Genomic DNA, 43,455 nt, shown 5'->3' with positions numbered 1-43,455 from the left:
GACGCCGTCTCCGAGGTGAAACGGTCACCCGTCAGCTGCATACCGTCACCCGAGTCACCCGCGAAACGGATGATCACCCGGTCGACACGGCGGATTTCCTTGCCGGCTCCATGGGGCACAGCCGAGGTGCGCTGCTCTCCGATGGGCCCGCCGGCCCCGTCGGCCTGATCGGCCGGGCTACTGACCTGGCTGGTCACTGAACTGGACCTCCTTCGAGGCGTGGGCGCTCGTCCCCAAAACCAACCCTACGTCCGTGAGGTCGTCCGGCCCTGGGTCGCCCGCATTCTGGACCGCCCCTCGCGGGGCAGTCTGTCCGACAGACGTCGTGCACAACTCGAAATATTCCAAATCAACCGGCGGTCGCCGTGGCGCTCCGGAACGAGCGGCGCGCCTTACCTGACAGATTGTCAGTTAATCAAGACCTCAGGTAGGTGAGGACCGCCAGTACACGCCGGTGATCCCCGACACTCGGGGACAGCCCCAGCTTCATGAAGATATTGCTGACGTGCTTCTCCACGGCCCCGTCGCTGACGACGAGCTGCTTGGCCACAGCGGAATTCGTGCGTCCTTCAGCCATCAGGCCCAGTACCTCGCGTTCGCGCGGGGTCAGACCGGCGAGCACGTCCTGTTTCCGGCTGCGGCCGAGCAGCTGGGCCACCACTTCGGGGTCCAGGGCCGTTCCGCCCCGGGCGACGCGCACCACGGCGTCGAGGAACTCGCGCACCTCGGCGACGCGGTCCTTGAGCAGGTAGCCCACACCCGTGCTGGAACCGGCCAGCAGTTCGGTGGCGTACTGCTCCTCCACGTACTGCGACAGCACGAGCACGCCGATACCGGGGTAGTCGCGGCGCAGCCGTACGGCGGCCCGTACGCCCTCGTCGGTGTGCGTCGGCGGCATCCGCACGTCCGCCACCACCACGTCCGGCAGCGCGCCCTCGGCGGCCAGCTCCGCCACCGTCTTGATCAGGGCTTCCGCGTCCCCGACGCCGGCCACGACGTCATGCCCCCGGTCGGTCAGCAGCCGGGTCAGGCCCTCACGGAGCAGCACTGAGTCCTCGGCGATGACCACTCGCACCCTGTCTTCCACGTTCTCGCAGCTCCCGCGTGCACTCGTCCACCCACTTGGCAGAGCCAAGCATCCCAGCCGGACCCCCGGCCGGGGGCGGATCCCGGCCAATGGGGGAAGACATGGCCGAAAGCACCACCTGGCGGGGGCGTACGGGGGGTACGGGGCTGCGCTGGTCGAGCCGGCCGCGCCGGCGGGTGGGGCGCGGGGCCTCAGCTTCCGGTGGAACGCCACGGCAGCTCCGCCGTGACCACCGTGCCCTCCCCGACGGGCGAATCCACCACGAAGACCCCGTCCACCGCGTCCAGCCGCTCCGCGAGTCCCGCCAGCCCGCTTCCGCCGGAGGCATCCGCTCCGCCACGCCCGTCATCGGCCACCCGGATCAGCAGCCGCGTCCCCGACTTCCACACCTCGACGCTCGCGCCGCGCGCCCCCGCGTGCTTGCTGACGTTCTGCAGCAGCTCGGACACCGTGAAGTACGCGATCCCCTCGATCGCCGCCGCCGGCCGGGCCGGCAGGTCCACCTCCACCCGCACCGGCACCGCGCACCGCGAGGCCACCGACGACAGCGCCGCGTCCAGCCCCCGGTCCGTCAGCACCGCCGGGTGGATGCCCCGGGCCAGGTCCCGGAGCTCCTGGAGGGCGATCTTCACCTCGCCGTGGGCCTCGTCCACCATCCGGGCGGCGGCCTGCGGATCCTCGGTCAGCTTCTCCTTGGCCAGGCCGAGGTCCATGGCCAGGGCCACCAGCCGGGCCTGCGCCCCGTCGTGCAGGTCGCGTTCGATGCGCCGCAGGTCGGCGGCGGCGGTGTCCACGACCGCCCCTCGGTCGGACTCCAGCTCGCTGAGCCGGTCGTCGAGACGGGACCGGCCGAGCAGCCCGCTGACCAGCACCCGGTCGGCGGTGGTCAGGGCCCGCACCACCCACGGGGTGGCCAGCGTGAGGACCAGCCCGATGGCGGCGGTCGCGGCGATCGCCACGGGGGAGTCGAGGTAGAAGACGTACGTCTCGTTCTGGAACACCGCCAGCCCCGGCTGGTCGGTGAAGGCGGGGAAGACCCAGAACCACAGCGGGTACAGCAGCATGCTCCAGCCGGTGCTCCACAGCACGAGCGCCGTCGTGAAGGCGAACACCGCCCACGGCAGGTGGATCACCGAGTACAGCGCGTGCCGCCAGGCGCTGCCGCTCTTGAGCAGCGCCCCCATCCCGGCCAGCGGGCCGCTCCCCGCCGCCAGGACCGGCGCCGGGTCGGCGAGCGGCACGCGCAGCATCCCGCGCACCCGGGCCCGCTCGACCTGCCCGAAGCCCCGGCACATGGCCAGCACCCCGGCCAGCACCGGGACCCCGACGAACGTCACGAGCAGCCCGGCCCCGAGGGCCACTCCGGTGACGGCGAGCGTGAAGTACACGGTGCTGAGCGGCAGGCCGACGACCAGGTACGCGAGCTCGCGCCAGGTCTGCGCCGCCACCGGAGCCCGCAGTACCGCCCGGCCGCCGTCCTTGCCGTTGCCCATGATCCCGACCTGCCCTTCGACTCGTCCCTTGACCTCCCCCACCCTGCCGCCCGCCCCTCTGCCCGAACCATGCGGCGGGTCGGCGTCTCCCGAGGGGGGTTAACCCCACCCCCCACGGCCCGGCCCCAGGCCGGGGCGGAGCCCCGCGGGGACACCCCGGGCACGGCGCCGGGCACGGAAGAAGGCCGGGCAGGGGACACCGGCCCCCGCCCGGCCCCGGCTCCGCCCGTCGCGGCGGCCCGGCCCCCGGGAGGAACTACGGGCGGTCCCGCCACGGCAGCTCCGCCGTGACCACCGTCCCCGCCCCGTCGGGGGAGTCCACCGTGAACACCCCGTCCACGGCCCGCAGCCGTTCCGCCAGCCCCGCCAGCCCGCTTCCGCCGGAGGTACGGGCTCCGCCGCGCCCGTCGTCCGAGACCCGGAGCAGCAGCCGTGCCCCCGCCCGCCACACCTCGACGCTCGCGCCGCGCGCCCCCGCGTGCTTGCTGACGTTCTGCAGCAGCTCGGACACCGTGAAGTAGGCGATGCCCTCGATGGCCTCCGCAGGGCGCGCCGGCAGGTCCACGATCACCTTCACCGGCACCAGGCACCGCGAGGCCACCGACGACAGCGCCGCGTCCAGCCCCCGGTCCGTCAGCACCGCCGGGTGGATGCCCCGCGCGAGGTCCCGCAGCTCCTGGAGCGCCAGCTTCACCTCGCCGTGCGCCTCGTCGACCATCACCGCCGCGCCCTCCGGGTCCTCCAGCAGCTTCTCCTTGGCCAGGCCCAGACCCATCGCGAGGGCCACCAGCCGGGCCTGCGCCCCGTCGTGCAGGTCGCGTTCGATGCGCCGCAGGTCGGCGGCGGCTGTGTCCACGACCACCCCGCGCCCCGATTCCAGCTCGGCGATGCGCCGCTCCAGTTCGTCGGAGGGCGACAGCAGGCCCCGTACCATCGCGCGGTCCGCATTGGCCAGGACGCGCACCAGGTACGGCAGCACCGGCCACAGCACGAACAGCCCCGTCAGCGCGATACTGAAGGTCAGTACTCCCCACGGCAGCCGGACCAGTTCGTACAGCACGGTCCGCCAGCCCACCGGATCCTTGATCCCGGCCCACAGCCAGGCGAAGAACCCGCCTGCCCTCGCCGGCCCCGGCAGCGGGGTCGGCTCGTCCACCCGTACGCCCAGCAGGGCCCGCGCCCTGACGCGTTCGAGCTTTCCGAACTGCCGCGACCCGAGGAGACCGCATGCGAGCAACGGCAGCCCGATCGCGGTCACGGTCAGCCCGCCCGCCGTCGCAATCATGAAAACCGTGTAAACAAAACCGATCAACGCCACCGGCAGGTTGCTCAGCAGGTAGGCGATCTCCTTCCACGTGGCCGCGTCGAAGGCGGGGCGTACGGGAGGGGGAGCGGAAGCTTGATCGTTCGCGGTCATGCGGCTCAGCCTGCCAACTGAAGCCCCGCCCGCGCCATGGGGCAGCCATGCGCCAGTGAACGGGGGGTAACCCCACCCCGTGCGGCCCAGGCCCTAGACTCCCTGCCGTACCAGATCAACCCGATCGTCGACAGTGGCCGAGGAGCGAGGAACGGACGTGCCCGACCCAACGGTATCGACAGCAGCCGTGATCGCAGCGGACTACTTCCGGAGTTATTCGGTCGTCGGCCTGCTGGCGGTCCTCGGCGTGCTCTTCGTCGCCGTGGCCTTCGGCGCCGGCCGCCTGCTGCGGCCCGTGGTCCCGACCCCCGAGAAGCTGCTGACGTACGAATGCGGAGTGGACCCCGTGGGGGAGGGCTGGGCGCACACCCAGGTCCGTTACTACGTCTACGCCTTCCTCTACGTCATCTTCGCCGTCGACTCGATCTTCCTCTTCCCGTGGGCGACGGTGTTCGCCGCCGCCGGTTACGGCGCCACGACCCTGGTCGAGATGTTCATCTTCCTGGGCTTCCTGGCCGTCGGCCTGCTCTACGCGTACAAGAAGGGCGTCCTCGAATGGACGTGACACCGGCCGTCACCCCGGAGCCCCAGCCGCTTCCGGAACCGAAGAGGCTGGGAGTGCTCTCCCGCCTCGCCCCGGAGCCCATGAAGGTGGTCCTGAACTGGGGCCGCCGCTACAGCCTGTGGGTCTTCAACTTCGGCCTCGCCTGCTGCGCCATCGAGTTCATCGCCGCGTCGATGGCCCGGCACGACTTCATCCGCCTGGGTGTCATTCCGTTCGCGCCCGGCCCCCGTCAGGCCGACCTGATGATCGTCTCGGGCACGGTGACGGACAAGATGGCCCCGGCCGTCAGGCGCCTGTACGAGCAGATGCCCGAGCCGAAGTACGTCATCTCCTTCGGTGCCTGCTCCAACTGCGGCGGCCCCTACTGGGACTCGTACTCCGTCACCAAGGGCGTGGACCAGATCATTCCGGTCGACGTGTACGTGCCGGGCTGCCCGCCGCGCCCCGAGGCCCTCCTCCAGGGCATCCTCAAGCTCCAGGAGAAGATCGCCCGGGAGTCGCTCGCGGACCGTTACGCGGCAGCGCCCTCCGTCGCACAGCTCACCAGCGGCCTCGTCACGGCGCCGCCCGCACCGGGAGCCGGCGCGTGAACCTCTACGACTCCCTCCCCGAAGCGGCCGCCACGGTCTTCGGTGCCGAGGCCGTCGCCTCGTCCGCGTACGAGCTCCTCACCGTCGACGTGCCCGTCGGCTCCTGGATCTCCTCGCTGGAGATCGCCCGCGACAAGCTCGGCTGCACCTACTTCGACTGGCTGAGCGCGGTCGACGAGCCCGGTACGGGCTTCCGCGTCTGCGCGCACGTCGTCTCCCTGGAGAACCACCGGGTACGCCGCCTGCTGCTGCGGACGACCGTGCCGCACGCGGCGCCCTCCCTGCCCTCCGCCGTCGCGGTGTACGCGGGCGCGGCCTGGCACGAGCGGGAGACCTTCGAGATGTTCGGGGTCACCTTCACGGACCACCCGAACCTCGTCCACCTCCTGCTCCCCGAGAACTTCGAGGGGCACCCGCTGCGCAAGGACTTCGTCCTGGCGGCGCGCGTCGCCAAGGCGTGGCCCGGGGCCAAGGAGCCGGGCGAGGCCCACGACCCGGACGCGCCCAAGCGACGCCAGATGCTGCCGCCCGGCGTGCCGGACCCCAACGACTGGGGCCCCCTCAAGGGCCAGCTGCCGCCGGCCCCCGCCCGGCCCGCGCGCACCCCGCGCGCCGCCGGAGCCGGCCCCGCGCGCACGCCGCGCGAGGGCGCGCCGGTGCGCCGCACCCGCTCGGTGGCGGAGGGCTCGGCCACCCAGGCCGCGGCCACCCCGCCGACGCCCGAGGGGGCCGAGGCCGCGCAGACCCCGCGCCCGGTGCGGCGTACCCGCTCGGTGGCGGAGGGCTCCGCCAGCCAGACCCCGCCGTCGGCGCCCCAGGGGGCCGAGGCCGCGCAGACCCCGCGCCCGGTGCGGCGTACCCGCTCGGTGGCGGACGGCTCCGCCAGCCAGACCCCGCCGCCCGCGCCCGATGCTGCCGAAGCCCCGCAGACCCCGCGCCCGGCCACCCCGCCGGCGGCGAAACCCGGCTCGGACGCGCCCTGGCACAACCCGAAGCCCGCCTTCGAGGAGCCCCCGGCCGCCACCCCGCCGCGGCCGGACCCCGAAGCCGAACCCGGGCCCGAGACCAAGAACGAACCCGACACCAACGGAGGCGACGCGTGAACGACGTCCTCGACGTCGCCCTGCGACTGATCGTCGTCTTCGCCGCCTTCCTCGTGCTCCCGCTCGTCATCGGGCAGACCGAGCACAAGGTCATGGCGCACATGCAGGGCCGCCTCGGCCCCATGTACGCCGGCGGCTTCCACGGCTGGGCCCAGCTCGTCGCCGACGGCGTGAAATTCGCGCAGAAGGAGGACATCGTCCCGGCCAACGCCGACCGGCGGATCTTCCAGCTCGCCCCCGCCGTCGCGCTGCTGCCGTACCTCCTCGTCCTGATCGCCATCCCCATCGGCCCCGGCAACGGCGGGATCGGCCAGATCATCGACGCCGGCCTCTTCTACGTGCTCGCCGTCATGGGCGTCGGCGTACTCGGCAGCCTCATGGGCGGCTGGGCATCCGCCAACAAGTTCTCCCTGCTCGGCGGCCTGCGCACCGCGGCCCAGCTGCTCGCGTACGAACTGCCGATGCTGCTCGCCGCCGCCTCCGTCGCCATGGCCGCCGGGACCGTGTCCCTGCCCGGCATCGTCGGCGCCTTCGAGTGGTGGTGGCTGCCCTGGCAGATCGTCGGCGCGGTCGTCTTCTTCACCGCCGGCCTCGCCGAGCTCCAGCGGCCCCCGTTCGACATGCCCGTCGCCGACTCCGAGATCATCTTCGGCGCGTACACGGAGTACACCGGCCTGCGCTTCGCGCTGTTCCTGCTCGCCGAGTACGCCGGCATCGTCGTCCTGTGCGCCCTCACCACCGTCCTCTTCCTCGGCGGCTGGCACGGCCCCTTCGGCGGTGACGACCTCGGCTGGTTCTGGACCCTGCTCAAGACCGCCGTCCTCGCCTTCGTCGTCATCTGGCTCCGGGTGAGCTACCCCCGCCTGCGCGAGGACCAGCTCCAGAAGCTCGCCTGGACCGTATTCATCCCCCTCGCGCTCGCCCAGATCGCGCTCACCGGCATCGTGAAGGTGGCGATCCAGTAATGCCCCCGATTCCCGGATCCGGCCTCGCCAAGGGCCTGGCCGTCACCCTGCGCACCATGACCAAGCGCGCGCACACCGCCCAGTACCCCGACGTGCAGCCCGAGCTCCCGCCCCGCAGCCGCGGGGTCATCGGCCTGTTCGAGGAGAACTGCACCGTCTGCATGCTGTGCGCCCGGGAGTGCCCCGACTGGTGCATCTACATCGACTCCCACAAGGAGACGGTGCCGGCCGCCGCCCCCGGCGGCCGCGAGCGCAGCCGCAACGTCCTCGACCGCTTCGCCATCGACTTCTCCCTCTGCATGTACTGCGGCATCTGCATCGAGGTGTGCCCCTTCGACGCCCTCTTCTGGTCGCCGGAGTTCGAGTACGCGGAGACCGACATCCACGAGCTCACCCACGAGCGCGACAAGCTGCGCGAGTGGATGTGGACCGTGCCGGCCCCGCCCGCCCTGGACCCGGCGGCGGAGGAGCCCAAGGAGATCGCCGCCGCCCGCAAGGCCGTCGAGAAGGCCGAGGCAGCCGCGGCGGCCGCCGCCGCTGCCCGGGCCGCGGCGGCCCCGCCGGCCGACGGCACCCCCGACACCCCTGCGGGAGGCACCGCCTGATGTACCCCGCCCACCTCGCCGCGGCCGCGGGCGCCCCCGTGCCCGGCCCCGGTTTCCTCTCGCCGACCGGCGTCGAGATCGCCTTCCTCCTCGTCGGCCTCGGCACCCTCGGCGCGGCCGTCATCACGGTCACCACCAAGCAGCTCGTGCACGCCGCCCTCTGGCTGGTCGTCGCGCTCGGCGGGATCGCCGTCGAGTACCTGCTGCTGACCGCCGAGTTCATCGCCTGGGTCCAGGTCCTGATCTACCTCGGCTCCGTGGTCGTCCTCCTCCTCTTCGGACTGATGTTCACCAAGGCCCCCATCGGCCGCTCCCCGGACGCCGACTCCGGCAACCGCCGGGTCGCGCTCGGCGTCGCCGGCACCGCCGGGGCCGCGCTCGTCTGGGTGGTCGTCGACGCCTTCCGCACCACCTGGATCAACCTCGACGGACCCGCCCAGGGCTCCACCAAGGTCTCCGGAGAGATCCTCTTCCAGCACTGGGTGCTGCCCTTCGAGGCGCTCTCCGTCCTCCTCCTCGCCGCCCTGATCGGTGCCATCGTGCTCTCCCGGCGCACCACGCCCGCCGAGGACGCCGCCGATGCCGCCGACGCCGCCGCCCGCGCGGGCGGACAGGAGGAACAGCGCTGATGCACCTCGCCTACCCCGCGGTCCTCGCCGCCCTGCTCTTCGCCACCGGCCTCTACGGAGTCCTCGCCCGCCGCAACGCCATCCTCGTCCTGATGTCCGTCGAGCTGATGCTCAACGCCGTCAACCTCAACCTGGTGGCCTTCGACGTCTGGCTGCGCGACACCCTGCACGCCGGCCAGGCCCTCACCCTCTTCACGATCGCCATCGCCGCCGCCGAGATCGGCATCGGACTCGCCATCGTGCTGATGGTGTACCGCAACCGGGGCACCTCGGACGTCGACCGGCTGCGCGACACCGCCGAGGGCCACGAGCCCGGACGGCCCGATGACACCGCTGCCATCACTGCCCGGCCGGAGGTCGCCGCGTGAGCACCACGACCCTCGCGGTCCTCGTCCCCCTGCTCCCCTTCCTCGGCGCGGTCGCCGGCCTGCTCCTGGGCCGCACCGCACCCGGCTTCGTCAGGCCGCTCGCCGTCCTGCCGGCACTGGCCGCCGCCGTCCTCGCCGTACTCGTCGCCGTCCGCCACGGAGGCGGCCCGGCCATCGACACCGCGACCGAGCTCACCCCGACCGGCTCCGTGCCGATCGAGCTGTCGCTCCACCTGGACGGCTTCGCCGTCCTGGTCGCCGCCCTCGTCGGGGTCGTCGCCACCTGCGTACAGCTCTACTCGACGGCGTACCTCCGCGAGGACCCGCGCTACCCCTCCTACGCCGCTCTGGTCTCCCTCTTCACCTCCGCCATGCTGCTCGTCGTCTACTCCGGCGACCTGATGGTGCTGCTGGTCGGCTGGGAGATCATGGGCATCTGCTCGTACTTCCTCGTCGGCCACTACTGGGAGACCGAGGCGGCCCGCTCCGCCTCCCTCAAGGCCTTCCTCGTCACCAAGCTCGGCGACGTCCCCTTCCTCATCGGCCTGTTCGCGCTCGCCGCCGACGCCGGCTCCTTCCGGATCACCAAGATCCTCGGCACCGTCGCCGCGGGCGGGCTCGACCACCCGACGCTCATCGCGCTGCTCCTGCTCGCGGGCGTCGCCGGCAAGTCCGCGCAGTTCCCGCTGCACACCTGGCTCCCCGACGCCATGGCCGGCCCCACCCCGGTCTCCGCACTGATCCACGCCGCGACGATGGTCGCCGCCGGTGTCTACTTCATCGCCCGCCTCCTGCCGGTCTTCGCGGCCTCCCGGGCCGCACTGGTGGTCATGGCCGTCATGGCCGCCGTCACGATGATCGGCTCGGCCCTCGCCGCCCTCGCCCAGGACGACATCAAGCGCGTACTCGCCTACTCCACGGTCGGCCAGCTCGGCTACATGACCGGCGCCCTGGCCGTCGGCGACCGCGGCGCCGCCGTCTTCCACCTCCTGTCCCACGGCGCCTTCAAGGCGCTCCTCTTCCTCGGCGCGGGCGTCATCATCCACGCCGCCGGGACGAACTCCCTGGCCGCCATGTCCCGTACGGACGGCCTGGCCAAGCGCATCCCCGACGCCTTCTGGACGATGACGATCGCGCTGCTCGCGCTCGCCGCCATCCCGCCCTTCGCAGGCTTCTTCTCCAAGGAAGCCGTCCTCGTCGCCGCCGAGCACACCGCCGGCGGACACTCCGACCTCGCTCCCGGCGCGGCCGGCTGGATCGTCCTCGCCGCGGGCGTACTGACCGCCCTGCTCACCGCCGCCTACGCCACCCGCCTGTGGCTGATGGCCTTCCGCGGCCGTGGCGCGGCCGCCCCCGACCACGGCAGGGAACCCGTCGCCATGACCGGCGTGCTGTGGCTGCTGGCCGTCCCCTCGGTCGCCTTCGGCCTCGCCGCCGGCCCCCTCGCCGACTGGTTGGACGGCGTGGAACTCACCCCGTCCGTCACCACCTCGGTCCTCGGCACGGGCGCCGCCCTCATCGGCGTGGTGCTCACCTACGGGCTCTGGCAGCGGGCCGTCGCACGCGCCGCCGCCGGGATCCGCAACGGAGCCGCCGTACCCGCGTCCGTCGCCGCCGCCGCATCCGCCGCCGAGACCCCCGAGGTGGCCGAGGTGACCCACGACCACCCCGCCGTCCCGGCCGCCCCCGCCGCCGACCCCGGCCGGGCCCTCCTCGGCCCGCTGCACCGCCACGCCGCCGACGGCTTCCACCTCGACGCCGTCTACGACCGGCTCTTCGTCCGCCCCACCCGGGCGGCCGCAGGCCTGGTCCGCTTCCTGGACCGCGAGGTCGTCGACACGTACGTCCGCGGCGCGGGCGCCGGCCCCCGGCTGCTCGGCGGCCTCGTACGCCGGGCCCAGACCGGCAACGTACAGAGCTACCTGAGCGCCCTGCTCGCCGGCGCCGTGGTCCTGGCCATCGCCACCGCCGTCCTCGCCAACGTCAACGCCGGATCGTGAGCCGAGAGTCAGCCGTGATCGATATCAGCCCGTCCGTGATGCAGTTCCTTCTGGCGTTCGTCGTGGCCGCACCGCTCCTCGGCGCGGTCGCGGCCCTCCTGCCGGCCCCGCCCGGACTCAAGGGCAAGAGCCCCGGACAAGCCGTGCTCCGCCACGGCGTCACCGTCACCGGGGTCATCCTCGCCGCGGCCGTCGCCCTCACCCTGGGCTTCGACCACGACAACCCGTCCCGCTTCCAGGCGACGACGGACATCAGCTGGATCCAGGCGCTGAACATCCGGATCCACCTCGGCATCGACGGCATCTCGCTCCCCCTCCTCCTGATGACCGCGCTGCTGTTCTTCCTCTGCGCGGTGTACAGCTACTTCAAGCTCCCCGAAGGCCCCTCCCCGAAGGCCTTCGTCGCACTGCTCCTCGTACTCGAGTCCGGCACCCTCGCGACCTTCGCCGTACTCGACCTGATGCTCTTCTTCCTCGCCTTCGAGATGGTCCTCATCCCGATGTACTTCCTCATCGCCCGCTGGGGCGGTGCTCAGCGGCGGGCAGCCGCCTGGAAGTTCATCCTCTACACCCTCCTCGGCTCCGTGGTCATGCTGCTCGGGCTGCTGCTGATCGGCCTGAACAGCGGCACTTTCGACATGGTGGCACTCGCCTCTGACAACGGGCGCGGACTGAGCCGCACCACCCAGCTCCTGGCCGTACTCGCCATCGGCACCGGCCTCGCGGTGAAGACCCCGATGTGGCCGCTGCACTCCTGGCTGCCCGACGCCCACACCGCCGCGCCCACCGTCGGCTCCGTGCTGCTCGCCGGCGTCATGCTGAAGATGGGCACCTACGGGTTCGTCCGCATCCTGCTGCCCGTCACCCCCGACGGAATGCACACCTTCGCGCCCTACCTCGGCGCCTTCGCCGCCGTCGGCATCGTCTACGGATCCCTCGCCTGCCTCGCGCTGACCCGCAGGAACGGCAAGGGCGACCTCAAGCGCCTCATCGCGTACTCCTCCGTCGGACACATGGGCTTCGTCCTCCTCGGCATCGCGACCATGACCCCCACCGGAGTCAACGGCGCGCTCTTCGCCAACATCGCCCACGGCCTGATCACCGGCCTCCTCTTCTTCCTCGTCGGCGCCCTCAAGGACCGCTACGGCAGCAGCGACCTCGACACCCTCGCCGGAGCCACCGGCGCCGCCCTCTACGGCCGCGCCCCCCGCCTCGGCGCGCTCCTCGCCTTCGCCGCCGTCGCCTCCCTCGGCCTGCCCGGCCTGGCCGGCTTCTGGGGCGAGATGCTGGCCCTCTTCGGCGCCTTCGACCCGGCCGAGGGCCTCTCCCGCCCGGCCTTCCTCACCTACACGGCCGTCGGCGCGTTCGGCACCCTGCTCACCGCCGCCTACCTGCTGATCGTCGTACGGCGCGTCTGCATGGGCGACCCGAAGACCGCCCCCGGGACCGCCCTCGCCGACGTACAGCGCCACGAGTTCGCCGCCTGGACCCCGCTCGTCGCCCTCACCGTCCTCGCCGGCCTGTGGCCGGCCCTCCTCCTCGGCCTCACCGACCCGGCCGTACAGAAGCTCCTCGCAGGAGGCAACGCATGACGGCCATGACGGCCACGACGGTCCTCGCCGCCGACACCCCCAGCCTCGTCCAGTCCGTCGACTGGCTCGCGATCTCGCCCGTGGTCATCGCCGCCGCCGTCGCCCTGCTCGTCCTGGTCGCCGACCTCTTCATGCCGGAGGCCCGCAAGCCGGTCCTCGGCTGGATCTCCGTGGCCGGCCTGGCCGCCGCCACCGCCGTCCTGCTCCCGCTGCGCGCCGGTGACCGCAGCACCTTCTGCCTCACCACCGACCCGGTCGCGTGCAGCTACACCGCCGACCATTTCACGCTCGTCGTGCAGTTCCTGGTGCTGGCCGGAGCCCTGGTCACCGCGCTGATGTCGGTCACCGCCGTCCGCGACGCCCGCACCCCGGCCGGCGAGTACTGGTTCCTGCTGCTGGCCTCCGCCGCCGGCGCCGCCCTGATGCCCGCCTCCCGCGACCTCGCCACCCTGATCGTCGCCCTCGAAGTGGCCTCGCTGCCCGCGTTCGCCCTCGTCGGCATGCGCCGCGGCGACCGGCTCTCCTCCGAGGCCGCCCTCAAGTTCTTCCTGTCCTCGGTCACCGCCACCGCCGTCTCCCTGATGGGCGTCAGCTTCGTCTACGCCACCACCGGCTCCCTGCACCTCTCGCAGGTCGCGGGCCGGCTGGAAGAGGTGCCCGGCCAGCTCGACACCCTCGCCATGGCGGGCGTCGCGCTCACCCTCGTCGGCTTCGCCTTCAAGACCGCCGCCGTACCCTTCCACTTCTGGGTCCCCGACACCTACGTCGGCGCCCCGCTGCCCGTCGCGGCGTACCTCTCGGTGATCGGCAAGGCCGTCGGCTTCACCGGCCTCATCCTCGTCACGGTGATCGCCTTCCCCGCGTACTCGGACATCTGGGGTCCGGCGCTGGCCGTGCTGGCCGCGCTCACCATGACCCTCGGCAACGCCGCCGCCCTGCGCCAGTCCGCCGACCGAGCCCACGGCGCCGTACGCCTCCTGGCCTGGTCCTCCGTAGGCCAGGCCGGCTACCTGCTGGTCCCGATCGCCGCGGCCGCGTACACCGACCGCGACCAGATCGGCTCCACCGTCGCCTACGCCCTGATGTACGCGGCCGTGAACCTCGGCGCCTTCGCCGTGGCCGCCCTGGTGGCCCGGACGAAGCCGCTGCACCGGATCAGCGACTACCGCGGCCTGTACGCCGAGCGGCCCGCCGCCGCCCTCTCCATGGCCTTCTTCCTGCTCTGCCTGGCCGGCCTGCCGCCGGGCATCATCGGCCTCTTCGCCAAGGTCGCCGTCTTCCGGTCGGCCGTCGACGCCGGCCTGGGCTGGCTGGCCGTGGTCATGGCGGTCAACGTCGTCGTCGCCCTGTACTACTACCTGCGCTGGACCGCGCTCCTGTTCCGCACCGCCGAGCCCGCCGAGGGCGCACCCCCCGCCCGTACGAAGGCCCCCTGGCCCGTCGCGGCCGCGATCGCCCTCACCGCCGCCACCGCCCTGGTCCTCTCGGGCGCCCCGCAGCTCGTCCTGCGCTTCGCCTCCGGCACCCTCTTCCCGCTGTAGCCCGCCCCGACGTACGCGCTCACCCGTACGGAGTAACGCCCGCCGCCGCCCCCCGGCCCGTGCCGCCGGGGCGGCGGCCCCGTCGTGCCCTGGGAACCACACGCCGCCACCTCGCGTTGACCAGGAAGGGAGGGTCCACTGGACCGAAGTCCCGCAGATCCACGACGGGCTCCCCTGCCGCACCACTTGGAGGGCGTACCGTGCACCGCCGACACAACGGGCTGAAGACCGCCGTACTCCTCGGCGGGCTGTCCGCGCTCATCATCGTCATCGGAAGCCTCTTCGGGCGGGGCGGCCTGATCGTCGCCGTCCTCGTCGCCCTGGGGACGAACGCCTACGCGTACTGGAACAGCGACAAGCTGGCTCTACGCGCGATGCGCGCCCGCCCCGTCAGCGAGTTCGAGGCCCCCGCGCTCTACCGCATGGTGCGCGAGCTCTCCACGTCCGCGCGCCAGCCCATGCCCCGCCTCTACATCTCCCCGACCGAGGCCCCCAACGCCTTCGCGACGGGCCGCAACCCGCGCAACGCCGCGGTCTGCTGCACCGAGGGCATCCTGCGCATACTCGACGAGCGCGAGCTGCGCGGGGTGATCGGGCACGAGCTGAGCCACGTGTACAACCGCGACATCCTGATCTCCTCGGTCGCCGGAGCCCTAGCCTCCGTGATCATGTTCCTGGTGAACTTCGCCTGGTTGATCCCGATGGGCCGTTCCAACGACGACGAGGGCCCGGGCCTCTTCGGCATGCTGCTCATCATGATCCTCGGCCCGCTGGCCGCCTCCGTGATCCAGCTGGCCATCAGCCGCTCGCGCGAGTACGAGGCCGATGCCTCGGGAGCCCAGCTCACCGGCGACCCGCTCGCCCTGGCCAGCGCCCTGCGCAAGCTCGACGCCGGCACCAAGCGGCTCCCCCTGCCCCCCGAGCCCCGCCTGGAGACGGCGAGCCACATGATGATCGCCAACCCCTTCCGCCCCGGCCAGGGGCTGTCCAGGATGTTCTCGACACACCCTCCGATGGCCGAGCGCATCGCCCGGCTCGAACAGATGGCAGGCCACAGCCGATGAAAACCATCCTGAACGCCATCTGGCTCATACTCAGCGGGATCTGGCTCTTCGTCGGATACTGCGTGGCGGGCCTGATCCTCTGCGTCACCGTCATCGGCATCCCCTTCGGGATCGCCGCGTTCCGCATCGCCGTCTACGCCCTCTGGCCCTTCGGCTACACCACGGTCGAACGCCGCGACGCGGGCGCGCCCTCCTGCGTCGGCAACGTCCTGTGGCTGGTCCTGGCCGGCTGGTGGCTGGCCATCGGCCACGTCGTCACCGGCATCGCGCTCTGCGTCACGATCATCGGCATCCCGTTCGGCATCGCCAACTTCAAGATGGTCCCGCTCTCCCTGCTCCCCCTGGGCCGTGAAATCGTCCCCACGGACGCCCCGTTCGCCACGCGGTGACGGCGGGCACGCGCTTCGCCCTGTGGGGCGAGAACGAGGACCGGTACGAGGAGCGGCTGTGGGCGCTGTGCGAGGAGGCGGAGAACCTCTTCGCCGAACCGCCCGCCCCCGTACGGCGGCGCTACGAGCTGCGCGGGTTCACCGCGGAGACGGAACTCCCGGCCGCGCTGGGATTCCTCGTACTGACGCCGCTCCAGGATCGCGGCGGCACCCCCGCCCGGGAGTGGTACCTGGAGGACGCGCGCGTCCTCGCCACCCGGCCCGGCGGCGCGTCGCGGACGCACGTCACCATCGAGGCCGTCCGCTCCGACCACCAGCCGCCCCACCCCGCCGGGGCGCCCCTGGCCGCCGGCTTCAGCCTGTCCGACCACCAGGACCGGATCCTGGGCCACTTCCGTGAGCTCGCCGAGGTGCTGCCCGTCGAGGAGCCGCCGCCGCACTCCGTACGGCTCCTCGGGTGCACCCTGCACGGGCCGCTGCGCGAGGTCCTGGAAGGCAGGGACGAACGGCCGCTCGGGTACCGGCGCCTGGACGCCCTGGACGCCCGCGGAGAGGTCCTCGCCCCGGCGGGGAACCCGCACGTCGTCGACTGCCGGCCGTCGTCGCGGACACCGGACCGCTACGACCTGACCGTGCACATGGAGCCCCAGCCGCCCGTGGTCGCCGAGATCTGGCCCCTGTGGAGCGAAGGCCGCCCGGCCGTCCCCAGCCTGTGGGCGCGGTTCGACGGCGAGGGGCGGGCCCGCTGGCTGGACCCGGCGCTGGAGCACCGCGACGGCCCGGACCGGCCGGCCGGAAGCACCCACCACCTCGACGGGAGGCACGTCACCGACGTGGAGGGCTTCTTCTGCGCCCTCGGCGAGGCGGTCAACGGGCCGGGCGGATACTTCGGGCGCTGCCTGAACGGCGTCGCGGACGCCCTGGGCGGCGGCTTCGGAGCCACCCGGCCCTTCACCCTGGTCTGGCACGACCACGAGGTGGCCCGCCGCTGCCTGGGTCCACAGCCCCTGACGGGACGCCCCGCCACCTTCCACGAGCTCCTCGGCTTCCTCCGGGAGGAGGGCGTCGAGGTCGTCCTGGCCTGAGTTGTCCACAGGCCGGGGCGGCTGTCAGTGGAGTGCGGCACCATGAACACATGAACGAGACCGAGCAGTTGCTGAAGCAAGCCGCCGGCCGCGCGGGCACCGCCGCGCGCGAATACGGGACCACCCGGAGCGCGGCCCGGACCCCGGCGGGGACGGGCAGGGCCGGGCCCGTGAGAGGAGCCGGCCCGCCGCCCCCGCTCATACCCCAGACCTGAACCGTCCGCGTACTCCGTAGACCAGCACGCCCAGCGCCAGCACCGCCGCGCCCGAAACCGCCGACGTGAGCGGCAGCGTGCAGGCCAGCACCACACAGCCGGACAGCCCGACCGCCGCCACGGCCCGGTCCTTGACACCTGAACCGAGAGTCCACGCAGAGGCGTTCGCGATCGCGTAGTAGACCAGCACTCCGAAGGAGGAGAAGCCGATCGCGCCCCGCAGATCGGCGGTCGCCGCGAGCACCGCCACGACCGCACCCACCGCCAGCTCCGCGCGGTGCGGCACCTGATGCCGGGGGTGTACGGCCGCCAGCGCGCGCGGCAGATGACCGTCCCGGGCCATCGCCAGAGCCGTGCGCGACACCCCGAGCACGAGGGCCAGCAGAGAGCCCAGCGCGGCCAGCGCCGCGCCCGCCCGGACGACGGGGGACAGTCCGGGCCGGCCGGCCGCGCCCACCGCGTCGGCCAGCGGTGCCGCCGACGCCGCCAGGCCGTGACTGCCGAGCACCGACAGGGCCGCCATCGCCACGGCGGCGTACACGAGCAGGGCGATCCCCAGCGCGAGCGGCACCGCGCGCGGGATCGTGCGCCGCGGATCACGCACCTCCTCGCCCAGAGTGGTGATCCGGGCGTAGCCCGCGAAGGCGAAGAACAGCAGGCCCGCGCCCTGCAACAGCCCGGCGACACCACCCCAGTCCCCGCCTGCCAGAGCACCGGAATCCGCCGCTCCGGAGGTCAGGCACACCACGACGACCCCGGCCAGCACCGCCAGCACCGCTGCCACGATCAGCCGCGCGATCCGGGCGGACTTCTGCACCCCGCCGTAGCTCGCCGCGGTCAGCGCCACCACCGCCGCGACGGCCACGGCGTGCTGCCGCCCGGGCCACGCGTACGCCCCGACGGTCAGCGCCATCGCCGCGCAGGAGGCCGTCTTGCCGACGACGAAGGCCCAGCCGGCCAGGTACCCCCAGAAGGGGCCGAGCCGCTCGCGGCCGTAGACGTACGTCCCGCCCGAGGCCGGATACCGGGCGGCCAGCAACGCCGAGGAGCGGGCGTTGCAGTACGCCACCAGGGCCGCCACTGCGAGGGCGGCGAGGAGACCCCCGCCTGCCGCGCGTGCCGCCGGCCCGAGGGCGGCGAAGATCCCGGCGCCGACCATGGCGCCCAGTCCGACGACGACGGCGTCGGACACCCCCAGGCTGCGCTTCAGCTCGTTGTCCACGGGCGGAGGTTAGCGGGGCAGGGTGACGGGACCGGGTCCAGGGCCCGGCCGCGGGACACACCTCGCGCGCTCCCGGCCCGGCGCCCATGACGAAGGGCACAACGCGGGCGGCCGCCGGCCTGCCCGGCGATCCGCCCCCGTTGTGCCCCACGGGTCCGCCTCAGAGGCGCGCCCGCGCCTCAGCGGTGGGTCAGCGGTAGTTCACGAACTGGATCGCGAAGTCCAGGTCCTTGCCCTTGAGGAGGGCCTGGACGGCCTGGAGGTCGTCACGGCTCTTGGAGCTGACGCGCAGCTCGTCGCCCTGGACCTGGGCCTTGACGCCCTTGGGGCCCTCGTCACGGATGATCTTCGCGACCTTCTTGGCGTTCTCCTGGGAGATGCCCTCCTCGATCGTCGCGAAGATCTTGTACTCCTTGCCGGACAGCTGCGGCTCGCCGGCGTCCAGCGCCTTCAGCGAGATACCGCGCTTGACCAGCTTGGTCTCGAACACGTCGAGGACCGCCTTGACGCGCTCCTCGGAGTTCGCCTCCATGAGGATCTTCTCGCCGGACCAGGCGATGGTGGCGCCGGTGCCCTTGAAGTCGTAGCGCTGCGAGAGTTCCTTGGCGGCCTGGTTGAGGGCGTTGTCGACCTCCTGCCGCTCGACCTTCGAGACGATGTCGAAACTGGAGTCGGCCATGTGCTGTGGCTCCTTGAAGTCGGCTGCGGTGTGCCCCGGAGGGCCGCGGCCGGACATCCCCGGACCGCTCCGCAAAGCCTAGCCACCACGCCCACGTGGGGCGCTGATCAATCCGGTGGCGAACCACCCCCGAGCATCAGGTATCGTTTACGTCGTTGCCAGGGAACAACGCCGCGAGGCGGGGGGACCGAGGCGACATCCCATGGCGGTGTGCCCGAGTGGCCAATGGGAGCGGACTGTAAATCCGTCGGCTTAGCCTACCCAGGTTCGAATCCTGGCGCCGCCACGCGAGTGGAACCCCCGTTCATCTGCGGAAACGCAGGAGCGGGGGTTTCTTCGCATACCCCCGCACGCACCGGCAACCCGCACCGGCCCACACCGCGCCGAGCCGAGCCACACCGAGCCGTGCCGCGCCGTGCCGCGCCGTGCCTCGGAGGTTAGGGCGCGGTGACCGTCAGGTGGTAGGTCGTGTCGATCCAGAAGCCGTTCGTCGCCGCCGCCTGGATCTCCAGGACGAACTGGCCCGGCGGCAGGGGTTCGAGGGCGCACCACAGTCCCCAGGCGACCTGCGGTACGCCCCGCACGGGAAAGGGCTTCGAGGAGAACTCGCGCAGCCTCAGGGGAGAGCTGTTCAGGGCCGCCGAGGCCCGGGTCGCCTCCAGGCGGCACGGCTTCGTCAGGAACGGCACCGCCGCCCGCCTGGTGGTCAGCACCGGGAAGAACAGCGGCCGGGCCGACGGGACGCCGCACCGGCGCACCACCCGGCCCCCGTAGGTCCCCGCGAGGAACCACAGGTCCCGGGGCTGACGCCACCCGGCGTACGCGCCCGTCGTGTCCCCCACGGGGCTCTCCTCGTCCGGCGCGGACAGGGCCCACCGCCACCACCGGGCCGAGAGCCGGCCGCCCTCGGCCGCTCTGACGCGCCACTCGCCATCGCCCATGCCCCACCCCGGAACCCGTACGGCCGCCCCCTGCGGCCGATTCCGGGGCGACCCTATCGGCCCCCCGTCACGCACCGAAGCGGGCCGCCGGTCGTTCCCCGGGGCATGACATGGACTTCGGACGGACGCGGCAAGGCCCGGGGCGGCGTCCTGCTCGCCCTGCTCGGCGCGGGCATCCCGGCCCTCGTCGGGGCCGCGCTGCACAGCCACACGGGGGAGCCCTACCGGGAGACCCGGCTGTACTTCGGCACCCAGCGCCCCGACGGAGGGGAACCCGTCGGCAAGGCGGAGTTCACCCGGTTCCTGGACCGCGAGGTCACCCCCGCCTTCCCCGAAGGGCTGACCCTCCGGGACGGGCACGGCCAGTGGCGCGGCGACGACGGCGCCATCGTCCGCGAGACCTCCTACGAGGTCGTGCTGCTCTACCCGCAGAAGGAGGCGGACGAGCGGGGCGCCCGCGTCGAACGGATCCGGCAGCGGTACGAGACGCAGTTCCGGCAGCACTCCGTCAGGCGCACGGACACCGCGGTCCAGTCCGGGTTCTGACGGGCGGCCGACAGACCCCGGCCGCCCGCACACCACCTCAGTTGCCCGCCACGTCCTTCACCGCCACCGGGACCGGCGCCGAGCCCGAGACCAGCTCCAGCGTCAGCCCCGCCGTCGCCGGAGTCTCCACCAGCTCCGCGAGCACCGCCGCCACGTCGTCGCGGGAGACGGAGCCCCGGCCGGTGTGGGCCTCCAGCCGGACCAGCCCCGTGCCGGGGTCGTCCGTCAGCCGCCCCGGGCGCAGCACCGTCCACTCCAGCCCCAGCCGGGTCTGCACGTGGGCATCGGCATCGCCCTTGGCGCGCAGGTACACGTCGAAGACCTCGTCGCCCTCGTGACGCGGGTCGGCGCCCATCGTGGAGACCATCAGGAAGCGGCGTACGCGGGCCCGTTCGGCGGCGTCGGCGAAGAGGACCGCCGCACCGCGGTCCACGGTGTCCTTGCGCACCGCACCACTGCCGGGACCCGCCCCGGCGGCGAACACGGCCACGTCCGCGCCCTGCAGGATCCCCGCCACGTGCTCGACCGACGCCGACTCCAGGTCGCACAGCACCGGTTCGGCACCGGCCTCCCGCAGATCGTCGCCCTGCTCCGGATCACGGACGATGCCCGCGACCTCGTACCCGCGCGCGGCGAGCAGGCGCTCCAGCCGCAGCGCGATCCGACCGTGTCCACCCGCGATGACGATGCGCATGTCCTGACCGTACGACGAGCCGGGCGCGGCCGCCCGCGAACGCCCGGCAAACGGTCAGGGCCCCGGTTCCGTACGGCCCTGCCGGGGCAGATCCAGGGCCACCGCGACCGCCGAGTCGCAGTACTCCCGCACCGCACTCGTACGGGCCACCACCCGCCCCCGGTGGATCACGATGCGGCTGTACGCCAGCGACAGCACCCCGGCGATCCGGTCCCCGCGAACGGCGAGCAGCTCCGCCGGGAAGCCCGCCTCCACCCGCACCTCCGGCAGCCCCATGGCCTCCCGGGCGGCGGCGCTGACCGCCTCGTAGGCCTCGCCCGCGCGCAGTCCGCCCTGGGAGGCCAGCAAGTACGCGGCTTCGAGCGGGTCACCCCGGCCGACCGGGTTCCCGGCGTCCCGCAGGGCCCCGCTGCCGGCCGCGACGCGGACCCCGGCCGAGCGCAGGAGGCGGACGGGAGCGGTGCGCAGCCCGCGGCGCTCCAGGGCCGCGCAGTCCCCCTGGGGCAGGCAGGTCACCCGTACGCCGGCCGCGGCGAGCCCGTCGGCGGCGCGGGTGGCCGAGTCCAGCGGCAGCCGGGACAGCCCGCCGCAGGGGCCGATGGTCACGCCGGGCCGCAGCCCCCCGGCCATGGCCGCAAGCCGGGCCAGCCGGCCCGGGTCGTCACCGTCGGTGTGCAGGTCCACCGGGCAGCCGTGTTCCGCGGCCAGCTCCAGGACCGCCTCCAGGAAACCCGTCGGATCGGGGTCGAGGTCGGGGCAGCCGCCGATCACCGAGGCCCCCATCTTGACGGCGTCGCGCAGCATGGCGAGCCCGTCCGCGCCGGCCACCCCCGTCAGGAGCCGGGGAACGGCGACGGTGGTCAGGTCGGCGAGCCCGCGCAGCGAGCGGCGGGCCTGGAGCACCGCCTCCATGGGGCCCAGCCCGTGCACGTCGCCGATCCGGACGTGGGAGCGCACGGCCGTCGCCCCGTGGCCGAGCTGGAGCAGCGCCGCCTCGGTGGCGCGGCGCTGCACCTCGTCCGGGGTGTACGACACCGGGCCCTCGCCGTCGGCGGTCAGCGCGGTGTCCCCGTGCGCGTGCGGTTCGGCGGGGGCGGGCAGGAGCAGGTACCCGCGCAGGTCGACCCGGGACAGCGCGGGGGCGGGCAGGCTCCCGGCGGTGCCGACGGCCTGGATGCGGCCGCCGCCGAGCCGGACGTCGACGGTACGGCCGTCGGTCAGCCGGGCCCCGGTGAGCAGCAGTCCCGTGGCCTCGGGGACGGGGCCGCCGACGGGATTGCGCGGGGTGGGGGAGGGCTGCTGCGGCTGGCTGTCGGACATCGCGCTCCTGGGGTGGCTCGGGCGGTTCCTGTGCCGTGGCCGCAGCCGGCGGCCCAAGATCACGCAGCGTGCTCAGAGCCTAGGGCGCGGGGGTCCCGGGTTCGCGGAGGAGCGCAATAGTCGTACCGGTGTGGTGCCCACAGGCCCTGATGACCCCGTCCCGGTCCCGACCCCGGCGGGCGCGCGCGGACGCGGGAAGGCGCGGGATGAGGGGCTGCGGAATGTGACTCCGGGCACAAACGGGCCGGTAAGTGGGCCGGGAGCCGCGTGGAATGGCGGGCGCGGAGGCTTCCGAGCCCAGTCCCCCCAAAGGATTTGGGCGAACGGCGGGCAACCGTGTAATGTCTTCATCGCTCGCCCCAATAGCTCAGTCGGTAGAGCGTCTCCATGGTAAGGAGAAGGTCTGCGGTTCGATTCCGCATTGGGGCTCTGGTGAGAGAGGTTCCCCACCCTCGGGTGGGGAACGGATCTCATCAAAGCGGCGTAGCTCAGTCGGTAGAGCAAGCGGCTCATAATCGCTGTGTCACCGGTTCAAGTCCGGTCGCCGCTACACCCAGTAGCCGATTGCGGGGTCGGTCTCCCGATCGGCTACTCTTTTATGCGTTCATCCGTCCCATAGTCCGTCAAGGAGCACTCACGTGGCTGCCACCGACGTCCGCCCGAAGATCACGCTGGCCTGCGTGGAGTGCAAGGAGCGGAACTACATCACCAAGAAGAACCGGCGTAACAACCCGGACCGCATGGAGATGAAGAAGCACTGCCCGCGCTGCAACTCGCACACCGCGCACCGCGAGACCCGCTAGTCACTGGCGAAGTCTCAATATAGGCACCGTCATGAGGTCGTCCCCTTCAATGGGGGGCGGCCTTGTGTCGTTTCCGCACCAGGTCTTGATCAGGTGCGCGGTACGCCGGACCGGGGGCGGTCGGCGTGCTCGATACGTGTCGCCTTCACACGTGCCCTTCAAACGCCCCGTCAACGTGTCCCTGCAACAGGAGGCAGTGAGCCATGGCCCTCGATCAGACCTTCGTGGGGCGGACCTACCCGCCCACCGATCCGTACGAGGTCGGCCGCGAGAAGATCCGCGAATTCGCGGTCGCGGTGGGTGACGAGAATCCCGTCTACACCGACCCCGAAGCCGCCAAGGCGTTCGGTCACCAGGACGTGATCGCCCCCCCGACTTTCGTGTTCGCCATCACCTTCGCGGCGGCGGGCAAGGTCATCGAGGACCCGCAGCTGGGGCTGGACTACAGCCGCGTCGTGCACGGCGACCAGAAGTTCGCGTACGTCCGCCCCGTGCGGGCGGGTGACCGGCTCACCGTGACCTCCACCATCGAGGCCGTGAAGTCGCTCGCCGGCAACGACATCATCGACATCCGCGGCGAAGTCCACGACGAGTCCGGCGAGCGCGTCGTGACCGCGTGGACCAAGCTCGTGTCCCGCGCTCCCGAGGAGGCCTGAGATGGCCGCGCAGATCCACTACGCCGACGTCGAGGTCGGCACCGAGCTCCCGGCGGCGTCCTTCCCCGTGACGCGCGCCACCCTGGTCCGCTACGCCGGTGCCTCGGGCGACTTCAACCCGATCCACTGGAACGAGAAGTTCGCCAAGGAGGTCGGCCTGCCGGACGTGATCGCGCACGGCATGTTCACCATGGCCGAGGCGATCCGCGTCGTCACCGACTGGGTGGGCGACCCGGGCGCGGTCGCCGAGTACGGCGTCCGCTTCACCAAGCCGGTCGTGGTCGCGAACGACGACCAGGGCGCGCTGATCGAGGTCACCGCGAAGGTCGCCGCCAAGCTGGAGGACAACCGCGTCCGGGTCGACCTCACCGCGATGAGCGCGGGCCAGAAGGTCCTGGGCATGTCCCGCGCGGTGGTCAAGCTGGCCTGAGGCCGAAGCGGCCGGGCACCCGGGGCAACGGGGGTGGGGCGGCGCCCCGCCCCCGAAGCCCTCGGCGTCCGCCCCTTGACCTGGTTAGTGATTGAGTACTAACTTACAAGCATGGTCAGGATGAGTGCGGACGAGCGGCGTGAGAGCGTCATTCGCGCGGCGATTCACGAGTTCGCGCGCGGTGGTTACTACGGGACCTCCACCGAGGCGATCGCCAAGCGGGTCGGGGTGTCGCAGCCGTACCTCTTCCGGCTGTTCCCCGGGAAGCAGGCGATCTTCCTCGCGGCGGCCGCCCGCTGCATGGAGCGGACCCGGGAGGTCTTCGCCCAGGCGGCCGAGGGGCTCGGGGGTGCGGAGGCCCTGCAGGCCATGGCCGACGCCTATCAGCGGCACATCACCGAAGACCCGCAGGTCGTCCAGATGCAGCTCCAGATGTACGTCACCGTCGCCGCCGCCGAGGCAGCGGGCGACCGGGAGTTCGGGGAGCTCGTACGGGCCGGCTGGCTGGAGCTGTGGGACACGGTGCAGGTGCCGCTCGGCGGGGACGCCAAGGAGACGACCGGCTTCATGGCCTACGGAATGCTCATCAACACCCTCACCGCGATGGGTTTCCCGCCCGGCCACCGCATCTGGGAGGGGTTCCACACCCGCGAGCAGCCCGAGCAGCGGTCCGGCGAGCAGCCCGGGGTTCCTGCCGAGGCGTAGGGCCGCCCCGCGCGGCTTCGCCGTCTCTTTCTGCCCATGAAAGTTAGTCAGCAATAACTAACAACAATCCTCAGGGGGAAACCGTGACCCAGCAAGCCGCCGAGACGAAGCTGAGCGGGCCCGCCGTCTGGGCCCTCGTGCTCACCGGGGCCGCCAGTTTCATGGCCGCCCTCGACAACCTCGTCGTCACCACCGCCCTCCCCGCGATCCGCGCCGACCTCGGCGGCGGGCTGGAGGACCTGGAGTGGACGGTGAACGCCTACACGCTCACCTTCGCCGTCCTGCTGATGTCCGGCTCCGCGCTCGGCGACCGCTTCGGCCGCCGGCGGCTGTTCATCGCCGGTCTCGTGGTCTTCACCGGCGCCTCCGCGGCGGCCGCCCTCTCGCCCGGGATCGACCAGCTCATCGCCGCCCGCGCCGTCCAGGGCGTGGGAGCGGCGGTGATGATGCCGCTCAGCCTCACCCTGCTCACCGCCGCCGTCCCGGCCGCGCGGCGGGGCATGGCCCTCGGGATCTACGGAGCCGTGAGCGGGCTGGCCGTCGCCGGCGGTCCCCTCGTCGGAGGCAGCCTCACCGAGCACATCTCCTGGCAGTGGATCTTCTGGCTCAACGTCCCCATCGGCCTCGCCCTGATCCCGCTCGCCCGGCTGCGCCTCGCCGAGTCCTCCGTCGCGCACGCCCGCCTCGACTTCCCGGGCACCCTCCTGATCAGCGGCGGCCTCTTCGGCATCGTCTACGGCCTGGTCAACGCCAACGCCCACGGCTGGACCAGCGCCCCCGTCCTGACCGCCCTGATCGCCGGCGGCCTCCTCGTCGCGGGCTTCGTCGGGCACGGCTTCCGGAGCGCGGACCCCGTGCTCCCCATGCGGCTCTTCCGCGACCGCGGCTTCTTCGGGATCAACTTCGCGGGCCTGCTCATGTACCTGGGCATGTTCGGGTCGATCTTCCTGCTCAGCCAGTTCCTCCAGGGCGTCGCCGGCTACTCGCCCACCCAGGCCGGCCTGCGCATGCTCCCCTGGACCGGGATGGCGGTCGTCGTCGCGCCGATCGCGGGGATGCTGTCCGACCGGATCGGCGGCCGGCCCGTCGTCGTGGCCGGGCTGGCCCTGCAGGCGCTCGGGCTCGGCTGGTTCGCGGTGATCCTGAGCACGGACGTCTCGTACGCCGCCCAGCTCCCGGCGCTGGTCCTGAGCGGCATCGGCATGGCGCTGTACTTCGCCCCCGCCGGCCACGTGCTCATGTCCACCGTCGCCCCCGCCGACCAGGGCCGGGCCTCCGGCGCCAACAGCGCCCTGCGCGAGGTCGGCGGCGCCCTCGGGGTGGCCGTCCTGGCCTCCGTCTTCGCCGCCCGGGGCGGTTACGAGACCCCGCAGGCCTTCACCGACGGCACCGTCCCCGCCCTGTGGATCGGCGCCACCGCGGTGGCCCTGGCCGCCGTGCTCGCCCTGCTGCTGCCGCGCCGCGCGAAGGCCCCCGCCGCCGGCCCGGCATCCGTCACCGTCCCCGCCCCGGCCCCCGTGCGGGCCGGCTGATCCGCGCGAAGGAGACCCCGTCATGCCCGACATCCCCTGGTCCACGCCCACCCAGGCGGCCCCCGACGCCGAGGTCTACGTCATGGCCTCCCGGTTCGAGACCGCCACCCTCTCCGGCGCCCTCAGGTTCTTCCTCAAGTCGCCCGGCATCGTCCGTCAGATCCGCGAGGCCCCCGGCGCCCACGGCGTGGCCCTCCGTGCCCGCGTCCTCGGCCGGACCTTCCTCACCCTCTCCGCCTGGGAGGACCGGGACGCGCTGTACCGCTTCGCCGGCAGTGAGCCGCACCGCTCCAGTGCCCGCGCGGCCAGCGCGTACATGAAGGAATCGGCCTTCACCTTCTGGACCGTCCCCGCCAAGCAGCTGCCCATCAGCTGGGCCGAGGCCGAGCGCCGTCTGGCGGAGCGGGAGCAGGGCCACTGAGTGCCCCGCCGGAACGCGAGGGGGACGGACCGTACTCTTGTCCACGTGCAGGAACTTCACGACGCCCCCCTCGCCCCGCTGACCACCTTCCGCCTCGGCGGCCCCGCGGCCCGGCTGGTCACCGCGACCACCGACGCCGAGGTGATCGAAACCGTCCGTGCCGCGGACGAGAGCGGCACGCCGCTCCTGGTCATCGGCGGCGGCAGCAACCTGGTCATCGGTGACCAGGGCTTCGCCGGAACGGCCCTGCGCATCGCCACCACCGGCTTCACCCTCGAAGGCAGCACCCTCGAACTGGCGGCCGGCGAGAACTGGAGCGACGCCGTCGCCCGCACCGTCGAGGCCGGGCTCGCCGGCATCGAGTGCCTCGCCGGTATCCCCGGCTCGGCCGGTGCCACCCCGATCCAGAACGTCGGGGCGTACGGCCAGGAGGTCTGCGACACCATCACCGAGGTCGTCGCCTACGACCGCACCACCGGTGAGACCGTCACCCTGAGCGCCGCCGAGTGCGCCTTCCGGTACCGCAACAGCACCTTCAAGGACCAGCCCGACCGCTACGTCGTGCTGCGGGTGCGGTTCGCCCTGGAGGACGCCGGCGGCCTCTCCGCGCCGATCAAGTACCCCGAGACGGCCCGCGCCCTCGGCGTCGAGGCCGGCGACCGCGTCCCGGCCGCCCGCGCCCGCGAGACCGTCCTGCGCCTGCGCGCGGGCAAGGGCATGGTCCTGGACCCCGCCGACCACGACACCTGGTCCGCCGGCTCCTTCTTCCACAACCCGATCCTGACCGACGAGGCCTACGCCGCCTTCCTGGCCCGCGTTCAGGACCGCCTCGGCGCCGACACCGCCCCGCCCGCCTACCCGGCCGGCGAGGGCCGTACGAAGACCAGCGCGGCCTGGCTGATCGACAAGGCCGGCTTCACCAAGGGCTACGGCAGCGGCCCCGCCCGCATCTCCACCAAGCACACCCTCGCCCTCACCAACCGGGGCGGGGCCACCACCGAGGACCTGCTGACCCTCGCCCGGGAGGTCGTCGCGGGCGTCCACGCGGCCTTCGGCGTCACCCTCGTCAACGAGCCGGTGACGGTCGGCGTCAGCATCTGACATGCACTGCCCCCAGCACGGGGCCGGTACGGACCCCACACGACTGGTGGGGCGCGAGATCCGCCGGGTCGTCGCGTCCTGGCACATCTGCGAGGGCGAGCGCTCCGAGGCTCCGCTCGACGTCTGGCTGATCGACAGCGCCGGCGAATGCACCCGCATCACCACCGGGTCGGACCAGTGCCTCATCGTCGAGTGCGCCGAGCCCCACGAGCCGTACGACCTGGGCGAATGGGGCCGCGTCGAGGTAGGCGAGGACCTCGGCGAGCACCCCTTCCTGCGCCACCTCGGCCAGACCGTCGAATCGGTCGCCGAGTTCGCGCTGCCCGAGCAGGGGCGCACCCACCTGGAGATCGGCTTCCCCGACGGCCACCGGGTGCGGGCCGACTGTCACGAAGGGGACCTGCGGCTCACCCGTTGAGCCAGTGCCCGATCCCGTCCAGCAGCTTGTTCTTGACCTCCTCCGGCGCTGCCGACCCGCGCACCGACTGGCGGGCCAGCTCGGCGAGCTCCGCGTCCGTGAAGGCGTGGTGGCGGCGGGCGATCTCGTACTGGGCCGCGAGCCGGGACCCGAAGAGCAGCGGGTCGTCCGCGCCCAGCGCCATCGGCACCCCCGCCTCGAAGAGGGTGCGCAGCGGCACGTCCTCGGGCCGTTCGTAGACCCCGAGCGCCACGTTGGAGGCGGGGCAGACCTCGCAGGTGACCTGCCGGTCGGCGAGCCGCTTCAGCAGCCGGGGGTCCTCGGCGGCGCGTACGCCGTGCCCGATCCGGGAGGCGTGGAGGTCGTCGAGGCAGTCGCGGACGGAGGCCGGGCCGGTCAGCTCGCCGCCGTGCGGGGCCGCGAGCAGGCCGCCGTCGCGGGCGATGGCGAAGGCCCGGTCGAAGTCGCGGGCCATGCCGCGGCGCTCGTCGTTGGAGAGCCCGAAGCCGACGATGCCGCGGTCGGCGTAGCGGACGGCCAGGCGGGCGAGGGTGCGGGCGTCGAGGGGGTGCTTCATGCGGTTGGCGGCGATCAGGACCCGCATGCCGAGCCCGGTCTCGCGGGAGGCGCGGTCGACGGCGTCGAGGATGATTTCGACGGCCGGGATCATCCCGCCGAGGAGGGGCGCGTAGGAGGTGGGGTCGACCTGGATCTCCAGCCAGCCGCTGCCGTCCCGTACGTCCTCCTCGGCCGCTTCGCGGACCAGCCGCTGGATGTCCTCGGGCTCGCGCAGGCAGCTGCGGGCGGCGTCGTAGAGCCGCTGGAAGCGGAACCAGCCGCGTTCGTCGGTGGCCCGCAGCTTGGGCGGCTCCCCGGCGGTCAGGGCGTCGGGAAGGCGGACGCCGTACTTGTCGGCGAGCTCCAGCAGGGTCGACGGGCGCATCGAGCCCGTGAAGTGCAGGTGGAGGTGGGCCTTCGGCAGAAGCGTGAGATCGCGTACGTGCTCCATCCGGTGATCCTGCCGTACCGCGGCGCCCGGCGGGAGGGGGTTTTGCCTTTCGGGGGCTTGCCCGAACGGGAGAACGGGGCCCGGTGCCGCGGAAACGCCCGAGCGGCGGCTCCCCGTGCCGGGGGAGCCGCCGCTCGGGGCTTGGCCGCGGGAGCGCCGCCGGCCTAGGCCTTGGCCTCCGCGAGGAGCTTCTGGACGCGGGAGACGCCCTCGACCAGGTCCTCGTCGCCCAGGGCGTACGACAGGCGCAGGTAGCCGGGGGTGCCGAAGGCCTCGCCCGGGACGACCGCGACCTCGGCCTCGTCGAGGATCAGCGCGGCGAGCTCGACGGAGGTCTGCGGGCGCTTGCCGCGGATCTCCTTGCCGAGCAGCTCCTTGACCGACGGGTACGCGTAGAACGCGCCCTCGGGGGTCGGGCAGAAGACGCCGTCGATCTCGTTGAGCATCCTCACCATCGTCTGGCGGCGGCGGTCGAAGGCCTTGCGCATCTCGGCGACGGCGTCCAGGTCGCCCGAGACGGCGGCCAGCGCGGCGACCTGGGCCACGTTGGAGACGTTGGAGGTGGCGTGCGACTGGAGGTTGGTCGCGGCCTTGATGACGTCCTGCGGGGCGATCACCCAGCCCACGCGCCAGCCGGTCATGGCGTACGTCTTGGCGACGCCGTTGACGATGATGCACTTGTCGCGCAGGGCCGGCACGAGCACGGGCAGCGAGGTGAACTTCGCGTCGCCGTACACGAGGTGCTCGTAGATCTCGTCGGTCAGCACCCACAGGCCGTGCTCGGCGGCCCACTCGCCGATCGCGCGGGCGTCCTCCTCGCTGTAGACCGCCCCGGTCGGGTTGGAGGGGGAGACGAACAGGACGACCTTGGTGCGCTCGGTGCGCGCGGCCTCGAGCTGCTCGACGGAGACGCGGTAACCGGTGGTCTCGTCGGCGACGACCTCGACCGGGACACCGCCGGCGAGGCGGATCGACTCCGGGTAGGTGGTCCAGTACGGGGCGGGGACGATGACCTCGTCGCCCGGGTCGAGGATGGCGGCGAAGGCCTCGTAGATGGCCTGCTTGCCGCCGTTGGTCACCAGGACCTGGGAGGCGTCGACCTCGTAGCCGGAGTCGCGCAGCGTCTTGGCGGCGATGGCCTTCTTCAGCTCGGGCAGGCCGCCGGCCGGGGTGTAGCGGTGGAACTTCGGGTCGCGGCAGGCCTCGACCGCCGCCTCGACGATGTAGTCCGGCGTCGGGAAGTCGGGCTCGCCCGCGCCGAAGCCGATCACCGGGCGGCCGGCGGCCTTGAGAGCCTTGGCCTTGGCGTCGACGGCGAGGGTGGCGGACTCGGAAATGGCGCCGATGCGGGCAGACACCCGGCGCTCGGAGGAAGGCGTTGCAGAGGTCATGGGGCCAATCGTCCCAGACGTGCGAGAGGGGCGGCACACCGTTTCAGTCACCGGACGGAGCAGATCCGGATGTCTTCTGTTCGACGTCAGGGCCCGGACCACGTACACTCACCTGTCGTTGGTCCTCAACAGCCGCCCCAGAGCGTGAGCACTCCGTGCACTCGCCCGGATGCGGTAGGTTGGGGCACGCAACAAAGGGTCGTAGCTCAATTGGTAGAGCACTGGTCTCCAAAACCAGCGGTTGGGGGTTCGAGTCCCTCCGGCCCTGCTTCACACTCCTTCTCGGATGTGTGCGCAGGTACGTACTTCGATGCAACGCCGTGCGGCGCAACCGGGCGCGGCAACGGCCACGACCCGGATTCAGGTGAGAGACGTGACGGACGCCCTGGGCTCCATCGACATGCCTGACGCCGACAGCGACTCTCGCGAGAAGAAGGCCCGCAAGGGCGGCAAGCGCGGAAAGAAGGGCCCCATCGGGCGCCTCGCGCTGTTCTACCGCCAGATCGTCGCGGAACTGCGCAAGGTCGTCTGGCCCACCCGTAACCAGCTCTCGACGTACACCACCGTGGTGATTGTCTTCGTCGTCATCATGATCGGTCTGGTGACCGTGATTGACTATGGGTTCCAGGAAGCCATCAAGTTCGTCTTCGGCTGATCCCCGCGGAGGGCGGCGCCTTGATGGGTGCCGCCCGTTTTCGCATGTTCGACCACCTTTTGTATCCAGGAAGAAGCAGCCACCGTGTCTGACCCGAACCTGAACGTGAGCCACGACTCCGTCGAGTCCGTCGAGGACGAGCTCGACATCGTCGAGGCGGCGGACGCTGTGGACCCCGACGAGGTCGAGCTCGCCGATGCCGAGGCCGGCATCGCCGCCGAGGAAGCCGCGCTGCACGTCGAGGACGAGGTCGACGCCGAAGCCGACACCGACGGGACCGACGAAGACGCCGAGGACGAGGGCGACATCGAGGCCGAGACCGAGGTCGACGACGCCGAGGAAGCCGCTCCGGCAGAGCCCGCCGAGCCCGTCGACCCCATCCAGGCCCTCCGCGAGGAGCTGCGCCTGCTCCCCGGCGAGTGGTACGTGATCCACACCTACGCGGGCTACGAGAAGCGCGTGAAGGCGAACCTCGAACAGCGCGCCGTCTCGCTGAACGTCGAGGAGTTCATCTACCAGGCCGAGGTGCCCGAGGAAGAGATCGTCCAGATCAAGAACGGCGAGCGCAAGAACGTCCGGCAGAACAAGCTGCCCGGTTACGTTCTCGTCCGCATGGATCTGACGAACGAGTCCTGGGGCGTCGTCCGCAACACCCCGGGTGTCACGGGCTTCGTCGGCAACGCGTACGACCCGTACCCGCTGACCCTCGACGAGATCGTCAAGATGCTCGCCCCCGAGGCGCAGGAGAAGGCCGCCAAGCAGGCTGCCGAAGAGGCCGGCCTGCCCGCGCCCGCCGTCAAGCGCACCATCGAGGTCCTGGACTTCGAGGTCGGCGACTCGGTCACCGTCACCGACGGCCCGTTCGCCACGCTCCAGGCGACGATCAACGAGATCAACCCCGACTCGAAGAAGGTCAAGGGCCTCGTCGAGATCTTCGGCCGCGAGACCCCGGTCGAGCTGAGCTTCGACCAGATCCAGAAGAACTGATCTTCCGGATTCAACGCTTCCGAAACAGGTCAGACCAGCCCGTGAAGGGCGGTCTGACCTGCTCGGTTTTTAGCCCCGCACTGATACCCGTTATCGTGGTGCGGTATGCCTCCATCCGGATGACCGGAAGGACGGCTGAAAACTCTCACTAGGACCCGGAGAGAGCAATGCCTCCCAAGAAGAAGAAGGTCACGGGGCTTATCAAGCTCCAGATCAAGGCCGGTGCGGCCAACCCGGCTCCGCCGGTCGGCCCCGCGCTCGGTCAGCACGGCGTCAACATCATGGAGTTCTGCAAGGCCTACAACGCCGCGACCGAGTCGCAGCGTGGCATGGTCGTGCCGGTGGAGATCACGGTCTACGAGGACCGTTCCTTCACCTTCATCACCAAGACCCCGCCGGCCGCGCGCCTCATCCTGAAGAGCGCCGGCATCGAGAAGGGCTCCGGCGAGCCGCACAAGACCAAGGTCGCGAAGCTCACGCGTGACCAGGTCCGCGAGATCGCCACGATCAAGATGCCCGACCTCAACGCGAACGACATCGACGCCGCCGAGAAGATCATCGCCGGCACCGCCCGTTCGATGGGTATCACGGTCGAGGGCTGATCCAGCCCCTCGCAGTTCCCCAGTGGTAGGGCCAAGCGCTGGCCCGTACCACGACTCCATGCCTGAAGCACTTACACAGGAGCAGAAGTGAAGCGCAGCAAGACTCTCCGCGCTGCGGACGCCAAGGTCGACCGGGAGAAGCTCTACGCTCCCCTCGAGGCCGTCCGTCTCGCCAAGGACACCAGCACCACCAAGTTCGACGCCACCGTCGAGGTTGCCTTCCGCCTGGGTGTCGACCCGCGCAAGGCCGACCAGATGGTCCGCGGCACCGTGAACCTCCCGCACGGCACCGGTAAGACCGCCCGGGTCCTGGTCTTCGCGACCGGTGACCGTGCTGCGGCCGCGGAAGCCGCCGGCGCCGACATCGTCGGCGACGACGAGCTGATCAACGAGATCGCCAAGGGCAACCGCCTCAACGAGTTCGACGCCGTTGTGGCGACCCCGGACCTCATGGGCAAGGTCGGCCGCCTCGGCCGTGTGCTCGGTCCGCGTGGTCTCATGCCGAACCCGAAGACCGGCACCGTCACCATGGACGTCGCCAAGGCTGTCACCGAGATCAAGGGTGGCAAGATCGAGTTCCGCGTCGACAAGCACTCGAACCTGCACTTCATCATCGGCAAGGTCTCCTTCACCGATGAGCAGCTGGTCGAGAACTACGGCGCCGCTCTGGACGAGATCATCCGTCTGAAGCCGTCCGCCGCCAAGGGCCGCTACATCAAGAAGGCCGCCCTCAGCACCACGATGGGCCCCGGCATCCAGCTGGACTCCAACCGCACCCGGAACCTCCTCGTCGAGGAAGACCCGGCTGCTGTCTGAGCCTCACGGCTCGCCTGAGTGGCTGAACGGGCCCTCCGCCTCCCTCCGGGGAGCGGAGGGCCCGTTTTTTTCTGCCCCGGGGGGGGCGGTGTTGGGGGGCGGTGCCGGTCGGACGCCCCTTATCCAGGAGCGTCCGCGGCATACAGGCCGTATGGTCATACGGTTATCGATCACACCAGGGGTGGGGACTCCATGCTGACGTACCGCAGGAAGACCGCAGGGGCCGCGCTGGCCGCCGTACTGCTCGTGGGCGGGGCCACCACGGCCTGCGAGGACGGCAAGAAGGCGGACGGCGGCAAGGCGGCGGCCACGCCGGCCGCACAGGCCTCTCCGTCCGCCCCGGCGGCCCAGGGCGCCGCGGACGCGACCCCGGCCGCGTACCTGCAGAAGGCCAGGAAGAAGTCCGAGGAGATCACCTCCCTCCGCTACACCATGTCCGGGACCACCGCCGGGCAGCAGCTCTCCGGCGAGGTGTCCATGCGGATCAAGCCGTCCGTGGCCATGTCGATGAAGATGGCCACGCAGGGCGCCGAGGCCGGGTCGGTGGACCTCCGGCTCGTCGACGGGGCCATGTTCGTCGGCTCCGAGGGCAAGTACCTGAAGTTCGACATGAAGGCCATGGACCCGGCGACCGCGAAGAAGCTGGAGAGCGCGGGCGGCGGGGTGAGCAGCTCCGGCGAGAACCCGGGGGACCGGGCCGACCAGCTGCTGGCGGCCAAGGACCTCAAGACCGTCGGCGACGAGACCGTCGACGGCGTGAAGACCAAGCACGTCCGGGGGACCGTCACCACGGAGCAGATGCGGGCCTCGCTCGCCTCCGAGACGCCCGAGGCCAAGGAGCGCCGGGAGAAGTCCGTCCGGAAGCTGGAGGACGAGGGCATCAAGAGCCTGGACGTGGACATGTGGATCGACGAGAGCGACCACACCAAGCGGGTCCGCACCCGCGGTGAGGGCACCAAGGGCCCGATGGACATCACGATCACGTTCGTGGACTACAACAAGCCGGTCGACATCACCGCCCCGTCGGCCGACCAGGTCGTGGACCTCGCCGAAATGATGAAGGGCTCGGGCGCCGGCTCCGGGACCGACCAGGGCTGACCAGGCAGAACGTGTGGAGCGGATCCGCCGTACGGGCGGATTTGCTCTGCAACGGATGATTCGCGTACGCTTCACCAGAAGCCAAAGACCGCTGGTCGTTGCCGTGCCCGGAGGGTGCGGTGGCCGAAGGATCCGCTACTGCGGACGACCCGCGCAGGTGACTGTGGAATGTTCCCGGATATCTTCCGGTCGAGCTACGCCCTGGCGCCTACGCCGGGGCGTTTTGTATGTACGGCCCTTCTGAGCGGTCCTCATCACCCGGAAGGAGGCCGACGCTCTATGGCAAGGCCCGACAAGGCTGCCGACGTAGCCGAGCTTGAGGACAAGTTCCGCAGCTCGAACGCCGTTGTGCTGACCGAGTACCGGGGTCTCACCGTCGCGCAGCTCAAGACGCTGCGTCGTTCGCTCGGTGAGAACGCCCAGTACGCCGTGGTGAAGAACACGCTGACCAAGATTGCGGCTAACAACGCCGGGATCACCTCGCTCGACGACCAGTTCACTGGTCCGACGGGTGCCGCCTTCATCACCGGTGACCCGGTGGAGTCGGCCAAGGGTCTTCGTGACTTCGCCAAGGAGAACCCGAATCTCATCATCAAGGGCGGTGTCCTTGACGGCAAGGCGCTGACCGCCGATGAGATCAAGCAGCTCGCGGACCTCGAGTCCCGCGAGGTTCTGCTCAGCAAGCTGGCCGGCGCGTTCAAGGGCAAGCAGTCCCAGGCTGCCTCGCTCTTCCAGGCGCTGCCGTCGAAGTTCGTCCGCACCGCGGAAGCGCTTCGCGTCAAGCTCGCCGAGCAGGGCGGTGCCGAGTAATTCGGCTCGCGCACTGATCCACGCCGCCTAGTGCGTGGGTCGTAGCGGGCCGTTACGCCCGCCTCTCTATACATCCGGCACCTGCCGAATTAGTGGAAGGATCGCCCATCATGGCGAAGCTCTCTCAGGACGACCTCCTCGCCCAGTTCGAGGAGATGACCCTCATCGAGCTCTCCGAGTTCGTGAAGGCCTTCGAGGAGAAGTTCGACGTCACCGCCGCCGCGGCCGTCGCCGTCGCCGCCCCGGGTGCCCCGGGCGCCGGTGCCGTTGCCGAGGTCGAGGAGAAGGACGAGTTCGACGTCATCCTCACCGGCGCCGGCGACAAGAAGATCCAGGTCATCAAGGTCGTGCGCGAGCTGACCTCCCTGGGTCTGAAGGAGGCCAAGGACCTCGTCGACGGCACCCCGAAGCCGGTTCTCGAGAAGGTCAACAAGGAGGCCGCTGACAAGGCCGCCGAGGCCCTCAAGGCCGCCGGTGCGGGCGTCGAGGTCAAGTAACACCTCTGAGGCCGTCTGACGGCCTCTGCAAAGGGCGATCACCCGTAAGGGTGGTCGCCCTTTGGCGTATCCGCAGTGCCTGACTTGCCCTGGTCTCGTTGGGGAGTAGGGTGATCTTCGTTGTCCCGAAGCGGGGTCCGGAGATGATCCGCTCGGAGCACGGGGCCTTGACGAACGGCCGACGGCGCGCAATTCTCAGTCCCGTCGTGAGGTCGGCCGGCTCGATCCGAGAACCGAGGCATGGATCGACTACGAAGAGGGCAGTACTCATACGCGCTCTGTGTACGCAGGGACGCGGCGTGTTGGTTGAACGAGTAGGGAAGGGCCTGTTGCCGGTTTCCGGAAACCTGGTCTGGACATCAGTGAGCCGAGTGGCTACACTGACCCTTTGCGCTGCCTGTTAGCTGCCCCCTGCCCGTCGCCAGGGGCATGCCCACGCTAGAGCACATCTGACTGACCGCCTCTGAACTGGCCTTTTAGCCAGATCGGAAGCACCTTGTCTTCTGTGTCGGCTGGGACCGGTACGCGCGTAGTGAGTCCGAGCCCTCGGAAGGACCCCCTCTTGGCCGCCTCGCGCAACGCCTCGACCAATACGAACAACGGTGCCAGCACCGCCCCGCTGCGCATCTCCTTTGCAAAGATCAAGGAGCCCCTCGAGGTTCCGAACCTCCTGGCGCTGCAGACCGAGAGCTTTGACTGGCTGCTCGGCAACGCCGCCTGGAAGTCCCGCGTCGAGTCGGCGCTTGAGAGTGGACAGGACGTCCCCACCAAGTCCGGTCTGGAAGAGATCTTCGAGGAGATCTCGCCGATCGAGGACTTCTCCGGGTCGATGTCGCTGACGTTCCGCGACCACCGGTTCGAGCCGGCGAAGAACTCTGTCGACGAGTGCAAGGAGCGCGACTTCACGTACGCGGCGCCGCTCTTCGTCACCGCCGAGTTCACGAACAACGAGACCGGTGAGATCAAGTCTCAGACGGTCTTCATGGGCGACTTCCCGCTCATGACCAACAAGGGCACCTTCGTCATCAACGGCACCGAGCGCGTCGTCGTGTCGCAGCTCGTCCGTTCCCCGGGTGTCTACTTCGATTCCTCCATCGACAAGACCTCCGACAAGGACATCTTCTCCGCCAAGATCATCCCGTCCCGGGGTGCCTGGCTGGAGATGGAGGTCGACAAGCGCGACATGGTCGGTGTCCGCATCGACCGCAAGCGCAAGCAGTCCGTCACCGTCCTCCTGAAGGCTCTCGGCTGGACCACCGAGCAGATCCTCGAGGAGTTCGGCGAGTACGAGTCCATGCGCGCCACCCTGGAGAAGGACCACACCCAGGGCCAGGACGACGCGCTGCTCGACATCTACCGCAAGCTCCGCCCGGGCGAGCCGCCGACCCGCGAGGCCGCTCAGACGCTGCTCGAGAACCTCTACTTCAACCCGAAGCGCTACGACCTCGCGAAGGTCGGCCGCTACAAGGTGAACAAGAAGCTCGGCGCCGACGAGCCGCTCGACGCCGGTGTGCTCACCACCGACGACATCATCGCCACGATCAAGTACCTCGTGAAGCTCCACGCGGGCGAGACCGAGACGATCGGTGAGTCGGGCCGTTCGATCGTCGTCGAGACCGACGACATCGACCACTTCGGCAACCGTCGTCTGCGCAACGTCGGCGAGCTCATCCAGAACCAGGTCCGCACGGGTCTGGCCCGTATGGAGCGCGTCGTGCGCGAGCGCATGACCACCCAGGACGTCGAGGCGATCACGCCGCAGACCCTGATCAACATCCGGCCGGTCGTCGCCTCCATCAAGGAGTTCTTCGGCACCAGCCAGCTGTCGCAGTTCATGGACCAGAACAACCCGCTGTCGGGTCTGACGCACAAGCGTCGTCTCTCGGCGCTGGGTCCCGGCGGTCTGTCCCGTGAGCGGGCCGGCTTCGAGGTCCGTGACGTGCACCCGTCGCACTACGGCCGCATGTGTCCGATCGAGACCCCCGAAGGCCCGAACATCGGTCTGATCGGCTCGCTCGCGTCCTACGGCCGCGTCAACGCGTTCGGTTTCATCGAGACCCCGTACCGCAAGGTCGTCGACGGCGCCGTGACCGACGAGGTCGACTACGTCACCGCCGACGAGGAAGACCGCTTCGTCATCGCCCAGGCGAACGCCCGCCTGGACGACGAGCTGCGCTTCACCGAGAACCGCGTCCTGGTCCGCAAGCGTGGTGGCGAGGTCGACTACGTCGAGCCGTCCGACGTGGACTACATGGACGTCTCGCCGCGCCAGATGGTGTCCGTCGCCACCGCGATGATCCCCTTCCTGGAGCACGACGACGCCAACCGTGCCCTCATGGGCGCGAACATGATGCGCCAGGCCGTTCCGCTCATCAAGGCGGAGGCCCCGCTCGTCGGCACCGGCATGGAGTACCGCTGCGCGGTCGACGCCGGCGACTCGATCAAGGCGGAGAAGGACGGTGTCGTCCAGGAGGTCTCGGCCGACTACATCACCGTCGCCAACGACGACGGCACGTACACCACGTACCGCGTCGCCAAGTTCTCCCGCTCGAACCAGGGCACCTCGGTCAACCAGAAGGTGATCGTCAACGAGGGTGACCGGATCGTCGAGGCCCAGGTCCTCGCCGACGGCCCGGCCACCGAAGAGGGCGAGATGGCCCTCGGCAAGAACCTGCTCGTCGCGTTCATGCCGTGGGAAGGCCACAACTACGAGGACGCGATCATCCTGTCGCAGCGCCTCGTGCAGGACGACGTCCTCTCCTCGATCCACATCGAGGAGCACGAGGTCGACGCCCGTGACACCAAGCTGGGCCCCGAGGAGATCACCCGGGACATCCCGAACGTCTCCGAGGAGGTCCTCGCCGACCTCGACGAGCGCGGCATCATCCGCATCGGTGCGGACGTCGTCGCCGGCGACATCCTCGTCGGCAAGGTCACGCCCAAGGGTGAGACCGAGCTGACCCCCGAGGAGCGCCTGCTCCGCGCGATCTTCGGTGAGAAGGCCCGTGAGGTGCGTGACACCTCGCTCAAGGTCCCTCACGGTGAGATCGGCAAGGTCATCGGTGTCCGCGTCTTCGACCGCGAGGAGGGCGACGAGCTTCCTCCGGGCGTGAACCAGCTGGTCCGCGTCTACGTCGCCCAGAAGCGCAAGATCACCGACGGTGACAAGCTCGCCGGCCGCCACGGCAACAAGGGTGTTATCTCGAAGATCCTTCCGATCGAGGACATGCCGTTCCTCGAGGACGGAACTCCGGTCGACATCATCCTGAACCCGCTGGGTGTCCCGTCCCGAATGAACCCGGGACAGGTCCTGGAGATCCACCTCGGCTGGCTCGCCAGCCGCGGCTGGGACGTCTCCGGCCTCGCGGACGAGTGGGCGCAGCGCCTCCAGGCGATCGGCGCCGACCAGGTCGCCCCCGGCACCAACGTCGCCACCCCGGTGTTCGACGGCGCCCGCGAGGACGAGCTGGCCGGTCTGCTCCAGCACACCATCCCGAACCGCGACGGCGAGCGCATGGTGCTCCCGACCGGTAAGGCGCGCCTGTTCGACGGCCGCTCCGGCGAGCCGTTCCCGGACCCGATCTCGGTCGGGTACATGTACATCCTCAAGCTGCACCACCTGGTCGACGACAAGCTCCACGCCCGTTCGACCGGTCCGTACTCGATGATCACGCAGCAGCCGCTGGGTGGTAAGGCGCAGTTCGGTGGTCAGCGATTCGGTGAGATGGAGGTGTGGGCGCTCGAGGCGTACGGCGCCGCCTACGCCCTCCAGGAACTCCTGACGATCAAGTCCGACGACGTGACCGGCCGCGTGAAGGTCTACGAGGCCATCGTCAAGGGCGAGAACATCCCTGAGCCGGGCATTCCCGAGTCCTTCAAGGTGCTCATCAAGGAAATGCAGTCGCTCTGCCTCAACGTGGAGGTGCTGTCCTCGGACGGCATGTCCATCGAGATGCGCGACACCGACGAGGACGTCTTCCGCGCGGCGGAGGAGCTCGGTATCGACCTGTCCCGGCGCGAGCCGAGCAGCGTCGAAGAGGTCTGACGGGCCTGGCCGGGGGGATCCGAGTGATCCCCCCGGCCGCCCCCGGGACCGTTCAGACCATGATTGAGACTCGACCCCGAAAGAGGGATTGACGCACAGTGCTCGACGTCAACTTCTTCGACGAGCTGCGGATCGGCCTTGCCACCGCGGACGACATCCGAACCTGGTCGCACGGCGAGGTCAAGAAGCCGGAGACCATCAACTACCGCACCCTCAAGCCCGAGAAGGACGGACTCTTCTGCGAGAAGATCTTCGGCCCCACCCGGGACTGGGAGTGCTACTGCGGCAAGTACAAGCGTGTCCGCTTCAAGGGCATCATCTGTGAGCGCTGTGGCGTCGAGGTCACGCGCGCCAAGGTGCGTCGTGAGCGGATGGGCCACATCGAGCTCGCCGCTCCCGTCACCCACATCTGGTACTTCAAGGGCGTCCCGTCGCGCCTTGGCTACCTGCTGGACCTCGCGCCGAAGGACCTCGAGAAGGTCATCTACTTCGCCGCGTACATGATCACGTTCGTCGATGACGAGCGCCGTCAGCGCGACCTGCCGTCGCTGGAGGCCCACGTCTCCGTCGAGCGTCAGCAGATCGAGAACCGCCGTGACGCGGACCTCGAAGGCCGCGCCAAGAAGCTCGAGAGCGACCTGGGCGAGCTTGAGGCCGAGGGCGCCAAGGCCGACGTGCGCCGCAAGGTGCGCGAAGGCGCCGAGCGTGAGATGAAGCAGCTCCGCGACCGCGCCCAGCGCGAGATCGACCGCCTCGACGAGGTGTGGAACCGCTTCAAGAACCTCAAGGTCCAGGACCTCGAGGGCGACGAGCTGCTCTACCGCGAGCTGCGCGACCGCTTCGGTACGTACTTCGACGGTTCGATGGGTGCCGCGGCGCTGCAGAAGCGCCTGGAGTCCTTCGACCTGGAGGAGGAGGCCGAGCGCCTCCGCGAGATCATCCGTACCGGCAAGGGCCAGAAGAAGACCCGTGCGCTCAAGCGCCTCAAGGTCGTCTCGGCGTTCCTGCAGACCAGCAACAGCCCCAAGGGCATGGTGCTGGACTGCGTCCCGGTCATCCCGCCGGACCTGCGTCCGATGGTGCAGCTGGACGGTGGCCGCTTCGCGACCTCCGACCTGAACGACCTGTACCGCCGCGTGATCAACCGCAACAACCGCCTGAAGCGCCTTCTCGACCTCGGTGCCCCCGAGATCATCGTGAACAACGAGAAGCGCATGCTCCAGGAGGCGGTCGACGCCCTCTTCGACAACGGCCGTCGCGGTCGCCCGGTGACGGGCCCCGGCAACCGTCCGCTCAAGTCCCTCAGCGACATGCTGAAGGGCAAGCAGGGCCGATTCCGTCAGAACCTTCTCGGTAAGCGCGTGGACTACTCCGCGCGTTCCGTGATCGTCGTCGGTCCGCAGCTGAAGCTGCACCAGTGCGGTCTGCCCAAGGCCATGGCGCTGGAGCTCTTCAAGCCGTTCGTGATGAAGCGCCTGGTCGACCTGAACCACGCGCAGAACATCAAGAGCGCGAAGCGCATGGTCGAGCGCGGCCGCACGGTCGTGTACGACGTGCTCGAAGAGGTCATCGCCGAGCACCCGGTGCTGCTGAACCGTGCGCCCACGCTGCACCGCCTCGGCATCCAGGCCTTCGAGCCGCAGCTGGTCGAGGGCAAGGCCATCCAGATCCACCCGCTCGTCTGCACCGCGTTCAACGCGGACTTCGACGGCGACCAGATGGCCGTCCACCTGCCGCTCTCCGCGGAGGCGCAGGCCGAGGCCCGCATCCTGATGCTGTCCTCGAACAACATCCTCAAGCCGGCCGACGGCCGTCCGGTCACGATGCCGACGCAGGACATGGTCCTGGGTCTGTTCTTCCTGACCACCGACGGTGAGCTCCGTGACACCAAGGGCGAGGGCCGCGCGTTCGGCTCGACCGCCGAGGCGATCATGGCGTTCGACGCCGGCGAGCTCGCGCTGCAGTCGTCCGTCGACATCCGCTTCCCGGTGGGCACCATCCCGCCGCGCGGCTGGGTGCCGCCGGTCGCCGAGGAGGGCGAGCAGGAGTTCCAGCCGGGTGACAGCTTCCGTCTGAAGACCACCCTGGGCCGCGCGCTCTTCAACGAGCTGCTGCCCGAGGACTACCCGTTCGTCGACTACTCGGTGGGCAAGAAGCAGCTCTCCGAGATCGTCAACGACCTGGCGGAGCGCTACCCCAAGGTCATCGTGGCGGCGACGCTCGACAACCTGAAGGCGGCCGGCTTCCACTGGGCGACCCGTTCGGGCGTCACCGTGGCCATCTCCGACGTCGTCGTGCCCGAGGCCAAGAAGGCCATCGTCGCGGGCTACGAGGCGCAGGACGAGAAGGTCCAGAAGCAGTACGAGCGCGGTCTGATCACCAAGGACGAGCGCACGCAGGAGCTCATCGCGATCTGGACCAAGGCGACCAACGAGGTTGCCGAGGCGATGAACGCGAACTTCCCCAAGACGAACCCCATCTTCATGATGGTTGACTCGGGTGCCCGAGGAAACATGATGCAGATGCGACAGATCGCCGGTATGCGTGGTCTGGTGTCGAACGCGAAGAACGAGACCATCCCGCGTCCGATCAAGGCGTCCTTCCGTGAGGGCCTCACCGTTCTGGAGTACTTCATCTCCACGCACGGTGCCCGTAAGGGTCTGGCGGACACCGCCCTGCGTACCGCCGACTCGGGTTACCTCACCCGTCGTCTGGTGGACGTCTCGCAGGACGTCATCATCCGCGAGGAGGACTGCGGCACCGAGCGCGGCCTCAAGCTCAAGATCGGTGTCAAGGACGAGACCGGTGTCCTCCGCAAGGCGGACGACGTCGAGACCTCCGTGTACGCCCGCATGCTGGCCGAGGACGTCGTCATCGACGGCAAGGTCATCGCGCCGGCCAACGTGGACCTCGGTGACGTGCTCATCGACGCCCTCATCGCGAACGGCGTCGAGGAGGTCAAGACTCGCTCGGTCCTGACCTGCGAGTCCGCGGTCGGCACCTGTGCCTTCTGCTACGGCCGCTCGCTGGCCACCGGCAAGCTCGTCGACATCGGCGAGGCGGTCGGCATCATCGCCGCCCAGTCGATCGGTGAGCCCGGTACCCAGCTGACGATGCGTACCTTCCACACCGGTGGTGTGGCCGGTGACGACATCACGCAGGGTCTGCCGCGTGTCGTCGAGCTCTTCGAGGCCCGTACCCCGAAGGGTGTCGCCCCGATCTCCGAGGCCGCCGGCCGCGTGCGGATCGAGGAGACCGAGAAGACGAAGAAGATCGTCATCACGCCCGACGACGGCAGCGAGGAGACGGCCTTCCCGATCTCCAAGCGCGCCAAGGTCATCGTGCACGAGGGCGACCACGTCGAGGTGG

41 protein-coding genes, 4 tRNA genes and 1 pseudogene (1 of these 46 cut by a window edge) are annotated in these 43,455 nt (G+C 70.7%); 35 read left to right on the top strand and 11 right to left on the bottom strand.

The genetic code is table 11. The annotated features are described in order from the left end of the window. From ACFY7H_RS08630 to ACFY7H_RS08615, 4 genes and pseudogenes are all read right to left on the bottom strand, one after another. Positions 1–197 (bottom strand): annotated as a pseudogene (locus ACFY7H_RS08630) (2-oxoglutarate ferredoxin oxidoreductase subunit alpha); the annotation flags it as partial. Between the two features lie 218 nt (positions 198–415). Continuing rightward, positions 416–1,075 (bottom strand): LuxR C-terminal-related transcriptional regulator, encoded by a 660-nt coding sequence (locus ACFY7H_RS08625; RefSeq protein ID WP_388935031.1) that lies wholly within the window; start codon positions 1,073–1,075, stop codon positions 416–418. A gap of 203 nt (positions 1,076–1,278) precedes the next feature. Beyond that, positions 1,279–2,580: a sensor histidine kinase gene (locus ACFY7H_RS08620; protein WP_388934961.1), complete on the bottom strand. Its 1,302-nt coding sequence runs from the start codon at positions 2,578–2,580 to the stop codon at positions 1,279–1,281. Between the two features lie 256 nt (positions 2,581–2,836). After that, on the bottom strand, positions 2,837–3,997 hold the full coding sequence (locus tag ACFY7H_RS08615) for a sensor histidine kinase (RefSeq protein WP_388934959.1): 1,161 nt from the start codon (positions 3,995–3,997) through the stop codon (positions 2,837–2,839). A gap of 157 nt (positions 3,998–4,154) precedes the next feature. Between ACFY7H_RS08615 and ACFY7H_RS08610 the strand changes: the two genes are divergently transcribed. The 13 genes from ACFY7H_RS08610 (at position 4,155) to ACFY7H_RS08550 (ending at position 16,493) form a co-directional block, all read left to right on the top strand. Next, positions 4,155–4,562 (top strand): NADH-quinone oxidoreductase subunit A, encoded by a 408-nt coding sequence (locus ACFY7H_RS08610; protein WP_388934956.1) that lies wholly within the window; start codon positions 4,155–4,157, stop codon positions 4,560–4,562. Then, the gene (locus tag ACFY7H_RS08605; RefSeq protein ID WP_388934953.1) at positions 4,553–5,152 is read left to right on the top strand and encodes an NADH-quinone oxidoreductase subunit B; all 600 of its coding nucleotides are present in this window, start codon (positions 4,553–4,555) and stop codon (positions 5,150–5,152) included. Before ACFY7H_RS08610 ends, ACFY7H_RS08605 begins: the two co-directional genes overlap by 10 nt. Then, the gene (locus ACFY7H_RS08600; protein WP_388934949.1) at positions 5,149–6,255 is read left to right on the top strand and encodes an NADH-quinone oxidoreductase subunit C; all 1,107 of its coding nucleotides are present in this window, start codon (positions 5,149–5,151) and stop codon (positions 6,253–6,255) included. The genes ACFY7H_RS08605 and ACFY7H_RS08600 overlap by 4 nt, the downstream gene beginning before the upstream one ends. After that, a complete protein-coding gene (locus tag ACFY7H_RS08595; RefSeq protein WP_388934946.1) occupies positions 6,252–7,220 on the top strand; it encodes an NADH-quinone oxidoreductase subunit H in 969 nt (322 codons plus the stop codon). The genes ACFY7H_RS08600 and ACFY7H_RS08595 overlap by 4 nt, the downstream gene beginning before the upstream one ends. After that, the gene (locus ACFY7H_RS08590) at positions 7,220–7,825 is read left to right on the top strand and encodes a NuoI/complex I 23 kDa subunit family protein (RefSeq protein WP_388934943.1); all 606 of its coding nucleotides are present in this window, start codon (positions 7,220–7,222) and stop codon (positions 7,823–7,825) included. Before ACFY7H_RS08595 ends, ACFY7H_RS08590 begins: the two co-directional genes overlap by 1 nt. After that, complete coding sequence (locus tag ACFY7H_RS08585; RefSeq protein WP_388934940.1) at positions 7,825–8,454, top strand: NADH-quinone oxidoreductase subunit J; 630 nt, start codon at positions 7,825–7,827, stop codon at positions 8,452–8,454. Before ACFY7H_RS08590 ends, ACFY7H_RS08585 begins: the two co-directional genes overlap by 1 nt. Continuing rightward, positions 8,454–8,822, top strand: coding sequence for an NADH-quinone oxidoreductase subunit NuoK (nuoK, locus tag ACFY7H_RS08580; protein ID WP_388934937.1), 369 nt, complete (start codon positions 8,454–8,456; stop codon positions 8,820–8,822). The genes ACFY7H_RS08585 and nuoK overlap by 1 nt, the downstream gene beginning before the upstream one ends. Then, a complete protein-coding gene (locus ACFY7H_RS08575) occupies positions 8,819–10,822 on the top strand; it encodes an NADH-quinone oxidoreductase subunit L (RefSeq protein WP_388934934.1) in 2,004 nt (667 codons plus the stop codon). Before nuoK ends, ACFY7H_RS08575 begins: the two co-directional genes overlap by 4 nt. Positions 10,823–10,860: 38 nt before the next feature. After that, positions 10,861–12,414, top strand: coding sequence for a NuoM family protein (locus ACFY7H_RS08570; protein ID WP_388935028.1), 1,554 nt, complete (start codon positions 10,861–10,863; stop codon positions 12,412–12,414). Continuing rightward, positions 12,411–13,955 carry an NADH-quinone oxidoreductase subunit N gene (locus tag ACFY7H_RS08565; RefSeq protein WP_388934931.1) on the top strand — a complete coding sequence of 515 codons (1,545 nt, stop codon included), beginning with the start codon at positions 12,411–12,413 and terminating at the stop codon, positions 13,953–13,955. Before ACFY7H_RS08570 ends, ACFY7H_RS08565 begins: the two co-directional genes overlap by 4 nt. 200 nt (positions 13,956–14,155) lie before the next feature. Beyond that, positions 14,156–15,019, top strand: coding sequence for a zinc metalloprotease HtpX (gene htpX, locus ACFY7H_RS08560; protein WP_388934928.1), 864 nt, complete (start codon positions 14,156–14,158; stop codon positions 15,017–15,019). Then, on the top strand, positions 15,016–15,408 hold the full coding sequence (locus ACFY7H_RS08555) for a YccF domain-containing protein (protein ID WP_388934925.1): 393 nt from the start codon (positions 15,016–15,018) through the stop codon (positions 15,406–15,408). The genes htpX and ACFY7H_RS08555 overlap by 4 nt, the downstream gene beginning before the upstream one ends. Continuing rightward, positions 15,405–16,493: a hypothetical protein gene (locus ACFY7H_RS08550; RefSeq protein WP_388934922.1), complete on the top strand. Its 1,089-nt coding sequence runs from the start codon at positions 15,405–15,407 to the stop codon at positions 16,491–16,493. The genes ACFY7H_RS08555 and ACFY7H_RS08550 overlap by 4 nt, the downstream gene beginning before the upstream one ends. Positions 16,494–16,691: 198 nt before the next feature. Here ACFY7H_RS08550 and ACFY7H_RS08545 read toward each other — a convergent pair whose 3' ends face one another. Both ACFY7H_RS08545 and ACFY7H_RS08540 read right to left on the bottom strand, forming a co-directional pair. Beyond that, positions 16,692–17,930 (bottom strand): APC family permease, encoded by a 1,239-nt coding sequence (locus tag ACFY7H_RS08545; RefSeq protein ID WP_388934919.1) that lies wholly within the window; start codon positions 17,928–17,930, stop codon positions 16,692–16,694. Positions 17,931–18,120: 190 nt separating this feature from the next. Beyond that, complete coding sequence (locus ACFY7H_RS08540) at positions 18,121–18,609, bottom strand: YajQ family cyclic di-GMP-binding protein (protein WP_030030284.1); 489 nt, start codon at positions 18,607–18,609, stop codon at positions 18,121–18,123. 204 nt (positions 18,610–18,813) lie between these two features. Here ACFY7H_RS08540 and ACFY7H_RS08535 point away from each other — a divergent pair. Then, positions 18,814–18,895: transfer RNA gene (locus ACFY7H_RS08535), tRNA-Tyr, on the top strand. 151 nt (positions 18,896–19,046) lie between these two features. Here the strand turns inward: ACFY7H_RS08535 and ACFY7H_RS08530 are convergent. After that, positions 19,047–19,550, bottom strand: coding sequence for a hypothetical protein (locus tag ACFY7H_RS08530; RefSeq protein WP_388934915.1), 504 nt, complete (start codon positions 19,548–19,550; stop codon positions 19,047–19,049). 105 nt (positions 19,551–19,655) lie between these two features. Here ACFY7H_RS08530 and ACFY7H_RS08525 point away from each other — a divergent pair, with 105 nt between their 5' ends. Continuing rightward, positions 19,656–20,096: a DUF3574 domain-containing protein gene (locus ACFY7H_RS08525; RefSeq protein ID WP_388934913.1), complete on the top strand. Its 441-nt coding sequence runs from the start codon at positions 19,656–19,658 to the stop codon at positions 20,094–20,096. A 37-nt stretch (positions 20,097–20,133) separates the two neighbouring features. Here the strand turns inward: ACFY7H_RS08525 and ACFY7H_RS08520 are convergent, their stop codons facing one another. Beyond that, entirely contained in the window at positions 20,134–20,790 is a 657-nt protein-coding gene (locus tag ACFY7H_RS08520; protein ID WP_388934910.1) for an SDR family oxidoreductase, read from the bottom strand. 54 nt (positions 20,791–20,844) lie between these two features. Next, positions 20,845–22,110, bottom strand: coding sequence for an amidohydrolase family protein (locus tag ACFY7H_RS08515; RefSeq protein WP_388934907.1), 1,266 nt, complete (start codon positions 22,108–22,110; stop codon positions 20,845–20,847). Positions 22,111–22,466: 356 nt separating this feature from the next. Between ACFY7H_RS08515 and ACFY7H_RS08510 the strand changes: the two genes are divergently transcribed. The 10 genes from ACFY7H_RS08510 to ACFY7H_RS08465 all read left to right on the top strand — a co-directional run bounded on the left by ACFY7H_RS08510 (position 22,467) and on the right by ACFY7H_RS08465 (position 28,176). Beyond that, a tRNA-Thr gene (locus tag ACFY7H_RS08510) sits at positions 22,467–22,539 on the top strand. Between the two features lie 48 nt (positions 22,540–22,587). Beyond that, a tRNA-Met gene (locus tag ACFY7H_RS08505) sits at positions 22,588–22,660 on the top strand. A gap of 88 nt (positions 22,661–22,748) precedes the next feature. Beyond that, positions 22,749–22,913 (top strand): 50S ribosomal protein L33, encoded by a 165-nt coding sequence (gene rpmG, locus ACFY7H_RS08500; RefSeq protein ID WP_007265873.1) that lies wholly within the window; start codon positions 22,749–22,751, stop codon positions 22,911–22,913. Positions 22,914–23,116: 203 nt separating this feature from the next. Next, on the top strand, positions 23,117–23,569 hold the full coding sequence (locus ACFY7H_RS08495) for a MaoC family dehydratase N-terminal domain-containing protein (protein WP_388934904.1): 453 nt from the start codon (positions 23,117–23,119) through the stop codon (positions 23,567–23,569). Between the two features lies 1 nt (position 23,570). Beyond that, positions 23,571–23,999, top strand: a complete 429-nt coding sequence (locus tag ACFY7H_RS08490) for a MaoC family dehydratase (protein WP_388934902.1) — start codon at positions 23,571–23,573, stop codon at positions 23,997–23,999. Between the two features lie 111 nt (positions 24,000–24,110). After that, on the top strand, positions 24,111–24,704 hold the full coding sequence (locus ACFY7H_RS08485) for a TetR/AcrR family transcriptional regulator (protein WP_388934900.1): 594 nt from the start codon (positions 24,111–24,113) through the stop codon (positions 24,702–24,704). Positions 24,705–24,787: 83 nt separating this feature from the next. Next, positions 24,788–26,236 carry a DHA2 family efflux MFS transporter permease subunit gene (locus ACFY7H_RS08480; protein ID WP_388934897.1) on the top strand — a complete coding sequence of 483 codons (1,449 nt, stop codon included), beginning with the start codon at positions 24,788–24,790 and terminating at the stop codon, positions 26,234–26,236. A 22-nt stretch (positions 26,237–26,258) separates the two neighbouring features. Further along, complete coding sequence (locus tag ACFY7H_RS08475) at positions 26,259–26,657, top strand: DUF3291 domain-containing protein (RefSeq protein ID WP_388934894.1); 399 nt, start codon at positions 26,259–26,261, stop codon at positions 26,655–26,657. Next, a complete protein-coding gene (locus ACFY7H_RS08470) occupies positions 26,658–27,758 on the top strand; it encodes a UDP-N-acetylmuramate dehydrogenase (protein ID WP_388934892.1) in 1,101 nt (366 codons plus the stop codon). A 1-nt stretch (position 27,759) separates the two neighbouring features. Continuing rightward, complete coding sequence (locus ACFY7H_RS08465; protein ID WP_388934889.1) at positions 27,760–28,176, top strand: hypothetical protein; 417 nt, start codon at positions 27,760–27,762, stop codon at positions 28,174–28,176. On the opposite strand, the gene ACFY7H_RS08460 is transcribed toward ACFY7H_RS08465, so the two are convergent. Together ACFY7H_RS08460 and ACFY7H_RS08455 are read right to left on the bottom strand one after the other, a co-directional pair. Continuing rightward, positions 28,166–29,185, bottom strand: a complete 1,020-nt coding sequence (locus ACFY7H_RS08460; RefSeq protein WP_388934886.1) for an adenosine deaminase — start codon at positions 29,183–29,185, stop codon at positions 28,166–28,168. The two genes, ACFY7H_RS08465 and ACFY7H_RS08460, sit on opposite strands and share 11 nt — an antisense overlap. Positions 29,186–29,349: 164 nt before the next feature. Then, entirely contained in the window at positions 29,350–30,576 is a 1,227-nt protein-coding gene (locus ACFY7H_RS08455; protein ID WP_388934883.1) for a pyridoxal phosphate-dependent aminotransferase, read from the bottom strand. Between the two features lie 195 nt (positions 30,577–30,771). Here ACFY7H_RS08455 and ACFY7H_RS08450 point away from each other — a divergent pair. The 10 genes from ACFY7H_RS08450 to ACFY7H_RS08405 form a co-directional block, all read left to right on the top strand. Then, positions 30,772–30,844: transfer RNA gene (locus ACFY7H_RS08450), tRNA-Trp, on the top strand. 105 nt (positions 30,845–30,949) lie between these two features. After that, positions 30,950–31,231 carry a preprotein translocase subunit SecE gene (secE, locus tag ACFY7H_RS08445; protein WP_388934880.1) on the top strand — a complete coding sequence of 94 codons (282 nt, stop codon included), beginning with the start codon at positions 30,950–30,952 and terminating at the stop codon, positions 31,229–31,231. 84 nt (positions 31,232–31,315) lie between these two features. Continuing rightward, on the top strand, positions 31,316–32,218 hold the full coding sequence (nusG, locus tag ACFY7H_RS08440) for a transcription termination/antitermination protein NusG (protein ID WP_388934878.1): 903 nt from the start codon (positions 31,316–31,318) through the stop codon (positions 32,216–32,218). A gap of 167 nt (positions 32,219–32,385) precedes the next feature. After that, a complete protein-coding gene (rplK, locus tag ACFY7H_RS08435; protein ID WP_007265885.1) occupies positions 32,386–32,820 on the top strand; it encodes a 50S ribosomal protein L11 in 435 nt (144 codons plus the stop codon). A gap of 87 nt (positions 32,821–32,907) precedes the next feature. Beyond that, positions 32,908–33,636: a 50S ribosomal protein L1 gene (gene rplA, locus ACFY7H_RS08430; RefSeq protein ID WP_388934875.1), complete on the top strand. Its 729-nt coding sequence runs from the start codon at positions 32,908–32,910 to the stop codon at positions 33,634–33,636. A 192-nt stretch (positions 33,637–33,828) separates the two neighbouring features. Continuing rightward, on the top strand, positions 33,829–34,734 hold the full coding sequence (locus tag ACFY7H_RS08425) for an LppX_LprAFG lipoprotein (RefSeq protein WP_388934871.1): 906 nt from the start codon (positions 33,829–33,831) through the stop codon (positions 34,732–34,734). 279 nt (positions 34,735–35,013) lie between these two features. Further along, the gene (rplJ, locus tag ACFY7H_RS08420; RefSeq protein WP_361606076.1) at positions 35,014–35,544 is read left to right on the top strand and encodes a 50S ribosomal protein L10; all 531 of its coding nucleotides are present in this window, start codon (positions 35,014–35,016) and stop codon (positions 35,542–35,544) included. 110 nt (positions 35,545–35,654) lie between these two features. After that, the gene (rplL, locus tag ACFY7H_RS08415; RefSeq protein ID WP_388934867.1) at positions 35,655–36,041 is read left to right on the top strand and encodes a 50S ribosomal protein L7/L12; all 387 of its coding nucleotides are present in this window, start codon (positions 35,655–35,657) and stop codon (positions 36,039–36,041) included. Positions 36,042–36,603: 562 nt separating this feature from the next. After that, a complete protein-coding gene (gene rpoB / locus ACFY7H_RS08410) occupies positions 36,604–40,086 on the top strand; it encodes a DNA-directed RNA polymerase subunit beta (RefSeq protein WP_388934864.1) in 3,483 nt (1,160 codons plus the stop codon). A gap of 98 nt (positions 40,087–40,184) precedes the next feature. Next, positions 40,185–43,455, top strand: the 5' portion of a protein-coding gene (locus ACFY7H_RS08405) for a DNA-directed RNA polymerase subunit beta' (protein WP_388934862.1). The gene runs 629 nt beyond the window's last position; the window shows 3,271 of its 3,900 coding nt (coding positions 1–3,271); its start codon is at positions 40,185–40,187; the stop codon falls past the right edge of the window.

The organism is Streptomyces sp. NPDC012794, assembly GCF_042901085.1.
Taxonomy (GTDB): Bacteria; Actinomycetota; Actinomycetes; order Streptomycetales; family Streptomycetaceae; genus Streptomyces.
The sequence above is the reverse complement of the archived record's forward strand: the minus strand, read 5'-3'. Positions and strand labels throughout refer to the sequence as shown.

Coding starts and splice junctions, on each gene's coding strand:
- ACFY7H_RS08585 (WP_388934940.1), top strand. CDS start 7,825: ATGTACCCCGCCCACCTCGCCGCGGCCGCGGGCGCCCCCGTGCCCGGC.
- ACFY7H_RS08495 (WP_388934904.1), top strand. CDS start 23,117: ATGGCCCTCGATCAGACCTTCGTGGGGCGGACCTACCCGCCCACCGAT.
- ACFY7H_RS08425 (WP_388934871.1), top strand. CDS start 33,829: ATGCTGACGTACCGCAGGAAGACCGCAGGGGCCGCGCTGGCCGCCGTA.
- ACFY7H_RS08465 (WP_388934889.1), top strand. CDS start 27,760: ATGCACTGCCCCCAGCACGGGGCCGGTACGGACCCCACACGACTGGTG.
- ACFY7H_RS08590 (WP_388934943.1), top strand. CDS start 7,220: ATGCCCCCGATTCCCGGATCCGGCCTCGCCAAGGGCCTGGCCGTCACC.
- ACFY7H_RS08605 (WP_388934953.1), top strand. CDS start 4,553: ATGGACGTGACACCGGCCGTCACCCCGGAGCCCCAGCCGCTTCCGGAA.
- ACFY7H_RS08490 (WP_388934902.1), top strand. CDS start 23,571: ATGGCCGCGCAGATCCACTACGCCGACGTCGAGGTCGGCACCGAGCTC.
- ACFY7H_RS08570 (WP_388935028.1), top strand. CDS start 10,861: ATGCAGTTCCTTCTGGCGTTCGTCGTGGCCGCACCGCTCCTCGGCGCG.
- rplJ (WP_361606076.1), top strand. CDS start 35,014: ATGGCAAGGCCCGACAAGGCTGCCGACGTAGCCGAGCTTGAGGACAAG.
- ACFY7H_RS08525 (WP_388934913.1), top strand. CDS start 19,656: ATGACATGGACTTCGGACGGACGCGGCAAGGCCCGGGGCGGCGTCCTG.
- ACFY7H_RS08615 (WP_388934959.1), bottom strand. CDS start 3,997: ATGACCGCGAACGATCAAGCTTCCGCTCCCCCTCCCGTACGCCCCGCC.
- ACFY7H_RS08530 (WP_388934915.1), bottom strand. CDS start 19,550: ATGGGCGATGGCGAGTGGCGCGTCAGAGCGGCCGAGGGCGGCCGGCTC.
- ACFY7H_RS08515 (WP_388934907.1), bottom strand. CDS start 22,110: ATGTCCGACAGCCAGCCGCAGCAGCCCTCCCCCACCCCGCGCAATCCC.
- ACFY7H_RS08455 (WP_388934883.1), bottom strand. CDS start 30,576: ATGACCTCTGCAACGCCTTCCTCCGAGCGCCGGGTGTCTGCCCGCATC.
- nuoK (WP_388934937.1), top strand. CDS start 8,454: ATGCACCTCGCCTACCCCGCGGTCCTCGCCGCCCTGCTCTTCGCCACC.
- ACFY7H_RS08555 (WP_388934925.1), top strand. CDS start 15,016: ATGAAAACCATCCTGAACGCCATCTGGCTCATACTCAGCGGGATCTGG.
- ACFY7H_RS08460 (WP_388934886.1), bottom strand. CDS start 29,185: ATGGAGCACGTACGCGATCTCACGCTTCTGCCGAAGGCCCACCTCCAC.
- ACFY7H_RS08520 (WP_388934910.1), bottom strand. CDS start 20,790: ATGCGCATCGTCATCGCGGGTGGACACGGTCGGATCGCGCTGCGGCTG.
- ACFY7H_RS08620 (WP_388934961.1), bottom strand. CDS start 2,580: ATGGGCAACGGCAAGGACGGCGGCCGGGCGGTACTGCGGGCTCCGGTG.
- ACFY7H_RS08485 (WP_388934900.1), top strand. CDS start 24,111: ATGGTCAGGATGAGTGCGGACGAGCGGCGTGAGAGCGTCATTCGCGCG.
- ACFY7H_RS08565 (WP_388934931.1), top strand. CDS start 12,411: ATGACGGCCATGACGGCCACGACGGTCCTCGCCGCCGACACCCCCAGC.
- ACFY7H_RS08540 (WP_030030284.1), bottom strand. CDS start 18,609: ATGGCCGACTCCAGTTTCGACATCGTCTCGAAGGTCGAGCGGCAGGAG.
- rplL (WP_388934867.1), top strand. CDS start 35,655: ATGGCGAAGCTCTCTCAGGACGACCTCCTCGCCCAGTTCGAGGAGATG.
- ACFY7H_RS08475 (WP_388934894.1), top strand. CDS start 26,259: ATGCCCGACATCCCCTGGTCCACGCCCACCCAGGCGGCCCCCGACGCC.
- rplK (WP_007265885.1), top strand. CDS start 32,386: ATGCCTCCCAAGAAGAAGAAGGTCACGGGGCTTATCAAGCTCCAGATC.